The organism is Sodalis sp. RH21, assembly GCF_047324175.1.
Classification (GTDB): Bacteria; Pseudomonadota; Gammaproteobacteria; order Enterobacterales; family Enterobacteriaceae; genus Acerihabitans.
In genome coordinates, this window is record NZ_CP178732.1 from 5,291,086 (window position 1) to 5,348,756 (window position 57,671).

The following is a 57,671-nucleotide window of genomic DNA, read 5'->3' on the forward strand; positions in this document are numbered from 1 at the left end:
TCGCCAAACGTTTAGACCTGGAATACGCGCCGGTTATCACCAAATGGGATTCGATTCTGGTCGGCCTGCAAGCCAATCAGTTTGATATGAGCAGCGCGGCGATGGACATTACGCCGGCCCGGCAAAAAGCCATTGTCTTCTCCGATGGATGGATTGAATCGGGCGGCCGTATTATTATTCCCATGAAAACCGATATTAAATCCGCCGAGGATTTAAAAGGAAAACGGATTGGCGCCCAGGTTTCCTCAACCTATGCCCAATTGGCCGTGGATCACGGCGCGACGCTGAAAAATTATATCGACGTGACCGCCGCGGTGCAGGATTTGGCCAACGGCAATATCGACGGCGTAATCAACGACTCGATCGGCAACGCCTTTTTGATCAAAGATATGCATTTGCCGCTACAGCAAACGCCGGACTACGTCAGTAAAATCCAGAAAGGCTTTGCCTTCAAAAAAGGCAAACCCAACCTGACGGCGGCGGTGAATAAGGCATTGGCCGATATGGTGGCCGATGGGACTTATGCTAAACTCGTCACCCCGATTGTGGGCTATGATCCTTACCCGAAAGACCCGGTGCGGACATTGCCCCAATAAAATCATTTGCCGGCGGCGGCGGCCTGGCCAGGCGCCGTCGCCGCGCCAGGGTACGGGCATGGCAGGTATCTGCGCCTGCTTTTTTATTCAGTGTTCTGTTAACGTGAAACGACACTATGGATTCCATCAAACGTACCTCTGATTTGATTGGCGAACGCGAACAAAATCTCAGCGGCAAAGCCTACGATGTGCTGCTGAATATGCTTATCAACCGGGAGCTGCCGGTCAATACGGTGCTACAGGAAAGGCGGCTGGCGGAGTTGCTGAATATCTCTCGCACGCCGGTGCGCGATGCGCTGAACCGGCTGGAAAACGAAGGTTTTATCAGCCGCGCCGGGGGACGCACGCCGGTGGTGAAAGAGTTCTCCATCCGCGAGCTGATCGAAACGCTGCATGTCAGGCGCACCCTGGAGGCGGAAGCCGCCAGCCTGGCCGCCGGGCGGGTGCCGGCGCCTGAACTGGACGCCATTGAAGCGGATATCAACCGGCTGCTGGCGGCGGACAATCCCGATCCGCAGGACGACTGGACGGTGGATAACCGCCTGCATAACGCGCTGGCCCAATACAGCGGCAATATGCTGTTAATGCAATATATTGAAAGCCTGCGGCTTAAGACGCGGATGTTTAACCTGCGCCAGGTGCCGGAAAGGTTCGTTAAAGGCCACCGGGAACATCTGGAGATTATTACCGCGCTGCGCAACGCCGACGCCGGCGGAGCACGCGCCGCGGTGATGGCCCATATCGATAATGTGCGCGAGAGCATCGTCCGGCGCCTGAGCCAGATATAGCTTGCGCGGATTTGCGATCCTGCCGTCCGCCGGCCGCATCATCGGCATGCGGTCCGCTTAAAGCTGCGCCTCGATGGCGGCCTTATCGATAACCGACCATACCTGCCAGATTTTCCCGCTGCGGAATTCATAAAATACATTTTCGGTAAAGGCAACCCGCTTGCCATTGACCGGCAGCCCGAGAAACGCCCCCTGCGGCGTACAGTCGAAATTCAGCCGGCACGCTATATTCGGTGGGTCGGTTATCAACAGCCGAATAGCGAAATAAAGATCGGGAATGGCCGCAAAATCCCCTTCAAGCATCGCGCGATAGCCCGCTAACCCGATCAACTTACCGTTATAGTGCACATCATCATGAACGAACGTCCCCAACCGCGGCCAGTCCTGCTGATTAAGACAGGCGATATAGTTTCGGTAGGCATCAGAGAGATCGGTTTTAATCATGGCCATGGCTCCCGTGTTTTTAGAATAACCTAGCACAAGGTGCAGTTCGCGGCACCCGGCCAAGGTAATGACTGCACCTTAAAACACGCATTAACGACATAGTGCATATTTTAAGGTGCAAATATGAAGCGCTTCCAGCAAGAGCTGTTGACGCGCTAAAACGCCTGGAACGCGCCCAGGCTGAATTCGATCTAGCCCGGGATTGATGCTTGTTATCCTTACTTGCCATATTGCCTCGTCGCCAGGCGTTATTTAGTTTCAATCGGTTTGACAAAAAAGGGGATGGCAGGGTTGTCGCCAGCGCGCGCGCGCGCCTGATGGTATCCCGCAATGCGGCCAAGCTATTTCTGGAGCGCGGCGTCGCCGGGACAAGCGGTGACGATATCGCCGCCGCGTCCGGCCTGTCGACGCGGACGGTCTGGCGCTATTTCCGCTCGAAAGAGAGCTGTGTCGAGCCCCTCTTCTACGCCCCCTCGCTACGATTTATCGCGTTGCTGCGTGAATGGCCGTTCAACACATCCATTGAGACCTATCTTCATACGGCATGCCGGCCCGGCGAGGAAACATCGCCTCAAGCGATCGCGGATGGCGCCGCCCACACGTCGCCGCGCTTCAGCCCGGGGAGCCAGGGGTTAAAAGACGCCATTCCGGATTGCCATCTTCAGCGCCGCGGGACTCCCCCTCGGCGAACGGCGCGCATGAGTCGCGCCTGATAAACTGGGTCGGCATCATCAGCCGCCGGGATTCAAGATCGGGGTTGGCGATGCGCTCTAACAGCAGCTCCGCCATATGCCGTCCCATCTGCTCGGGAAATTCCCGGATCGTCGTCAGGCTGGGGTAAAGCAAATCACCCACCGTATCATTGCAGCCAACCACGCTGATATTTTCAGGGATGCGCAGACCCTGTTCGCGCAACCCCTTGTAGACTCCGCACGCGGTCGAATCGTTGCCGGCGAAGATGGCGGACACCGGTTCGCCGGTGGCCAGCAGGTATTTGGTTCCCAGATAGCCGATCTCGGTATCATCTTCCGAATCGATGCTGCTTAACCTGGGCGTCAGCGCCGCCTCTTCCATGACCTGGCAATATCCCTCGTAATAGCGGGCGAACCACGGCAGGCGGGTATTGCCGACAAACCAAACATCCCGATGGCCGAGGCTGGTAAGATAGCGGGTCACATCCGCGCCGCCGCGCGTCTCATCGGAGAAGACAACATCGTTTTTCAGCGTGGGAAACTCGCCGAGAATGTTGCTGCCCAGCACCACATAACCGATGCCCTTTTGTTCAAGCAACTCGATCAGATTCGGCGAGGGGTTGCCCGCCAGGATAACGCCGCGCACCTGGTCGCGGCGTTGTATCAGCTTGGGCAGGTGCAGCTCGCGCGCGGGAGCATTGGGCGGATAGGCCAGGGAAACATAATAAAGATCCCAGCCATGGGCGGCGCAATAGGATTCGACTCCCGCCAGGATACTGGCGTGGAAGGGCGGCAACATAGACCGGTTGCTGAGCAAAAACACCAGGGCGCCGGTCTTGCCGGGATGCGCGGTGTCAATCTTGAGTTTGCCGGCCGCTTCCAGCACCTGCTTGCGCATTGCCGGATCGACGCGGTCATTCCCGTTCAACACCCGTGAAACCGTGGCGATACTGACGTTTGCCGCGGATGCGATTTCACGAAGGCCGGCACCGCCATGTTTGGACTTACGCGTTTTCGTCATGACTAAACATCCTATAACGCCGTATTACCCCCAATGGGTGATGGCCTACGGGTCCGTTGCATTTTGAGAAAGATTACTTATCGTGAAAGTAAATTGCAAACGCAAAGTAACCGTATACCAACATTTCCCTGGCAAAAAAACAATTATTGCACCGCGCGTTTACCCGTCTGATATCCAGTAGATACCAACATAATAATTATATAAATCTTGTAGTTATTTCGTATTATGGCTATCGAGCGCAGGCGTTGTTAACATCACTTGTGTAAATTTACTGAATAATATAAGAAAGATGTATCACATTTGTGAAATTTTACCATTGACGTTTCCCTCCCTCCGATTGTAGCTTGGTTTAAATTCATACAGCCAACCCATTGCAAGCCTGCCGCCGCCCATAAGAATTTCATGGCGCGGGCAGCTACCGGCTCCGCACACCCAATGAGGATCTAATGATTAACATCCATAAATTCGCCAGCAAGGCAGATGCCGCCGACCAGGCGGCAGCGGCCGGGGCGGCGGCAATCGTCAAGGCAATCGAGAAAAACGGCCATGCGAACATCGTGGTGGCGACCGGCGCCAGCCAGTTTGAGGTGCTCGCGGCGCTTACCGGGCACGACGAGATCGACTGGTCCCGCGTCACCGCTTTCCACCTCGACGAATATATCGGCATGCCGCCAACGCATCCGGCCAGCTTTCGCCGCTATCTCCAGGAGCGTTTCGTCTCGAAGCTGCCCACTCTCGGCGCCTTTCACTTCGTCCAGGGCGACGCTGAGGATCTGGCTGAAGAACTGCGGCGGATCAACCAGCTTCTCGATATGCATCCCATTGACGTCATGTTCGCCGGCATCGGCGAGAACGGCCATCTCGCGTTCAACGATCCGCCGGCGGATTTTACCTCCACCGAGGCCTTCAAGGTAGTCGATCTGGATGAGCGCTGCCGCCGGCAGCAGTTTGGCGAGGGCTGGTTCGCTACCCTTGAAGAGGTTCCCCACCGGGCCATCTCCATGACGGTCCGGCGCATTATGAGCAGTAATGTCGTGATCCTGACCGTTCCGGACGAACGCAAGGCCGAGGCCCTGCGCGAAGTCCTGGAAGGACCGGTTACCAACCTGTGGCCCGCTTCCGTTTTGCAGCAGCACGGAAACTGCCAACTGTTCGTCGACGGTCCCGCCGCAAGCAAGCTCACCCGCTAGCGCCTCGCGCAAGCCTGACCATGCCGGGTACCTTACCAATGATAAAAGGAGTGGAGTCGTGAAAAAAAGCAGCACTGCCATTTGCCGTCTGGCCGCCCTGGCGGCTACCGTGGTTCTCTCGTCTCTCGCCGGTTCGTTTCAGGCTTTCGCGGAACCCGTCACCATCAACGTCATCGATGTGGCCGGCGACCTGCAGGTCAGCCAGCCCGCGTTCGACAAATTCAAGGCCGACCATCCCGAACTGGTCAAGAACTTTGTCTTCACGCAGGCCACGGCGCCCGAACTGGCCGGCAAGCTGAAGGCCCAGCAAGACTCCGGCCGCGTCGATATCGACTTCGTCCTGACCGGCAACGACGCGCTGGCCGCCGGGATGGGCCAGGGCCTGTGGATGCAGATCCTGCCCAAATACCAGGACAAGTTTCCGGACCTGGAGCAACTCTATCTCCCCGGCGCCTACCTGATGCAGAAGATGGCCAAGGGACAGGCGTTTGTGGTGGATTGGTATCCGTCCGGGCCATTGCTCGAATACGCGCCGGATCGCGTAAAAAACATGCCGGACACGGCGGAGAAATTGCTGGCCTGGTGCCAGGCCAATCCCGGCAAGTTCATGTACGCCCGACCGTCCAATTCCGGCCCCGGCAGGTCCTTCGTGATGGGACTGCCCTATTTGCTCGGGGACAAGGACCCGCAAGACCCGATCAACGGCTGGGACAAGACCTGGGCCTATCTCAAGCAACTTGACGGCTGCATTGAATACTACCCCGGCGGCACCACGGCATCCATGAAAGAACTGGCCGAGGGCACCCGCGACATCATCGCCACGACCACCGGCTGGGACATCAACCCGCGCTACCTGGGGATCGTACCCGAAGAGTACAAAGTAGGCACCCTGAAAGGATTCCATTGGGTAGGAGACGCCAATTACATGGCGATTCCCAAAGGTATTCCCCAGGCAAAACTGGATGTCGTGCTGCAACTGATGGCCTTTATCCTGAAACCGGAACAGCAGGCCTTTATGTACGATCACGGCTACATGTATCCCGGCCCGTCCATCAAGGGCGTCACCCTTGACATGGCTCCGGCTGAAAGCCAGGAGACGATCAAGCAGTTCGGGCGCCCCGAATACGCCTCGCTTATCGCCGACAATCCGACGGAACCGCCGCTCGACTCCACGCAGCTCGTCGCCATGTTCGATAAGTGGGACCGCGAAATCGGCGCGGCCAAGATGCATAAATAGGCAATATGCGGGAGCCGGCGTTTTCGGCTCCCGCACACTCTTTGACATCCGGTTCAGTTTGAGGCAGTCAACAATGGCAATAACATCACGGGATTTTCGCGAACTGCGGCTGGAAAATATCAGCCGCGCTTTCGGTACCCATAATGCGCTGCGGAACGTGTCCCTGACGGTCAAACGCGGGGAGTTCATCGCGCTGCTCGGCCCGTCGGGCTGCGGGAAATCCACCGCCCTGAATTGCCTGGCGGGCCTCTTGTCCCTGACCGGGGGCGGGATCTGGCTCGACGATCGCCGTATCGATGGGCTCAAGCCAGAGGATCGGGGGTTCGGCATGGTGTTCCAGAACTATGCGCTATTCCCGCATATGAACGTCCGGCGCAACGTGGGTTTCGGCCTGAAAATGCAGGGCATGGCGAAATCCGCGATCGACCTGAAAGTAGAGGAATCCCTGGGCGTGGTCCGGCTGGCGCAGCAAGCGGATAAACTGCCGGGCCAGCTTTCCGGCGGACAGCAACAGCGCGTCGCCATTGCGCGCGCCATCGCGGTGGAACCGCCCCTGGTGCTGATGGACGAACCCCTTTCCAACCTGGATGCCAAGCTCCGGCTCGAAATGCGCGCCGAAATCCGCCGCATCCACCGCTTGCTCGGTTCCGCCACCATCTATGTGACCCACGACCAGGACGAGGCCCTTTCCCTCGCCGACCGGATCGTCGTCCTGCGCGACGGCGGCGTGCGCCAAATCGGCACGCCGCAAGATCTCTACAATCGGCCGGCGCATCTTGATGTGGCGGAGTTCATGGGATTTCGCAACGCGCTGCCCGCGCGGATCGTGCGCAAGCACGGCGATGATGTGGAAATGACGCTGGCGGGCGCCTCCCTGTGGGGCAAGGGGATGGATGCCACCGACACCGGGGAGGTGGTTGCCGCCATCCGCCCTTCCGACCTGGTTCCGATGCCGGACGGCGCCATCGGCGCAACCGTGACCGGCATGGAATATTCCGGCGAAAATTTTCTCGGCTCCGGCCGGACCGCCGACGGATACGAGGTGTTTTTCCGGGCGCGGGACGCGATTGACCCGGGAGCGGCGATCCGCCTGGGCGCGCCGGCCGACCGCATACTGGTCTACGCGCGGGGGATCACACCATGAAGACGGCCGACCCCGCAACGTCGCACCTCCGCGGCAGCCGCAGGCTGGCGGAATATGGTTTTGACGGCGTGACGCTGCTGATTTTGCCGGCGGCGCTCTTCGTGCTGCTGCTGTTTATCTACCCCTTCCTTTATGGGCTGGTCCATTCCTTCATCCCCAAAAGCGGGGCCTGGTATGCGAACTACGCGGGAGCATTCATAATTCTGTGTCACGTTAAAAAATCACTACAACGTAATCACTTTATCGAGGCGACCCTCAAAATAAATCGCCAACTGGGACAATGTCAAATTCCAGCTCTGTATCGGCATTGTCCATTTTTCCTGTGCGTTCATTAACCCCAAATAAAGCAACTTCAACAGACTGTTTTCATTAGGGAATGCGCCTTTGGTTTTCGTCAGCTTTCTGAACTGACGGTGCACCGATTCAATTGCGTTTGTCGTGTATATCACCTTGCGGATCGTCGCCGGATACCGGAAGTAATGCGACAGATTATCCCATTTCCTTCGCCACGACTGGAGCACCACCGGGTACTGCTGACCCCATTTCGCCTCCAGCTCATCCAGCGCCGTTTCTGCCGCCTCCTTTGATACCGCCCGATACACCGGCTTCAGGTCAGCCATAAACGCCTTATGATGTTTTGATGCGACGTATTTTATCGAGTTACGGATCTGATGGATAACGCAGAGCTGGACTTCGGTATCCGGGTAAATGCTGTTTATCGCTTCCGGGAACCCCGTCAGGCCATCCACACAGGCAATCAGAATATCGTCCACGCCACGGTTTTGCAGATCGGTCAGCACCGATAGCCAGAAATTAGCGCCTTCATTTTCAGACAGATACAGGCCCAGGATCTCTTTTTTGCCTTCCAGATTCAGCGCGAGAACCGTGTAAACCGCTTTGCTTTGATAACGTCCGTCTTCGCGGATTTTATAGTGGATCGCATCCAGCCAGACGAAGGGGTATACCGCCTCCAGTGGGCGCTGTTGCCATTGTTTTAACTCAGGAATAACTTTATCGGTGACAGCACTAATCGTGGCGCTGGATACGCTAAAAGCGTATAAATCTTCGATTTCCTGGCTGATATCTTTGTAGCTCATGCCGAGTGCGAACATGCGGATGATCTTGCGTTCGATCTCATCGGACAGCGTGGTCTGATGCTTCTTCACCAGTTGAGGTTCAAAAGAGCCGTTACGGTCGCGGGGAGTGGCGAGTTCAAAAGCACCGGTTGGCGATTTAACTGTCTTTTTGGTCGAACCGTTTTTACGGTTAGCGGCAATATCCTGAGCGAGATGAGAATCCAGCTCAGCAGCCAGCGCTGCTTCCGTTAACTGTTTGATTAATGGAGTTAATATTCCATCTTTTCCCGTTAGGGCTTGGCCATCCTGAAGTGCTTTCAGGGCTTTATCAAAATCGAAGGGCTGGGACATGTATCATTCCTTTTTGTCGGTATTTTACTGGAATGACACAGAATTTCTAACACTCCCAACTACGCCAAGTTTTTCTCCGATCCCTATATGTACGGCACCATCCTGCTGACCCTGCAGCTCGCCCTGCCCGTCACGCTGGTGAATGTCGCGCTGTCCGTGCCCATCGCCATGCGCGTCCGGCTGATGCGCCACCAGCGCGTGCTGACCACCATTCTCGTGGTGCCGATCACCCTGGGCACCGTGCTGGTGGCCGAAGGCATGCTGAACTACCTCGGTCCGCAGGGCTGGTTTAACCGGGTGCTGATGACCCTCGGCCTGATCGATCACCCGGTGCGCCTGGTCCACAATTATACCGGCGTCTTCCTGTCCCTGGTCATCACCGGGTTCCCTTTCACCTTCCTGCTGGCCCTGTCGATGATTTCCGGCATCGATCCGGCCCTGGAGCATGCCGCCGCCACCCTTGGCGCCCGCGCGCGCCAACGTTTCCAGCAGGTTATTCTGCCGCTGATCCTGCCCGGCCTGGCCGTCACGTTCTGCCTGTCGTTTGTGGATGCGTTTTCGGTCTTCCCGTCCGCCGTTATCCTGGGCGCGCCGGCGGGCGAGACGCGGGTGCTGTCCATCGCGGCCTCGCAGGCGGCATTCGAGCAGTATGATTACTCTTTCGCATCGGCCATCGCCATGATTATGGCCGTGGTGCAATTCGGTATCGTCGCCATCATCCTCACGGCGCGCAGCCTGTTCTACAAGGGGCCCGCCGGCGCGGGCAAGGGATAAACCATGAACCTGGATAACCAACCATGACCGCGGAAAATATAATAGACAGGCTCTGGAAATTCGCTCTCTGGGCCTTTATCGCCTTCTTCGTCATCAACCTGCTGGCGCTGATCGCCACCGTCGTAGTGAATTCGTTCGGCACCCGCTGGCTCGGCACCTGGCTCCCGGCCGGCTACACGACCCGCTGGTACTTCTCCGCCTGGCGGGAATTCCAGCTGGGCAACGTGCTGCTGGTGACCTTCCAGATCGTCGGCACGGTGGTTATTTTGTCGGCGCTGATCGGCGTGCCGGCCGCCTATGGGCTGGCGCGCCGCAATTTCCCCGGCAAATCGCTGGTGATGGTGCTGTTCCTGCTGCCGCTGCTGGTCCCGCCGATCACCTTCGGCATTCCGCTCGCGACCTTGCTGTATCGCCTGGGCCTGGCCGGCACCATGAACGGCGTCATCCTGGCCAACCTGGTCCCGACCGTGCCGTTCGTGGTGGTGCTGATGATACCGTTTATCGAGCAAATCGATCCGCGCATCGAGGCGGCGGCCCACGTCTTTGGCGCAAGCACGGGCAAGCTGTTCATTCATGTGCTGATTCCCATGCTGCTCCCCGGCATCCTGGCGGCCACCCTGCTGTCGCTGGTCAGGACCATCTCCATGTTTGAACTCACCTTCCTGACCGCCGGCCCCACCAGCCAAACATTGGTGGTGTCCCTGTATTATTCCGTGTTCGCCGCCGGGGTGAGGGCCGGCCAATCCATCGACGCCATGGCCGTCATCTATATGGTTAGCTCGCTTATCTGGCTGATCGTGGCGCTGCGCTTCGTCAACCCGACGCAGATCGTGGCGCGCGCGCGTAAAAGCCCGACGGTGTAGGGGAATGGCAAGCCTAGCTTCTTGCCCGCCCGACCGCTTTGCACGCCGACTCACAATTTGCTTTTTTGTTAGATTTTAACGTAAATTATCTAACAAACGCGAGGTTAATTATGAGCACATCCCAAGCCATTCGCAGTCGGATCGCGGTACAATCCGCCGGTGAGCCCTTCACACCAGCCTTATTCGCAGGGCTTGGGTCTCGTGCGGCCATCGATCAGACGTTGATGCGATTGACCAAGGCGGGCAATATCCAGCGGCTGGGACATGGTTTATATAGCGTGCCGAAATCGGGCCGATTTGGAATCCAGATAATGCCGGCGCCGGAAGCTGTTGCCAGGACCTTGGCTGCGTCGGAAGGCGCGACCGTCGACGTCCATGGTGCGGAAGCCGCAAGGCGGTTCGGCCTGTCGACGCAAATGCCAACGCAGGCTGCTTTTTACACCACCGGATCATCCCGTACGGTACGTTTGGGCAAACTGATTATCAAACTTCAGCATGTGGCGCCTCGCAAGTTAGTGCTGGCGGGGCGTCCTGCGGGACAAGCATTATCTGCACTCTGGTATCTCGGTAGACATCAGGTTACTCCCGACACTTTCAAGCGCGTTGCCGAAAAACTTGCACCCACCGAGTTTCAGGCTCTGCAAGAGGCCAAGTCCTCAATGCCAGCCTGGATGACCGAGGCACTAATGGCTTACGAGCGCGGCGCATCCGAGCATGTCTGAGATTGTTAGCACGTCTTATTTTGAGCTTACTAGCGCCGAACAATCCGAGCTTCTAACTAGCTTGGCAACTCTAATGGGGCGCCGGGCTGAAATTTTGGAAAAAGACATCTGGTTATGCCAAATCCTGGGCATTCTGTTTAGCTTGGCTTGCCAAAAACCTATGGCCTTCAAGGGCGGAACGTCTCTGTCAAAAGTTTATCAAGCCATTGAGCGTTTTTCAGAAGACATCGACGTAACGGTCGACTACCGGAGTCTGGTGGCTGATGCGCCGGATCTGGCGACGCTGACAAACAATAGCCAACGCAAGAGATTCTCCGAACTGCTAAAAGCCGAGTTGATTAATCATGTGGCCGACGAACTGGTACCTGCATTAATTAAAAGAGACGCTCATTTCTGTATTACCTACATGGAAAATAGACATAGAACTGAGTGAAGATGCCGAAAAACTTCGCCTCTACTACCCAGCGCCGTGGAAAACAACGATTCTTACCTTCGTCCTAATATACTGCTCGAATTTGGTGGCCGGAATGCGACGCTGCCTCAAGATATCATGACGATCACGCCGGACATTGCCGAGTACGTTACGGCAGTAAGATTCCCTGTCGCGAAAGTAACCGTATTATCACCCATGCGTACCTTTTGGGAAAAAGCCACACTTATTCATGTAGAGTGCAATCGCCCTAACATGCGGGCCAGCGCCGATCGGATGTCGCGGCATTGGTACGATTTGGCCCGACTTGCTGACCATGGAGTTGGTCGAAAAGCTGTGGCCGATCGTGATTTGCTGCGGGATGTATTGAATATCAAAGAGACCTTCTATAACAGCCGCTTTAGTAGGTACGATCGCTGCCTTTCAGGCAATTTAAGATTGGTCCCGCCGGATGCCTTATTAGATGGGCTGCGGCAAGATTACCAAGCCATGGTGAACGCACAGATGTTTTATGGCGACATTTTGACGTTTAACGGCATAATGGAACGCCTGGCAATTCTTGAGACTGAAATAAATCAGGGGCAAATATAGTCCACAGTATTCAGCTCTATGCTGCACGGCTTTTTTAAGGTTCCATGGCAGAAGATCTTTAAATGAGATGGGCCGCGATATTCGCCAACACATGGCGCAAATAAAATTCCAGGCAAGCCTCACCTCCGCAGCCCACTTTCAGCGTTAATGTTATCGAACTCCGCGCAGTCATCAGGCTGAATCACACCCTCGTGAGAATTTCGCTCATATTACAATTGATAGCCTTTGGGAAGATGCTCCACGGTTCTAGATAAAAGTTCTTCATCATTCCCTTGTTCACGCCCCGGTTCTTGTTGATGATTCCTGAACGCAAGGATAGGATGAACAAATTACGCTGTAGGTAAACCAAGAATAGGCAAAAAGGAGTTGCTTTAATAATTTCATCATTCCAAGCAGCCAGCCACGGATCAGCAATGACATCAGATAATCAACGTCATTTATCCAGGCACTGAATATTTATTTGGTTGAGCGAATCTATATTGTCATGAATAAAATAGATTGAAATAAGTTAAGCATTACCATAGTGTTATTAATTGCCAGTGATGATTTTCAATTTATTTTTATGTCGTAAGCGGATTTAAATTTTTTTTGCTGATGATATGTACAGTGTGAATTTTTCTTTCCGTTTATCCATTTATCACTTGCGCATGTATATTTATGATGTTTATCAGGCAATTTAATTCCTTTCAAGGCTTATTGTTTAAATAATTACTTTATCAATGAATGGGTATTAATGCATAAAAACGCGGCGATAAAAGGTTACCGCCCTTTATCGCCGCTCACCACCAGCAACTATACGGATATAAGGAGTAGTTACCATGGCTAAAAAGTATATTAAGTCAGAATCCCGCTCAGCCCAAGCAAAAAAGAACACACGTTATTATACTGTGGGTTACGTTCCAAATGGCGGCAAGCCTAACGCCTTGCCCGCCATGAATCTCAAAGGCCGCTGGCTGCATGCGTGCGGCTTTGTCACCGGCCAGCCGGTGTCGGTGACGGTAAAAAACGGGCAGCTTATTATTGATGCTGAATTGATTATGTGAGGTAATTAATTTTCGGTTTCTGGCGGGGTTGATTTTAGGCTGGCATTAGCAAAAAAACGCTGAGGCATTATCATTAATTCACCCCGCCATATCAGGTTTGCAAGCACAATGAGTGGGGTAATAGCTATATTAAGCGGATCAAAATATATGCTCGGGGGTAATTAAGAGTGGCAGAGAGACTATAACGAATATCGTGCTTATTCTTCGCTGAATTATTTCCCTCGGATTGATTTTACTGTCAACTGGCGAAGCGGAAAAATCGATAATAAAAAATCCAATATTACTAACTGAGCGTTGTATCGGATACTGTAGGTACAATATTCGCAAGCACCATCAACAAACTTATATTCGGTGGAACGAATGAGGTCGAAATCCCTTGAAATGCAATAAAACACATTCAAAACCATCGCTCTGGTGGCCTTAGGCATCTCAATTAAGATTTTATCGTAATCCTCGATCTCAGGTATAAGCCTGTTATCTCGTCAGCTCAGAGATGCAGCCATGAATTTTTCTGTTCCATTGACGGTTCAATAGGGTCAATTTTACAGAATTTTTTCATAAAAGACTCTATCACCTGGATCATACGCGCAGAAATATCGCGATCAAATCCCTTAAGATCAGGGTATGGCTCAGCAACGTCAAATACGAAGGAGGTACGTTTGTCTTTTACAACAATCTCAGTCAACGGTTTGACGAGCGAAGTAGAGTTTGATGTTTTCTCAGCACTTCATCGTCACTCTTAAGAGTGACGATGAAGTGCTGGCGGTTTGCTGATTCACGACTCAACATGCGTCGCACTTCCACTGCGCCTTCGGTGTTATGAAAACACATGGGAAAGCTGTCGATAACCGCAGTGTTGGTGCGGATCGTTTGCATAGAGCGAGTATTGTCATGGTAGTTGAACATGTTTCCACCTTAGCCGTTAACACTTACATGTCATTGCGGCGACCCACTTCGGGGTTGAAAGGCTACGAGGATGCGTAGCTTTAAAAAATAACGACTGATTTCCTTGATAGCCGTTGATTGAATCTACAGCATCCCCTTTAATAATTGCAACCAACATAACGGCCGAAAAGCCTTTGTACAAAAGGCTTCTCGGGTCACTACGCATTACTTTTACCATGCTGGCTACACACTCTTTCGCTTATTGTATAGTAAATGAGGATCTCTTCAGTCATGAAGTTGGACATGCTGATAGGTGATCATCTTATCTGGTCCGTTGGTAACGCTGTCGACACTCAGCATCACCAAGTGCGAGGCCATCCCATCGCGCAGAACGAAGGCTAGAGTGCACGGTTCTGTTTCATGGCACGATTCAACTCAGGCACTGGCAAAACTCTGCTTCGACATCTTTTTTTAGAGGCTCAAAATGTCTTGGGCATCTAGGGGCTAATACAGTAATACTGCTTTGCCACTTCTTTTTGAAGTCCCCGCCCAACGTATTGAGCTTTGATTGACTCAAAAACCTATTGATGGTACAACACAATAACCTATAAATAGCACAACAGAATAACCTATCAACAGAACAACACAAAAACCTATTCAGAGCGCAACACGAAAACCTAACTTTAACAACAGCGACGGTATACACAAATGGTGATGCCACAGGAAAAATTAGCAGATTCACTTGAAGCCCTGAAACAGATTCAAGACAAGCATATTGTTGCTATTCGCTCCAATGATCTCTCTCGCACCCACCGAGAGCGCCTGATCAAATTTGGTTTTCTACAAGAGGTCATGAAAGGTTGGTACATCCCCTCAAATCCACATCAGCAAAACGGGGAAACAACGGGATGGTACGCCTCGTTTTGGGACTTTTGCGCCAGCTATCTCAATGAGCGCTTTGGCGATGATTGGTGTATCGGACCCGAGCAATCTTTATCACTTTATAGCGGCAACAGAACTGTCCCGTCCCAACTACTTATCCGAGCGCCAAAAGGTAATAACAAACCGACAAGCCTAATACATGGGACATCGATCTTCGATATGCGCACGACGGTGCCGCCAGTTATAAATATCGTGAAAATAGATGGCTTGCGGATGTATTCCCTTAACTATGCGCTTGTTGCCGCATCGGCATTCTTTTTTACGCAGAATCCAACCGATATGCGGACAGCATTATCACTGGTTTCAGATGCATCCGAAGTGCTTGCATATTTACTTGAGGGAGGCCACAGCACGATTGCAGGACGTTTGGCTGGCGCCTTTCGGAACATTGGCAGGGAAAATATCGCCGACAGCATCGTAAAGACGATGGACGCCGCGGGTTATACGGTAAGAGAAAATGACCCTTTCGATACACAAATTAAGCTTCAACTGCCTCGTAGAGAAACATCACCCTACGCAAGCAGAATTCGGTTGATGTGGCAGACAATGCGGCCAGCAATCATTGACAATTTCCCAGAAGCTGCAGGAATACCAGCTAACGCGGACAGTTATCTGAAAAATGTCGATGATATCTATACCACTGATGCTTACCATTCATTATCAATCGAAGGTTACCGTGTCAGCCCGGAACTCATCGATCGCGTACGCAGTGGCAGTTGGAACCCCGACAATGACCAGAAAGATCGGGAGCACAAGGATGCTTTAGCCGCACGCGGTTATTTTCAGGCATTCCGGGCTGTTAAAGAAAGCGTCGCTGCCGTCCTCCGAAACAAGAATTCCGGTCAAATAGCCGATCGGGGGCATGGCGATTGGTACCGAGAACTTTTTGCTCCAAGCGTCGCGGCAGGTATTATTAAACCCGCTGACCTTGCAGGCTACCGCAATAACAGAGTGTTCATACGTAATTCGATGCACGTCCCGCTTTCACCTAATGCCGTACGTGACGCCATGCCGATATTTTTTGAAATGCTCGAATCAGAGGAAAATCCAGCCGTTCGCGTTGTACTGGGCCACTTTATTTTTGTTTACATCCACCCATACATGGATGGGAATGGCCGTATGGGCCGGTTTATGATGAATCTCATGCTTGCATCGGGCGGCTATCCATGGACGGTAATTCCAGTGAATAGACGTACTGATTATATGACTGCATTAGAAGACGCGAGCGTAAAGCAAGATATTATTCCATTTACTCGCTTTATTGGTGAATTGGTTGCTTCATCATTAAAAGGCAATGCAGTAGCAAAGTTACCTGAATAAGATACTTCTATGGGATCTGCTTCTAAAATCAAAAACGGCAATTAAAGCATCCAAGAAATTATCCCCATAGGAAAATACTTGCAGTGATGAATTATTAAACATGATCAATGTTAGTATATAACTAACACCCGGAGTCATTGTGGTTTTAATATTATATTTAACCATTGTTACTCCCAGATTTAACTTCCCCCGATTAAATCATGCAAATTGTAAAATGCCAAATGCCAAATGCCCGATGCAATCAGGCATTTGGCTAGGAAATTAGCATGGGAATACTTGTACAAACAATGGGTCTTGCACCAAAACTGAAAGTCGTTGGCGTTAAACGCGCTCGTTGCCCATAACCTTAAATCAGTTAATCAACGGGTCAATTGATTTGCTCTTGTTTTCTGTCAGCCATGTTCTTACGTCGGTTACCTCAATCCCATGGCGGGCATTGTAAGTATCCGCTTTGTCCCATGCAACACCGTCTGGCCGGGCAAAAGCCAGACGGTAAGCGGCTGAGACATCCCCCGGCGAGTTTTTTGCAGCGCGCTGAAGGGAACCGATATCGTCCACCTTAAGCGTAAAACGAATACCGAAATGCTGGCTTAGCTGCTCGGCCAACTGCCGGTAGGTTATCGTATCGCCTGCGATATAAACGGCCTCATTTTCGATGCCGGGGCGATGGAAAAAAATCTTTGCCGTCAGCATGCCGATATCTTCAGGCGTGGTGAGGGTCAACGCATAGTCCGCATCACCCAGGGCGCGCACTTGATGTCGGGGAATATCTACCAGGCCAAAATCGGCATTAAACAAAAAGCTGGTAAACATCCCCGTCGAGACAATCACCCACTTGGTCGCGTGCTGGCTACGTAGCAACTGCCGGACAGCCAGTTGTTCATCCCAAACAGGCTGGCCGCTGCCCGTACCTATACGGTCATAATCAACGCCGAACTGCCAGGGAAAATAACGCGCCACACCGGCAAGCAGCACGGCACGGGATATTTTAAGCTGGGTGCCCGCGCCGCCGACAAAACCACTACAGTTAATAACGGCATCATAAGGCGCAAAGACCCGGGCCAGCTCCTCGGATGTCCGCACACTGAAATCCGCAGCAATCGTCTCGACGTTCCAGCTGGCCAGCTGTTGCAGCCGGTGCTGCTGAGCGGAAGACGCGTCGCCGTCCAGCGATGAGGGACGTAATAAAACCGTCAGTCCAACGTCCGGGTGCGCCTCGCGTTCGGTTATAAACCCCTTGAGCATCGCCATTCCCAGCTCGCCGGCGCCCAGGATTAAAATGTTGTGCCATTGACTCGTAACGTTATTGTTCATACTTTTATCCTCTTGTTGCGCCTTATCCTACCGATGCGGGACGGGGGCAACAATCAGGCACACTATTGATACCGGGATGCGTAATGACGTTAAGCGATGAACAAATACAAAAATTTTCCTTAATCTGTGATGAGCTCAGTGACGAAAATGACTCGCTGAAAAGGGAAATCCTGACGCATGCCGGCAACCGCTGGTCGCTGGGGGTCATTTACCGGCTGGGAATACAGGGAACGCTCAGACATGCGGAACTGGCCAAGGCCATGCCCGGGGTAACACAGCGGATGTTGACAAGAACCCTGCGCCAGCTTGAACGCGATGGGCTTATCAGCCGGCACGATCATCAGCAGAAAACGCCCCATCCCCGGGTGGATTACACGCTAACGGAATTAGGAAAGGGAATGCTGCTTAATATGCTACCGTTGTGGAACTGGGTAATCGAAAATGGCTCGGTATTCCGGCGAGCGCGCGAGGATTTTGCCAGCGGCCCGCATCATGCCGGTGGATAAAGTTGTCGCGGGGCCGATTGCGTATTTTATGCGCGTACAGTTACCTAAAATAAAATCTGGATGACCAGGTTATAGCGATAATTGAAAGACACGATGCGGTTGCCGAGACGTGGCCTCCGGAGTGTCGCATGACGTTGGTTTTGCTGACATGCTGATAGCTGTTCAATAGGTATTCATATAGCCAAAATTGCATTTCTAGTTTAATTAATTGATTTTAAAATAAAATACGCACCTATATTTTAACCCTTTTTTATAGATGCGCCATTATGCGGCGCTTGAATATAACCATTGTGGCTAATTTGAGGGGAATATAACGGACCCGGCCTCTATAGGAGGCGGTAGCAATTTACTCTGCCCGGCAAATTGAAGGATAGCCTCTCCAACCTGCCGTGGGGCTTCTCGTTGCGGGAAATGCCCGATACCGTCCAACGCTTTTCGCTCATATCTGCCCTGAAAAAGATGAGACAAAGCTAACCTGTTTCAACGCTGAATTTAGCACTGGTCAAACGAAGCCCATCGAACGCTCATTCCCACTCCTTGCGGACGTGGATTTCATAGAGGACTCCGTCAGTGTTTTTATTAGCCCATAGGCCAAACGCATTATTATTACTACCGGTGCAATTATCCGCAAGATAGCCGGACAAGGCTTGCCTGATTAACCCTGCCAGGGAGAGATGGCGAATAGCGGCCAGATTATCTAATTGTCGGAGATCTTCTTCAGATAAATCGATCGCGATGCGGGCCATCAGCACCCTCTCCCGGATGATTCCTTATGTGTATCCTTATCGTTCACAATAGCGCTCCAGTCCATTTATTTCATTAACATCATCAACGGCTGACCGATGACATAGGCAATACATTTCATCATGTACTGATATAAAGAAAAAACAACACCTAGGGATCTAAACAAACTAATTAATGTAATCAGATTAAAATATAAAATGAATTTGTTGCATGATTAAATTTATACTTTTGATTTACCGAAAAATCTTATGAAATATAATGCTACCTGATCTATTTAAAAACAAGCCCCCGGGGGCATGCTTGCGCAGAGGTCGCATCGGGGGTCTACAAGAATGATATTAACCTTTCACTGTTGTTTAATCAACATAGTGGCATAACATATAGAAGAAGCGAAAAGCAACCAGAAAAAGACTTCCCAGATTGGGTGTCAGCAATCAAATCGTTGGTAAAGGCTTAATTAAGCGCTTTATGTTTTTTTAAAAATTCGTCTATAGACATGCCATTGATGGTCGGCGGTGCGCCGGGCATGAAAGGCGTAGGTCCCATAGAACCGTTGGCATAGTTACAGCCACGGGGCCGTGTTTCACCGCTCCTTGCACCACATTTTGCACGGCGGCACAACCGGCCCCCACCATTGCCCCGATGGGGCCGCCAGGCACCGCGCCGAACGTCGCGCCCCAGGCCATGTCGCTACCTATACCACGCGCTATTTCGGCATTATCCGGACCTGCATTGACATTATTAATTTTTTCCCCTTTTGAAAAGATAATAAAAAAATAACACGATGAGCATGATAATTATCGTGAGTGATGATGCATAGAGGTACGATAACATACCGTCTTGAGTGATATTATCAATGCTTAGGTTATCGGGCGAGAGCAATACCACAAAATTGGCCAGAAAAGAATAACACATGCCTTTAAAAATGCTATTTCGGCCCAGGCCATTATTGCGCACCGTAAAATACATCGCTATCAGGACATAGGTTAGCGGCATATATATTTGCATCAACATTAATATCATTCTCTAGTATTTCCCGCATTCAAATATAACAGATCAGGATGCTATTCGTCCAACGTCATACCACAATTAGCCAGACATTAACTATTAAATGTAACCTCATTATTGTCTCCTGCGTCTAATAAAGTGGGCCCCCACCGAGACTGGGGAAATCATGTGCCGAGGCAACGGCTGAAAGCTAAATGTAATGCAGCGCAAAAGTTATAAGACGCGGTGCTGGTGCGACTTGCCTCCCTTCACTCATTTCATTAGCATCAAAGCAAGCTGATGTAGCGCAGCGCTTCTTTGGTGGCCGGATCTGCGCCATCTGCGCGGTCAGCATACTGAAAGAGCCGATCGCTGGTAGTTACGATGTTCTCAATGCGCGAAGAATCTTTCGCTTCCAGCATCGGAAGGATGCTTATCAGCAAGCCTTGATCGGGGATCAACTCACCGGCAGTTTTCAACTCTGCGATTGCTGCGCGCGCACTTATGCACGCTTTGAGTACGCTGCGCGTTTCAACGCGCTCCAGTTCAGGCGGCAGTATCGGCAACTCGTTGGGAGGGGTTTCTGGATTCCAATTTATATGTTTATAAAAACCGTTTTCATCGACATATGGCCATAATATGTCGATGCTATAAACATGTCACGCCATCATGTTTAAAAAATCGCGTTTTATCGACACATAGCCAGAACGTGTCGATACCATAAGCATATCCCGGCCACATGTTTAAAAAAGCACTTCATCGACACATGGCCGGGACATGCCGATATCATATGTTCGGACCGTATATTTAAAAAAATCATTTTTATCCGCATATTTTAAGATGTTTAACGTGCGCTATCCGGATTGATCTGCAACCATTTTCCAGCATACAGAACGCCGCGGACCAAAGACAAAAAAGTCTATAAACTGCACCTTTTTAACCTGCTGAAAAAAGTAAGACAGTATGACTTTCCGTGAGACAGGTGCTGCCCTGGCGTGAAGTATTTAACGCGGGTTAACATTGCTGTCAGAGCCGCATGGGGGGCATGAACCGCACCCCGGCATTTCCCTCACGAAGACCAGCATGAACAACAATTGCACGTTGTATGTCGGATTAGATGTCCACCAATCGGGGCGCAGATCAAAAATGATGGACATCATCTTCAACAACCTGACGGGTAATTAACAGACGGCTCTGGGCGTACGCTCACTTCTCAAGCGCACATTACCTTTTTCAATTTCGGAAATTGAAGAAACCTGTCCCGGCGTGAGTAGGGATATGGTGAGAACGGTGCTACGGGCGATGAAAGTAAAAGGGATCATTCAGCCAACGGGCAAAGGGCGCGCTGCAAAATGGCAGATCCTCTAATCTAGCCCTGATCGGGTCTGGGCTAATACAGTATGCAGTCAGTAAAAGTATGACGCTGGATACTTCAGGAAGGAACGTCCATCACACCACGACAGCTTGAGCTGAAGTCAAACTTCCCTCATTTAGATGAGGATTGGCTCTTTTTTACGGTTTCCCTTAAAATAAGACAACCAATACAATTTGATTGACTATTTTATCATGCATCGAGTTGGGCTTTTCGTTTGCCGTGGCCACGATCCCCTTGATCTTGCTGGCCCTCTTTCGGCTTTTAATCATGTAGTTACAGCCGTTGGCCGTACCCCATATGACCTTTATGTAATCTCGCAGGCGGGAGGTTTAGTTGCGGGTAATACTGGTCTTCCAATCGAAACAGCGTCAATCGGAAAACACACGTTTGACACTGTCATTTTCGTTGGTGGCGATATCGACCCAATGCTGGAGTCAGAAAACATAGCCGCCGCCAAGAAATTAAGCGCCAAGGCATCGCGAGTAGCAAGCGTGTGTACAGGAGCATTTTTGCTTGCGGAAACCGGTCTCTTGAACGATCGAAGAGTAACAACGCACTGGCAATACACCGCGCAATTACAGTCCCGCTTTCCTCGCACCACAGTAGAGGGCGACAGTATCTATATAGCAGACGGCCGCATTTGGACATCGGCGGGTATAGCCTCTGGAATTGATTTGGCACTAGCCATGATCGAGAGAGATATGGGTACGGAAACTGCACGCAACGTCTCTAGGCACTTGGTTGTTCCTTATCGCCGACCAGGGGGCCAGTCCCAATTCTCTGCCATGTCGCAAATGGACCCAGAATCAGATCGCATTCGCATTGCTCTGAATTTTGCTAGGGAACATCTTACCGAAGCACTACCCGTCGAGCGACTCGCAGATGTTGCAAATTTAAGTCCGCGACAGTTCGGGCGAGCATTTCGTCGAGAGACCGGTGAAACACCTGCTAAGGCGGTCGAGCGTTTGCGAGTTGAAGCCGCGCGGCTGCGCTTGCAAGATGGTAGCGAACCGATCGAGCAGATTGCTCTAGCTGTGGGATTCACCGATCCAGAACGAATGCGGAGAGCTTTCATCAAATTGTATGGGCACCCGCCGCAATCAATTCGACGTGAGAGCCGACGAAGAGGCAATCGCTAACCGATAGCTTCCCTCCATTGAAGCGGCACGTTGTCGGGATTGAAAGCCTGTGTCCAAACCCGCCCCGCCGCTAGGGCGAGGAGCAGCGATCGGCCACGGCCTAGAATACCATAGCGTACAGGTTAGACACGCGTATCTCATGCCCTTGCTTGGCTAGGGATTTGACATCGCAATCCAGCATGATCTTGGAAAACGAATTTGGATCATGATGCGCGTAGACAAGCTGAATATTCCTGGACATGTGACACCTATACTAAAGATTTTGAATCAGAGATCACTTGGTTTGAGTGGGCCATCGTCGTTCCAAATATCACGGTGAAGCCTCCAGGTACCATTCTGTTTTAGGAAGATGAGGATCTGCTTGCCGCGCGACTTCAATTTTCCATCGTGGCTCCGGATAATTGAGTCCGAAACCTCAGTTACGACCCCGTCGTTGCCATAGAACTCAACGTTGCTGAACGTCACCGTATCCGGCGCTTTTCCAGCGTAACCTTCCGTGAAATATTTCGAGATCGCCGCAGGGCCGGTGATTCGTTCACCTCCGGGCTGCAGCAGCGTTCCAGCTTCAGTGTAGAGATGACCAATAGCCTGGTAGTCACCTCGTTTAAAGGCGTTGGCCCAGCGATTGTTTTCAGCCTTGATAGCTGCCTGTGTGGACTGTCGGGGCCCTGTTGCGTAGACAGTAGCGGACACGAGAGTGAGTGCTACGGCGACAGTGAGTGGAGCGAATTTAGTGAAAATTAATTGCATATAAATAGCTCAATCTGGTTGTCTATTGAAAATTGTGGTTGGAGACAGATAGCGAGATGTTTTTGCACATACTTCCTGCAAGCGTTTCAGCGAACGCCGGGAATTCGCGCAAGTCCCTTAGAGGCCCCAGGCAATTCTTTGTCGACCATCGCAATTACTTCTGGCCGCGCGTCTCTAGGGTGACCGGAATGAAATGGCGGGGCAGGATCATATTCAATTGCTAGCTGCGTAAATTCTGCGGCCTGTTGCCCGCGCAGCTTAGCTGCAACGCGAAGTGCAAAATCAATGCCTGCCGTCACCCCTCCACCGCTCATGAACCGGCCGTTGTCGTCTTCCACGAAGCGATTCGGAACAGGGATGGCACCATATTCAGACAATTTATTAACAAAAGCCCAATGGCATGCGCTGCGCTTGCCTTTCAAAATACCCGTTGCGGCTAGTACCAGCGATCCGTTGCAAACCGACGTGATGTGTTTGGCGCCTTCGGCCAGACGCCGAATCTGCGCCAGATACTCAGGACGCATAGGCGCGGACAAATCCGATCCGCCGGGCACCAAAATCAGATCCGTCTTTTCAATATCGGCCAGTCGTTCGGTATTTCCGTAAACCACCCCAAACTCGAGGGTCACGTTTCCCCCATTAAGGCTCGCATAGCGAACATTGGTGTTCGGTAGCCGGTGGAATATTTCGCTGGGCCCGGCGAAATCAAGTAACGTACCGCCGTCGTAGTTCACGATCAAAATATTGAGGGGCTCATTCGGGGTTAGTTCCCCCGTGCTGCTTTCCCGCGCAAGAGCAGAAGTGGCATTACCTAGTAACGCTCCGCCACCTTGCGCAAAAGCAGAAGTGACATGGCCTAGTAAAGCTCCGCCCCCCAGGACGGTACCCAGAGCGGCGACGCTTCCAAACTTGAGAGCATCACGGCGAGAACGGCCTGCTTTGGTAAGTTGATTGCCAAGGGAGTCATTTTTGCTGTGGTCGGTCACGATAATTTCTCCTTGCACGACGGTCTCTGTGCTAATAGAGGCTGATTAAGGGCCGCCGGGACGACGATCCTAGCGGCTGTCTGATAATTCTTTGAAAATTCGCAAGCTTGCGTAGCGGCTGCAATCAGGATCTGAAACCTTAAAGCTGCGAGGCGCCGCCATCGACGATAAGCTCGGTTCCTAAGACGTAGGAAGATTCATCGCTAGCAAGATAGAGCGCGGCATAGGCAATATCCTCGGCCTGCCCCATATGACCCACCGGAATTACCTTTGCGAGTTCAGCCTTGGTGTGCCTCACATCCTCATCAGACATACCCCACTTGCTAATCAGAGGAGTGTCCATCGCGCCGGGAGCAATCGCGTTAAAGCGGATTTTTCGATCGAGAAATTCATATGACCAACTACGGGCAAGTGACCGTACGGCGGCTTTTGCCGCAGCAGTCAACGAAATGCCATGCTTACCCGTTTGTGCAACAAACGATGTATTCAGAATAAAGGAGGAACCTTCCCGCAGATCTGGCAACACTGCCTGGAGCGTGATTACTACCCCCTTGACGTTGATATCCATGATCTCTTCATAGAGTTTCTCGGTGATGTCGTTTACTGCTGACGGGAAAGCTCTACCCGCATTGGCAAACACAACATCCAGGCCACCGAACGTATCTTTCACCTCGGCAGCTATTGCCCGCATATCCTCCATCGAACGCACGTCCCCCTTAAGAACGATGGCATTCTCGCCAAGCTCGGCTTTAACCTTATCAAATACGGTCTCATCACGACCGGTAACCGCTACCCGGGCACCTTCTGCAATGAACAGCTTTGCGGTTGCCAGACCGATGCCACTAGTCCCACCAGTGATCAAAACCGCTTTATTCTTAAGTCTCATCTTCATGTTCCTTTCTGTTCAGTACTTCTCTGTCAATCAAGCCACAAGTCCAAAGCAAAATTGCTTTTGTCTCAGCTTGATTTCTTGGGCTGATTATGGAACGCACGCCCAATGTCTCAAAGGACGTATAACCCTCAAAAAAAGCCACTCATCAAATTACTGACGCTCAGCGGGTTGCCACCGTCACACGTCAGAAGACCAGTGCGATTGTCAATCGGCATGCACTTCGTTGATGGATTGAACAGGATTGCTTGTTAGGTTCCACTACATAGTGCCGTCATACGTTGTGACAAAAATATTCTGCTGGCGGACAAGAAAGAACTATGTGATATTTCTATGTAACCTAATGAAATTAATTATAATTTTTAGAGAAATCGACAATACCTATCTGTAAGTATCCCTGCCAAACGGACCATTCGCATTTAGAGATATTCCGGCATATTGATTATGCCCCGAGAGGAGATCGCCGTGCGCAAAGCCCGATTCACCGAACACCAGATCATCGCCGTTCTGAAGTCAGTCGAAGCCGGACGCATCGTTAAAGATGTCTGCCGCGAAGCCGGTATCTCTGAAGCCAGCTAATACAACCGGAAAGCGAAGTTTGGCGGTATGGAAGCCTCTGATATCAAAAAGATGAAAGATCTTGAGGATGAAAACCGCCGCCTGAAACAGAGGTTTGCCGATCTCAGTCTGGAAAACCAGGCGTTAAAAGATGTCATCGATAAAAGCTTTAAAACCAGCGATAAAGCGTGAGCTCGTCAGCTACCTGACAGCACAAGTTGCGATGAGCGTACGCCAGGCATGCAGGACGTTATCGCTGAGCCGGACGGTTTATCTTTCAGCCTGATGTCCGGCGCGATGAGCCGGTGGTTCAGGTCCTGGCTAAAATGGCAGAACGCTATCCGCGATACGGTTTTAAGAAGCTGTTCCAGGTACTGCGCAGGCTGGGGCATGCATGGAATCATAAAAGAGCGCACCGGATACTGCCTGCTGAAGCTGAACTTCCGCCGTAAGGGAAAACAGCGTCTGCCTGTGCGTAATCCGGCACCGGTGGCGACGCCGGAAGCGCTTAATCAGAGCTGGTCCATTGATTTTATGCACGATACTCTGATGTGTGGCAGGCGCTTCCGGACATTCAACGTGATAGATGATTTTAACCGCGAAGCCCTGGCGATAGAAATCGATCTGAATATCCCGGCACAACGCGTGGTCCGGGTGCTGGACAGGATAGTAGCAAGCCGCGGATATCCGCTGAAACTGCGGATGGATTACGGTCCGGAACTGATATCGCTCACGCTGGCGCAATGGGCGGAAGAGCATGGCGTGATACTGGAATTTATCAGGCCGGGAAAGCCGACACAAAATGCGTTTATCGAACGGTTCAACCGGACGTACCGGACAGAAATACTGGATTTTTATCTGTTCAGGACGCTGAATGAAGTACGGGAAATCACAGAGTGCTGGCTGACTGAATATAACAGCGAGCGGCCTCATGAATCGCTGAATAACCTGACGCCGGAAGAATATCGGCTGATGGCTGAAAACCCGGAAATCTCAAAAAGTGTGTGGAACTAAAACCGGCGTGCTTACAAAACGAGCTGTTGCCCTACGCTGAAAATAGCTTCACTTGATGTGGGCGGGTTATCCGCGGCATCCTGCCGGCCCGCCACTCGCTGATGAAAGAACACCGCAAACGGAACCTGCCTGGGTGATGAAAAATAGCCGGGCCCCGACAGCCCGGCCGGCAACATTAGCCTACCTACAGTCCACAGCAGAGATATGAATGCGGCTGTATAATGGCAGAGCATGTCTTAATGGTTCCATAACGGTTCCTAATGTTGCCAAATCAGTATGACGGGACAACTGAGTCAGTATCGGCAGGTCAATATCGAACGGCAAGGTGAGTTCGCCGCCCGCTTACTGCGCAACAGCTATATCGAGGCTCTCTTTAGTGAAATCATCCACGCAGGTCAGGCATTTTATCCGTCTACCACCGGCGAGAGCGTCCATGACAAAATCCATCGACCAGGTCATGTTTGGCGCGTTAGGCCGCACAAGGGGCTGACGCTCAGTCAACAGCCCTTTGCGACGTCGGCGTCGCTGCACCGCCAATCCATTTTCATGATAAATGCGGTAGACTTTTTTATGGTCCACCTCAACACCACCGCGCCGCAGCAGCAGTTGCCAGATTCGACGGTAACCAAAGCGTCGCCGTTCGTGCGCCCGTGTTTTTATGTGTTTCGAAAGCGCCTCATCGCGCTCTGCTCGAAGAGAGCGATAACGACAGGTCGCCCTGGACAATCGAGTCAGTTGGCAGGCACGGCGCTCAGATATACCAGCTTTGCTGGCACATCTGAGCTACGGCCTTGCGCTTGTGAGACAGCGTTAATACTTTACCCCAAGCGCAACCTGCAGGGTCTCCTTGTCCAGCATGGATTCAGCCAGAAGCTCTTTGAGACGAGCATTTTCATCTTCGGGCGCCTTGAGGCGCTTAACGTCGGAAACTTCCAGTCCGCCAAATTTTTTGCGCCACGGATAAAACGTCGCATCGGAAATATTATGCTTACGGCACAATTCTTTAGCTGCCATGCCGGCCTCAGCTCCCCTCAGGATGCCGATGATCTGTTCGTCAGAAAATCGCTTTTTCATGGGTAATGTCCTCATTGTCCAATGATAAACATTACTAGCCTGGTGATGTATTAACCAGAGGGGAGCAGGTCAGGGGCAGGTCACGGGAAGCCTTGCGGGGACTGGATTTTAGGCATAAAAAAGACGTCCATTGACGTCTGTTTATATACTAATGGGAAGGCCGGACTCGCACATAGCATTTAACCTATTGTTTATTAATGAATAAATATCAGTTAGCTTTCATTTATACCAACATAAGTACCAACAATACTTGTCGTAGGGGCTATAAATGATTTCCACTGGACACAGTATACTTCCATTGACCCATGTTGACATCCCCGACTTCAGTGGGGCATTTTTACATTGGCGGCAACCAATAAACTATGGATGGGTTATGAAAATTATCAACTGTGACATACGAGACGTGACTACCGGAAATAACGTCAAAGTGATGGTACCGTCAAACATTTATGGATGTGAGCTTCATGACGATGTTTTTGTCGGCCCCTTCGTTGAGATTCAGAAAGGATGTGTCATTGGGCGCGGCAGCCGCGTGCAGTCACACACGTTCATTTGTGAGAACGTGTCATTGGGGGAGAACTGTTTTATTGGGCATAATGTCACATTCGCCAATGATCTATTCAGGCGTGGTGCGCCAGACCCAGATCCAGGAAATTGGATTAAAATCAGCCTTGGCGATAATGTCACCATCGGCAGCGGTGCGACGATACCCCCTTCTGGCAGGGTAGTTGACACCCTATACTGAAAATCCCAATGGGGGCAACGGAGCCTGATATGAAACGTTATTCACCGGAACGTAAAGCCGCTGTGTTGGCCAAATTACTTCCGCCTTACAACATGACCGTCACCGCACTTGCACTCCAGGAAGGGATATCGGAAGCTACCCTTTATCATTGGCGAAACCAAGCCAAACTGGAGGGGAAACCGGTGCCCGGAGCCAACAAAACCACAAACCTTTGGTCGACAGAAGCCCGCTTTGCCGTCATCGTTGAAACCGCCACACTCAGTGAAGCCGAACTGAGTGAATACTGCCGTCGCAAAGGGCTTTATCCTGAACAAGTAGCCCAGTGGAAACAGGACTTTCTCCAGACACCACAAACCGATACACGCCAATCGCAAAAACAGGCTCAAAAAGAAATCAAAGGGCTGAAACGGGAGCTGGCCCGTAAGGAAAAAGCCCTGGCGGAGGCGGCAGCCTTGCTGGTCCTGAGAAAAAAGCTGAATCAGTATTACGGCGAGGCGGACGAGGACGACTGACCCCCGCTCACGAACGCGTGCAACTGATCCGGTGGATACGTGAAGCCATGAGCGCCGGCGCACGTCTGATCCCCGCTTGTCGGGAAGTGGGGTTAAGCCTGAGCACCTGGCGGCGCTGGAATGACCAGGCTGAAGACCATCGACCTACAGCAGTACGTCCGGTACCGGCCAATAAACTGACCGCCGAAGAAGAGCATCAGATAGTCACGGTATGTAACGAGCCGGAATATGCCAGCCTGCCACCGGCGCAGATCGTGCCACGGCTGGCGGACAAGGGCCTCTATCTGGCCAGTGAATCGACGTTTTACCGGGTACTGCGGCGACAGGGCCAAGTGCATCACCGTGGCCGTAGCCGCGCACCGCTGAAGGTGAATAAACCGACCAGCTATCAGGCTCTGTGGCCATGCCAGGTGTGGACGTGGGACGTCACCTGGTTGGCCTCCAGGGTTCGCGGCCGCTATTTTTATCTGTATCTGATAGAAGATATTTTTAGCCGTAAAATCGTCGGTTACGAGGTTCACGAAGAGGAAAGTGGTGAGCGAGCAGCCGCGCTGCTGCACCGCACCGTATTACGTGAACGGTGTTACCGCCATCCGTTAGTGTTACATGCCGACAGTAATAATGTCGGTGTCAGTTTTTATCATCATGCTTGTTGTTTTGCCAGGCTGGTGAGATCACTGGTGCAGTGAAGGCTTCCCTGTTTCCTGACTCACATGCTGAACGACCAGAAATGTGTCTTTCCGTTGACCTGTCGGTGACCGGGAAGTCTTTCATGCGAGGATTCTCCTCACCGATGCGCGTGACTCAAGAAGGGCCTGACGGCTTGTCTCTTTACTGTCCTGTCCGGGTTATCGTCGGGAGAAATGATGAATAATTTCTGGAGCAGGATATAACCTATGGCGAAGGTAATTTCGGTTCATTCATCGTATGTGTCACTACCGATGTAATTATGACCCACCTACCAATGTAAATCTGACCCACCTGGGGTAACAATGGCAGCTTTAAGAAGCTGCCCATGCTGACATTGGAGTTACGAGTGGAGATCGCAGTTCTTTTACGTCAGGGCATGTCTATACGCGGCATTGCTCGCCAGCTTTCCTGTTCCCGGCAGACCGTCCGCCGCTATATCCGTATGCAGGAGTCCCCGGCCAAGGCCAGCTACAAGTCCAGGGCGCCGAGGCCCGGCAAGCTTGACCCGTATAAGCCTTATATTCTTGAGCGTGTGTACGCCGCCAGACCGCATTGGATACCTGGCAGCGTCATGCTCAGTGAGATACAACTTCGGGGATATTCCGGTGGCTACAGCATGCTTACCGCCTTTTTGCTCAACCTCAAGCAACAACCGGTTGACCCGGTGGTCCGTTTTGAGACCCAGCCAGGCGAACAGATGCAGGTTGATTTCACCGTGATCAGACAAGGCCGTCACCCGTTGTTGGCTTTTGTCGCCACCCTTGGTTGGAGCCGGGCTACCTTTGTACGTTTCTACTCCTGCCAGGATACCGCCGCATGGTGTGATGGCATTGAGCAGGCGCTGCGCGCCTTTGGCGGAACGCCACAGCACCTGCTTTTTGATAACGCCAAGACCATTATTCTTGAACGCGATGTCTATGGCCTTGGCCGCCATCGGTGGAACCCGCCGCTACTGGCGCTCGCTGATAAGTACGGTTTTACGCCTCGCGTGTGCCGTCCCTATCGCGCGAAGACCAAGGGTAAAGTTGAGCGATTTAACCACTATTTGAAGACCAGTTTTGTCGTTCCCCTGGCGACCACCTTTAAGCAGGCCGGTTTAGTCCTTGACGTGGATTCTGCCAACAGCCGTATCGGGCCATGGCTTACCACCGTCGCCAACGCCCGCAAGCATGGCACCACCGGCATTCCCCCCGAGCAGCGGCTACAGCAGGAGATTGACGTGCTGCTCCCGTTGCCGCGCGAAGGCACAGAGGTACCGTTATCGGTTGATAACCGCCGGGTTTTGCCCCGTGAGAGTTTTCAACATCCGCTGTCGGTCTATCAGTCGCTGCTGGAGGTGAGGTCATGAGCCTTCAGCATCAGCGGATCAGCGAACTGTGCGAGTACTTTAAGCTTGACCGCATCGCCGCCGAGTGGCCTGGATTGGCACAGAAGACGCTGGATGATACCGGAACGTTCGGCGATTTTCTGGAGCAGTTGCTTCGACTGGAGAATGACAGCCGCAACGAGCGTCGGCGTCAGACGCTGCTGCGCCTGTCGGGTTTGCCGGCGGTTAAAACGCTGGAGCAGTTTGACTTCAAGTTTGCCAGCGGCGCACCGCGAGCACAGCTGCAGGAACTGGCGGGATTGGCGTTTATCGAAAGACAGGAGAACATCGTATTACTCGGGCCTTCCGGCGTTGGCAAGAGCCATTTGGCCTGCGCGTTGGCACATAAAGTCGCGATGGCCGGACTCAGCGTACGCTTCATTACGGCGGCGGATATGATGTTGCAACTGGTCGCCGCTCACCGTCAGGGCGATTTAAAAGGCTATTTAGGCCGGTGTGTCACCAAGCCCCGATTATTGGTGATCGACGAAGTGGGTTATCTGCCGTTCGGTAAAGAAGAAGCCAATTTATTCTTCCAGGTCGTGGCCCGCCGTTATGAAACAGGCAGCGTGATATTGACGAGTAACCTGCCATTTACGCAGTGGTCTGGGACGTTTGGCGATGATGAGACGCTGACGGCGGCGATGTTGGATCGACTGCTGCACCATGCGCATATCGTCCAAATAACAGGCCAAAGCTATCGATTAAAAGACAAGCTCAAAAGTGGTCAGTTAAGGAAATCAACGCCGACTGAATCACAACAATAATTCGTGGGGGGTGGGTAACTTTTACTTTGGCATGGTGGGTCACAATTCGATCGGTATTGACACGTATGTCGTTGGTGGTGTTGATACGCACAAAGATCTCCATGTTGCTGCTGTCGTTGATCACAATAACATTGTTTTAGGGAGTGAGTTTTTCGCGACAACACGGCAGGGATACCGACAAATGCTGGCATGGATGGCGTCTTTTGGAACGGTGGCGCGTATCGGGGTCGAATGTACGGGCTCATACGGTGCAGGATTGCTGCGTTACCTTCAAAAAGCCGGAACTGAAGTCCTGGAGGTGACGGCACCAGACAAAATGGAACGTCGTAAGCGAGGCAAAAGCGACACGATCGATGCAGAAAGTGCCGCTCACGCCGCTTTCTCAGGTATACGTACAGTCACACCTAAAACACGTAGCGGAATGGTTGAAGCGTTGCGCGTCTTGAAAGTCTGCCGCAAAACGGCTGTAGCTGCGCGGCGTATTGCACTACAAATGATCCAGATGAATATCGTTTCAGCCCCGGAAACGTTACGAGATCAGATACGTCACCTCACGAGAATGCAGTTGATCCGTACCCTGGCCGCGTGGCGACCCGATGTTACCGGCTATCGTAACGTTCAGGATGCCTACCGTATTGCACTAAAATCGCTGGCCCGCCGATATCTTGAATTACATGACGAAATAGCAGATTTGGACGTCATGATAATGTCAATTGTCGATGAACTGGCACCAGAGCTTATCAAACGTAAAGCGGTGGGATACGAATCCGCATCTCAGTTGCTGATCACTGCCGGTGATAATCCTCAACGTCTGAACTCAGAGTCTGGTTTCGCTGCTTTATGTGGCGTCAGCCCTGTACCCGTTTCTTCCGGCAAAACAAATCGTCACAGACTTAACCGTGGCGGCGATCGTGCAGCTAACAGCGCTTTGCATATTATTGCGATAGGCCGGTTACGCACGGATACGAAAACACAGGAATATGTGGCAAAACGGGTATCCGAAGGCCACTCAAAAATGGAAGCGTTGCGCTGCCTTAAACGCTATATCTCGCGTGAAGTCTATACGTTATTGCGTAATCAAAATCGCCTGGTTAATAGCACACAACTAACCACTTGATTCTTAGAAGGGCATCAACGGTGCGCCGATGAAATCCCAGACGCTGAAAGCGAAACTGGAAGAACTGAGCATCACGGGTTCGCACAGCCGACCACGAGTCAGCAACGATAATCCGTATGTGGAGTCGCTGTTCAGGACGTTAAAATATGTTCCGTCGTGGCCGTCATCAGGCTTCCTGGATCTGGCTGACGCCCGGCGTTGGGTCGAGGGCTTCAGCCGGTGGTATAACGAAGAGCATCGGCATAGCGGCATCAGTTATGTCACTCCGGAACAACGACACCAAGGAGAAGATATAAACCTGCTGGCAAAACGGAAAGCGTTATATGAATCGGCCAGAAAAACCCGACCGGAACGGTGGTCATCTTCATGCCGTCAATGGCAACGGGTCGAGGTAGTGATGCTGAATCCGGATAAGCCAGGAACCGGGCTAAAATCCGCAGCGTAAAAACGAATAAGGGTGTCAACTTCGTTGACAGCTACCGGTAGCAAAATTCAGTGTTCCATTACAACTTTAACTTTCTTGTCTTATAGTGAAGTTTAAATCTCCTATAACCCACTTTGAGTTTGGTTCTTTCAGATATTCTTTGTTTTCAAATTCACTTTCAAGTTTTTTTAATTTTTCTACTACATTGTATATTTTACTTTCACTTGTTGTTTTATCATGCTTTATCAATTGGATGGCATAATTTAACTGGGCCCAGTTACAATAAACGGTATCATTCATTGATGATAAATATTTAAGAGGGAATGCATAATGTCTTGTTATAAAAAACTTGGATATAGTCAGCTGAGGAGTTTTTTTAGAAATACGTAATGTTGCCCTAATATTGCTTTCGGAAGTGTTTGCTAACCAGTTATTGATTGCAGTAAGCCAGTTGCAAGCTTGTTCTTTCAATCTTGTTGTACGGGAATGTTTCGCATGCAGGTCGGAACCATATAATTCTTGATGTTTTAATTGACAAAGGAAAACTATGCCTGTATTTTCTTCAGCTATAACTAAATCAATGTCTGTTGAAGTCTTACCATTTGTTTTTATTTTTATATTGTTTTTGTATGCTAGATTAAAGAAAACCTTATCTAATAATTTTCTTACCGCATTTTGTAATACCTTTTCACGAGTTTGTTGATGTTTATCATAGTCGGTAATAAAATGATACCTTAATGAGTCAAGTAAAAACTGTAATGGAGAAGAGTGACGTGCCGTTATACATCTGAAAAAGCTTTCTTCTGAGCTTTGTATTAACAGTGGAAGTTCTGTCCCAGGTCGATCTAATAAACCGGTGTTTTTTCTACTACATGAAAGGACTTCGAAGATTTTTTTTGCTTCGTCCAGTGTAGTATGTGTATGTCCTTTAAGGAATGAACCAAAATGATTAATGGCCTCGCACATACTCTCTATAAATTCAGAGGTGTATGAAGATATTGTTAGAATGTTTTCCAGTTTGATTTCTGGGTGTTTGATTATAAGTGTCTCGGCAGATTTTTCATGTCGTGAAAATATTGACATTACGAAGGCGAGGGCGATTTTGTATTTTTGAAATTCTATGCCACCAAATTTAGTCAGGTAATGGAAAGTATCATAACCATCATAATTAACAAGTTCATTATATGCTAAAGCGAAGAAAAACTCATCTAATAAAGGAGATGTTTCATAACCTATATAATTTTTTGCAAAAATATAAACTGAATCGAATATTTCCTTATCAACATCAATGCTTAAATTTTGCATAAAGGATGTTTTATACAATTGTGTTAAAACATTATTATATATGTCTTTATAATAATAATTTATTGCATTCTCATAACTTTCGTCATCAATAAGATTAGACGGCATAGTTATGATAAAATCGTTCATTCCAGATTTGGTTATTTTAGTAATGCCAGCATTGACTGACTGTCCAACCCTTCTGCCATGCTCAATCATACCTAAGCCTAACACTATATCATGAGTTGCTGAGCTTATTTCAACGTTTCGAGGAAACATAACTGAAGGGACTTCAAATGATTCGCGTGACTCTAGAGCGAGTTTAATCAGGCGGGTTACTCCGAGTTTAAATGTATAGAGATATTCTTCCTGACTGAATGATTTATTATATTCACTGTTGTTATTGTAATATACCCAGTCAAGCTCATTCACAGCTGAACGTAAGATAATACCTAAGCGGTCCTCTTTTAAGAGAGGAATGAATTGTTCTTCTTGAACATTCAAAGAAGTAAAAAAATCACTTAACGCCTTATTCTTTGACATATCAATAACATCCACCAATGTTTGTTAGCTATTTAATAGAAACGGGAGTGCTCGCTATTATTTTTTAATGATAATATTAGTGATGTAAAAAATAAACTAGTTTATAAGAAGTTATAAGAAGATTTTTTGGGCAACTCCTCTTGCACAATGAGGTCAAGGTCCAGTTAACTATTAGTCGGACACACTGCAAATGCTTTGCTCAGGCTCTGGCGCCACGCCAGGTGTGGACGTGGGACGTCACCTGGCTAGCCTCACGGATTCGTGGCCGCTATTTTTATCTGTATCTGATAGAAGATATTTTTAGCCGAAAAATCGTCGGTTACGAGGTTCGGTAGCTGTCAACGAAGTTGACAGCTACCGTGGCCTGCAAGACATTTCTCTGATATACAACGTATAGTTTTCTGTTGGTTTGCTGACAGGTGCTAATTTCGCCAGCAGCTTTCTTTTTAACCTGTTATTGGCAAACCATTTTCTAATACTCGGTTCCCCCAAAACGAAGCAGGCCGCTATTTATCTCCGCTGCAGATATAGTCAGGCCAACTTAGCGTCACAATATCGCTGTTAATGTACTCTGGTAACCAGCTGATCGAAGCATTTTTATGGTTTCTCAAACCACACTCCCAGATTTCGAATATCCGCCATCCCGAAGCGTGTAATAGCATTTTGACCTGAATATCACGCTGCTTGTTGGCTGCAAATTTCTTCATCCAGAATTCTGGGCGAGTTTTTGGCGTCGACGCATACCGACATCCATCATGACGGTGCCAAAAGCAACCATGCACAAAAATGCACAACTTATATCGTGGCAAGACGATATCAGGCTTGCCTGGCAGGCTGCTTACATGCAATCGATACCTAAAACCTTGTGCATGCAGAAATTTTCGTATAATCAACTCCGGTTGTGTATTTTTTCCCTTGATGCCGGACATCATGCGGGAACGTGTCTTACGGTCGACTATATCCATAGATTACTTCCCGTTTGCTTCTCTTCCTGGTATCCTGGATACCACTAAATCCATAGACATATATCATGAGTAGCATTTTGTTACCAATTCCTGTAGTAGACCTTTTTGCCGGACCTGGAGGATTAGGGGAAGGCTTTTCATCATTTGGAAATGGCGATGCTTTTCAAATTGCGGTTTCTGCTGAAAAAGATCCGATCGCCCACCAAACACTCCGCCTAAGAGCATTCTATAGACTGTTGAGTAACAATAAACCTGACAAACTTGATGATTATTACCTTTTTTGTAATGGTGAGGCAAACAAACCATTCAGTAGCGAGACCGAAGACCTCTGGGAACTGGCAGGCAAAGAAGCAATGTGCATTGAAATCGGTAGCCTGAATGGAAATGCGACTCTTGATAAAGCCATTCAAGAAATGCTTTCAAAACATGATGCTAACCAGCCTTGGGTTCTGATAGGTGGCCCACCTTGTCAAGCTTACTCACTTGTCGGTAGAGCCAGAAACAAAGGAAAAGCCGATTACATACCTGAGAAGGATCTTCGCCACTTTCTATATCGTGAGTATCTAAGAATTATTCAAAAACACCAGCCTGATATTTTCGTCATGGAGAATGTGAAGGGAATTCTTTCGTCCAAGATCAATGGCGAAAAAATATTCAATCAAATTCTGAAGGATCTAACCGACCCAAATGCCGCGCTCAATACCTCCCAAAGTGGGCAGTGTTACCGCATTGTTTCGTTGGTAAGTGATCTGGAGTTTTGTAAGGGAGATGACCCAAACTTACTGGATGCAACAAAGTACATTATTCGCACTGAAGAGTATGGTGTACCTCAAGCCCGACATAGAGTTATTCTGTTGGGGATACGCGAAGACCGCTATAAAGAAAATCTACCGAAATTGTCAACCAGGATCTCTGTGAGCGTTAAAGAAGCTATTGGAAATCTTCCGCCACTAAGAAGCCTGTTAAGTAGGCAGAAGGATACTAGCGAACAATGGGAAAACCAGGTCCGTGTCCAACTGCGCCTGCTTGCCAAGTATGCGTCAATATTTCCCGGACATGAAAAAACATTGTCAAGTCGTCTGGAAAAAGCATCAAATGAAATTGGTTGTTTTACAAATACTGGCCATACAAGAATGCCTAAAGATCATTCGACCGGTCTAACAAATCGTGATTACTTAAATCAGTGGCTTTTAGACCCTCGTTTGAAAGTCTGGCTAAACCATGAAACTCGGGGACACCGTATCGACGATCTAGCGCGTTACGGTTATGCTGCATGCTTTGCATCGATTCATAAACGTTCGCCTATAGGACACAGAGAGTTTAACCTGCCAGGTTTAGCTCCCGCACATAAGAACTGGAAAACAGGGAAGTTTTCGGACCGATTTAGAGTGCAGATTGCGGATAGCCCATCAACCACAATCACAAGTCACATATCAAAAGATGGTCATTATTTTATCCACTATGACCTATTACAGTGTAGAAGCCTGACGGTAAGGGAAGCCGCGAGATTACAAACCTTTCCAGATAACTATTTTTTCCAAGGGGGGCGAACTCAGCAATATCATCAGGTTGGAAATGCTGTTCCTCCATTCCTAGCTAACCAAATAGCAGAAGTTGTGGCCAATATTTTGGCATAGAAATTGGGGGGCTAAAAGCTGGCGGTCAAATATACCTTATGACCCCGCCATGTAGTTTACATGTCGGCCATTGCCTCAGCAAACAGCTTGCAATAGCCATAACTAATCAAAACTTAGTATTCGATCTCGAGCCTCTCCAACAAGTACTTCAGAGCGGTCTTCTCTGCCTTGGAGAGATTCAGATTACCAGCAGCAACCTTGGTCAATGCACTCATATTCTTTGGAGATGCAGCCCCGTTCTTGTTGGCCAGAACGATGATGTCATTCGCTCGAGGTACCAGACTTAATAACTTGATGTCGAAGTCAACCTCAAGGTACCTAGTTGTTTCACGACTACTCTGTCGTGTTTCGTCGTTGTAGTCCTCAATGGAAACTCCGAACTGAAGAATAGCTTCATTAGGTATGCCAATCTTACCTTTAACATGCAACTCCCAACAAAAATCTCGTTTGGCAAATTCCGATATGTTCCTAACGTTGTCCGGTGGCGATCTCAGAATGTCTGCAACCAAATGGGCTTCATCAAGCATCCAGCCAAGCAACGACGCCGGAACACTCTGCTCCCGCCATATACGATCTAGGTCTATCTGCTGACTACCCGCTCGAAATCCGTCCGCACAAGCGGCAATCGTATATGTGACTATTTGAGCTTTGTAGCCTCTGTCCGTTTGATACCACGGCGACTTCTGAACTGCTTCATCAAGATTAATGAATAGTAATGCCTTAGCCATGGCCCTACGAAACCAAGTTTCACTGAGCGTGGTATAATCTTTAAGCCTCGAGAGTACTGATGTCGTATAGCGGTTGAAACATTTCTGGGCACCTTCACTAACGTGATGTGGGCGCCCATCAAAAGACAGCTCATACTTAGCTAGATCCGTCTTTGTCACAAGTCTTGTCTTAGGATACATCAACTCAAGCTTGTTGCGTTCAGACTTAGTCTTGTAGGCGAAGAGATTCTTATATTGACCTCTCGCACGCTCATAGAACCACTTGCTAGTGTGAAGCTCGCCTACTTTCTGTGGTACGGACACTTCTTTGGAAAAACGCTCAATGCGGATTTGTACCGGGCTATTGGAGGCAAGATCAGCCAGCGAAACCTTGTTTTGCGTGTTGGCGTACTCGGAAATTCGAGGAACGATATCAGCTAGGCTAAATTCGTCGACTACGGAGAGTTTTACCTGAACGTACACATGATCAAGCTTCCTGCCTAAACCATCACGAGCATAAAGCAAGGATGCAGTGGTTTGTCCCCCATTCACAATCTGGAATTCCTTGATATGAGATATAGCCAACGCACCATTGGAAAGTTTTCGTGTCTGCACAGAAGACGCTGTAGCAGTGACACCGTTATTGTAGGCAAAGAACATTCCTGGTTCTTCCGCAATAGTGCGCAGGATACCTTTGTTAACACCAGTCTTTGCTTGCAGATAAGTTCTGACGTTCTGTTCGAGCAAGCGATTTCCAAATGCCGCAAAAACCTCGGCCAACACCGAACCTGGGATCGCAAAAAGATAACTCTGATAGCTATCCGCCCCAACTGAAGCAGGTAAGCATTCGATAGCACCATCGAAATCCTTATCGAAATCGATTTCGACAGGCTCCCCACCAGTTGAGGAAATCCTGGAGTAGCGTTCCAGGTCGAGTACATTAATATGCATGGTCACGCCATGGAGATCTCTCGTTTCAAAGATGCTCTTGCGGACTCGTAGATGACCGTTAGTAAAAAAAATCACACGAAGTCGCCTGATCCTAGTACTGTATTGCTGAATCAGTACAGCGAGCTGATAGGCAGGACTGGCTTCTTCCAAGCTATCAAGAAATTTTCGACTAGTTGCAACATTGAAGAAACGCTCAACACCATCGACAGCCCGATCTATGTCTCTGCTGTTGATCGCGGGCAGTTCTTCAACTTGCCGGTAATCACAAACTGCCAAGTAGAGATCTCCAGACTCACTGTTTTCCCCTTCCAGTATATCCAGTGCATATCCATCGACACGGTAGCCTCCCTGCCCTTCTCTGAGGACCGGGCAGTACTCCAAATCTGGTGTATCTCCATTCTCTGCAGCAAGCACTGAATAGATTCGGAAAAACTCCGTAATCTGGAGTTCATGGTCCGCGATGCTACCGATACGAACCTCTTCAAGCAGATGCAAATATTCTTCCTGAAGTTCAACCATTGATCAGGGCCTCTAATTCCGAATGTGCTATCAGGAAATCATTTATCGTTTCGCTTGCAATCTCATACCTGACCTTAGTAATTCCAAGGGGGACTTTGCTTGGTACCAGGCGCGGAAATCCTTCTGCAACTCGGTAAATACTTAATCCTTCAAGCTTGAACGTCTCGTGAGTGTAACCAGCTTCTTGATCGTAGCCTGCAACGATCAATTTACGCTGAAACTCCATATACCCATGATTGTTGGTTGCTAACCTAGAGGAAACGGCCAAAGACAAGGACGACAGACTTACCCCTTCATCAGATGGACAGAAACGATTGACTGCAATGAATAGATTACGACCGTCCCAGTCCAACTGATCTAGCGAGGAGATTTTCAGGGATTGGCGCTGGGTCGAAAGCTGTGCTTTCACTTCGATGCGTACATTGTTCAAACCAATATCATTGGTGTCGCCATCTGGCCCACGCCATCCACGGACAGCCAATGGAGCATCGACACCACACTCATCGATAGCCCACACCAACATACTCAGCTCACCAAGAAGGCCCAACCTCTCCTTGAACGAGAGTTCGTGCATACGTCGACGACGCAGCAATTCTGCCCAGCGAATAAGCCTGTTCACAAATATTTGAATCGCACTTCCTGCAGTTTCCGCCACAGCGGAAGCTTCGGCGAGATCGCTACAGATAATTGAAAAGAGGTCAGTTAGCCCTCGATCTGTCAATCGTAAAGTCAAGCAATGAATACTGTGATCATCTACCAGATGGACAACCATATTCTCGAATATGGGGATCTCGTCCGCATCGAAGTCCGCCGTAGAAGATTCTAACGTGAACTCGCGTTCTCCCACTGGTGAAAAGCCAATAAAAAGATCAAGTTGGTGATCAGGACAGACACGAAAGCGTCCTGCACTGTGGCCACGTCCTGATATTTCATCCCATTTGCCGGTGAAGTCACTACTCATCAAAGATCTCCTCATCGCTCTGGGCTTCTTCCAGCTGTTGCTTCAAAAGCTGGGCCATTCGGACAGAAATAGCATATTCACGTTGTATTGGTTGAACGCTTGTATCAGGGAAGGCCAAACTCAATGTCACCACGGGCAAGTCGCTCTTGAACTTGAGTGATTTGCCCTTAGTTCGCGCAGGATCAAGAATGAAATCGAACAAATGAATTATAAGAAGAGGACGCTTCCTAGCAAGCAGACACGCCTTCTCGGCACGGATCTTCGAGTCTTCTTTTCTAATTTGTTTGATTTTAGCTTCCAGACTTTCCCCTCTCTCACCATACTTGAGATCAGTTGGTGCTTTGTCTGCAACTATATTTTTCTCGGTGACTTTTACTACATCAGGGTCATCTGATTTTGGAACCCCAGTATGGCGCTCACGACAGAAGATACGCTCAGCCCCCTTAATGCCTAGGTCTTGAGGAAACTTGAACGAGCCTTTTCTTCTAAAAGGAATCGCTATATCCCAAGAGGCTAACTCACCAGCAGCTCGATCAGAAATATAATCCAAAGCTAAACTTCTTTCTTCATTATTACCTAAAGCAAACTCGAGTTGAGGCAGCTTGAATTTTTGAAGAAACTCTTTCACGACAGTAACGCTTATATCAGACCAGACAAACGCTGATTCATCGTTCACACATTTACCAGAGAATTCTGAATTAAGTTTTGCCACAAGAGAAGCGACCGCATCGAGATGTTTGCGATTAATATCTGCTCTATTGAACAACTCGTATGCTTGAAGATGGCGAGCTGACAGATCCAAGGCTATCAGAAGTGGCTTTGCTGCTCGCATCTTGTTCGCCGCAGTGATGGCGATACCTGTAGGGCTCTGACGGACTTTGAGACCAAATTGATCTGGTGTGAGCCCCATTTTTTCCATTCGCACAAGGTCATCTCGCAACTCCTCAACCGAGTCGCTGACCTCACGAAAATCTCCGAGCATATCCGTCGTTGCATGGATACGACAGAGTTTTTCGTATCCGGGACGGTAACCAAACCATCGTCCCATCTGAAGTAGGGTATCAGCGGCACCGACATTACGAAGAACATATGAGACCGAAAGCCCTTCTAAGGTAAGCCCACGCGAGAGTGCTAATCCCCCGATAGTAATGACATGAAGACCAGAATCAGGCGCTTTATCATAATCCAATCCACCTCCACGCATATTGACCAGACGAACCTCGATAGATGAGATTGCCCGCTTTAGAACTGTCCTTACTTCATCCCAAGAAAATTCGGAATATATCTCATATTCTTTACGCCAAACCTCGAACAAGCGGCTTAGAACTTCGGAGCGTTCCCAAGTTGGGCTCGCGGCCCATACATCAACAGTAGCCTTCATTTCTTGGATCAGACGATAGATTGCGTCGTGAACCTGTTGCTGAATTGCATTAAACCTGCTGACATTTACAAGCATAGACGAATGACGCCCCCCTTCACCGGCAAGTGTTCGGAGACATCTGAAAAGTGCATATTCGAAAACCGCATCTTTGAGACTTTGCGGCAACTCTGTGACTAGATCTCCTGACTTATGCTTGAGCGGCAACAGATCCTGATAGTCATCAGGGATAGGTCTTACACAGATCTTGTAAAACTCACCGTTTTCGGAAAACAGTTTGTCTGCACCAATGTAGTTTCCTGGCGGTTCTAATGACTTGATGAAATGTTCAGGAAAGAGATCGTTCTTAAGCATTTCATCATTTGTATCAGGGTCGATGAAAATATTCGCAAACGGTGTCGCTGTATACCCAACGTATGACGAACGTCGAGAACAATCTAATAGCTCACGGATGCGTGCATTGATTTTCGTTGTGGCATTAGGATTTTTTGCAGTATTGATAGAAGCATTATCGGCCTCATCGTCAATCAATAGCATAGGCCCCTCAAGCTGACTACCTTGACGAAGCCCTCTAAGCCAAATAGCAAGTTGCTCAAGTACCTGATCATGCTTTTTCGTCACAAACAGTATAGGATCTGCAAAATTCCCTTCTGCGGCACCTATTCCGGTAGCTTTCCCAACATTGAAATCGGAAGCCTGTGTTGTTCCACAATATGGATGCCGAATATCAGGATTTTCACCTTCTATCCCCTTAAAAACATGGGAGACAGGGTAAATAACCGACGCCACTGAGTCCCCAAGGGAGGACTTACCCACAAAACTCTGATCAAGCCTTACTTGGGTTTGATATCTAAGTGAATTAGTGAGCCCGGCTAGAACAATAATGACGCGGTAGCCTGCATCTGCAGCCTTGGCAATGAGTGCTGAATAATTTGTCGTTTTACCGGACTGCACATGTCCCATAACAAGACCGCGACGACACCATGATTTGTTCTCATGAGGATCTCCTAGATAACCAACGATTTCATCTGTTACGCTATCGACTGATCCAACAACCTGAACAGGGAGGATTGAGTGATCCAACCAATATTTTTGTAATCGCCGCCAGAAGTAGAAATTTATCTCTCCCTTACGTTGCCGATACCACTCTTCGAAGTCTGTTTTTAATACGTGGCCATCACCTTGGTTAGTTCCATAAAAAGTCTCAAGATGCCGAGTCAACCGGTCGGCCAACTCCTTCTCAAGGATCTTAGAAATTCCCGATTTTTCTTTAACATGATTTTCAAGAAATCCTTTAGGAACAGGAAAACGTCCCTTTATAGATTTGTCGATCTCCGTACGAAGAAAACTAAGAGCAGCTTCAAAATCCACTTTTCATCCCCCATTTTTTGACAGTATTTTTTCGGACATAGCTTTGTGTGTATGTCCATTGGCTGGCGAAGGGTTCTACATTCCTTATAAAATCAAGAAAATCATCAACTTCAAGCGGTCCATCAGTACCTTGAAGGAAATTTATAACACACTGATTAATAAGAGAATCGAATTCCTCGGTTGAGGTCGGACATTGATTAACGCCAGACCCGCTCGCATCAGCAAGAAATCTATCTGTTGGAAAGTAAGACTCCAATAGTCGAAGTACAGCGTCAGCATTGCCGGACATAGACTCCATATTCAATAAACTCGCCACTATCGGGTGATCTCGATTTACTCGATAAAATATCTGACCATGCTTGACATATCTGAACCAGACAGAATGAACTTCGGGCAAGTCAAGCAATACCCCTTTCTTACGATGTACCGAGAATGAGCGCAAGTTGAAGCGTTTGACTATATCTTGAAGACGACGCTTGAGAGCAATCGGAAGCTGAGCATTGGATTTATCTACTGTGATTCGCCACTCAGCATCGACATTGTTTGGGAGATCAACCCTGATCCTAGTCAACTGAGAGAGTTCACCATGAGGAACCAATCGGAACCAAGTACCGAAAATGATCAGCCGCTTGTTCCGATATACATAGAATCCCTGATTACGGACCATTCCCTCAGGGCCCCCAAGTTGTTCCTGTTCTTCAACTGTTAGCTTTGAAAAATGTGGTAAAACATAGGGTTGAATGCTAATTATTGATCCATTTGCCGTCTTAATAATCTCGGCATCCAAAGTCTGCGTCGCATTGTGTGCAGTCATAAACGGATCAATTGGGCGAAGTTGACGGTCGTTCACCATGATTATCAATCGCCTATGTGTATCCCCTGCTAGATAGCGATGAAATACCAATGAAAGCCGCTGATTGGAATGTGCAATAGCAGAAGTAAGTGAATCATCGAAAGAGGAAGTAGCGTCACTATCAAGCACACGATCAGAACGGGTCCATATCACTTCTGTACCTGATTGAGATTCGGGGAGCATTCATAATTCTGTGTCACGTTAAAAAATCACTACAACGTAATCACTTTATCGAGGCGACCCTCAAAATAAATCGCCAACTGGGACAATGTCAAATTCCAGCTCTGTATCGGCATTGTCCATTTTTCCTGTGCGTTCATTAACCCCAAATAAAGCAACTTCAACAGACTGTTTTCATTAGGGAATGCGCCTTTGGTTTTCGTCAGCTTTCTGAACTGACGGTGCACCGATTCAATTGCGTTTGTCGTGTATATCACCTTGCGGATCGTCGCCGGATACCGGAAGTAATGCGACAGATTATCCCATTTCCTTCGCCACGACTGGAGCACCACCGGGTACTGCTGACCCCATTTCGCCTCCAGCTCATCCAGCGCCGTTTCTGCCGCCTCCTTTGATACCGCCCGATACACCGGCTTCAGGTCAGCCATAAACGCCTTATGATGTTTTGATGCGACGTATTTTATCGAGTTACGGATCTGATGGATAACGCAGAGCTGGACTTCGGTATCCGGGTAAATGCTGTTTATCGCTTCCGGGAACCCCGTCAGGCCATCCACACAGGCAATCAGAATATCGTCCACGCCACGGTTTTGCAGATCGGTCAGCACCGATAGCCAGAAATTAGCGCCTTCATTTTCAGACAGATACAGGCCCAGGATCTCTTTTTTGCCTTCCAGATTCAGCGCGAGAACCGTGTAAACCGCTTTGCTTTGATAACGTCCGTCTTCGCGGATTTTATAGTGGATCGCATCCAGCCAGACGAAGGGGTATACCGCCTCCAGTGGGCGCTGTTGCCATTGTTTTAACTCAGGAATAACTTTATCGGTGACAGCACTAATCGTGGCGCTGGATACGCTAAAAGCGTATAAATCTTCGATTTCCTGGCTGATATCTTTGTAGCTCATGCCGAGTGCGAACATGCGGATGATCTTGCGTTCGATCTCATCGGACAGCGTGGTCTGATGCTTCTTCACCAGTTGAGGTTCAAAAGAGCCGTTACGGTCGCGGGGAGTGGCGAGTTCAAAAGCACCGGTTGGCGATTTAACTGTCTTTTTGGTCGAACCGTTTTTACGGTTAGCGGCAATATCCTGAGCGAGATGAGAATCCAGCTCAGCAGCCAGCGCTGCTTCCGTTAACTGTTTGATTAATGGAGTTAATATTCCATCTTTTCCCGTTAGGGCTTGGCCATCCTGAAGTGCTTTCAGGGCTTTATCAAAATCGAAGGGCTGGGACATGTATCATTCCTTTTTGTCGGTATTTTACTGGAATGACACAGAATTTCTAACACTCCCGAGATTCGCGGGGTCTAGTCAGCAGACTTTCTGCTTTATCTCCTTCCATAACCTCCATTGCCCAATCGTCAATGTCATCAATATCCCATCGTGCAGCATTGATGACCCCACTACACCAAGATACCACCGTGAGCACCCGTGCCTGAGAAAGAGAGGCTGATTTCAGTCCCCAACCGAACCTTCCAAGATCATCGGGGTCCCGCACATCCTGCGGATTGGAACTTGCTGGACGCATGGCTATCTTCAGGGTCTCTAGGTCCATACCCGTCCCATCATCTCGAATCCTGACGACAACATCACTCTTCTCTGGCACAAAATTGATGTATACCCGAGTGGCCTTGGCCTTGATGCTGTTATCAATCAGATCGGCAAGAGCCGCCGCTAGATCGTAGTTGCCAAAACATCGAGCGGTCTCCATCAGGTCTTGTGCCTGGGGCGGATTAGATATCCTCAATTCCCTCTCCTCCCCCATTCAATGGGGTAACAAACCACAGGAAACTTATTCAAAGAAGTAATTTGGTAACGATCACTTCAGGCCGGTGATTGTCACTTCAGATAAATAAGCGTTGTAGTGGTCAATCAATTCCAGATAGTAATTTAAGCCGATCTCCGGCTACCGATATTTCACTGATGCAGTTCAAATAGCAAATATCTCTTCTGAACTCGATACATGCCGTGTTATAGCCTACGCTTGTGCAGAATATCACTCATCATGTAGCGAAATCTCTAGCTAATAGCCTTTTCATTTAGTCAGAACGCAACTTTCCAAAATCATACGGACTCACCGCCCCCTCCCGATTTGCATCCAGAAAATCGGCCCACCACTGCACCATCAACCTCCGCTCATCCAAATGCTGAGCCTTGTGGATGTACGCCGCACGCACGCTGTTGCGCTCCTGATGGCTCATCTGCCGCTCTACACCATCTCTTGACCACAATCCTGACTCGATTAAAGAGCTACAGGCCATTGTTCTGAAACCATGACCACATACCTCAACCTGCGTATCGTAGCCCATGACGCGCAGCGCTTTATTAACCGTATTCTCACTCATCGGCTTTGAAGGGTTATGGTCGCCGATAAAGATCAGCTCACGATTGCCGCTGATTTGCTTTATCTGTTCCAATATAGCGAGAGCCTGACGGCTCAACGGCACTAGATGCGGTGTATGCATCTTGGAACCACGATGGGAATGCTTAACACCTTCCAGTGGTTCACGTTCTGCCGGTATAGTCCACATTGCCCGGTCAAAATCAATTTCGGGCCAACGGGCAAAACGCAATTCACTGGAGCGGATAAACACCAGTAAAGTCATCTTCACCGCCAGCATCGTTAGCTTTCTGCCGGTATAACTATCAATATGCTGAAGTAGTTCCGAGATACGATTCAGCTCCAGTGCCGGACGATGCTGCCTCTTACCTGACGCAATTGCGCCTGCCATATCCTGCGCCGGGTTGTAGTCGATGAGTCCGCTCTGAACCGCATAGCGCATTATGGCCGTGGAACGCTGTTGCAAACGCGCAGCCACCTCAAGTCGTCCAGACGTTTCTACAGCTTTTATCGGTGCAAGCAGATCGCGAGTCTTCAGATCGGCAATGTTCCGTTTGCCAATTGCTTGAAAGAGGTTGTCTTCTAGGCTTTTTAGTACGCGGGCTGAATGGGATTCAGACCAGTTGCGGTTTGCAGCATGCCAATCTCTGGCAACAAACTCGAAGGTGTATACCTCTTCTGTTGTCCTTCTTTAACTGCCTTTTTCTGCTCGCGGGGATCGATACCGTCAGCAACCATTTTTCTTGCAGCATCACGTTTTTGCCGGGCCTCGGCAAGAGAAACTTCAGGATAGACCCCTAGCGCCAACAAATGCTGTTTGCCGCCAAAGCGAAAACGCAGCCGCCAATATTTGGAGCCGTTGGGATGGACCAGCAGAAACATGCCGTTCCCGTCCGTCAGTTTGTACTCTTTGTTGTCTTCCGCCTTTGCAGAACGCACTTTTACATCGGTAAGAGCCATGATGCATGTCCATAAGCTGAGTGAGCGCTATGAGGATACAAACGTTATCGAACCAAGATATACCCTCAGTTATATACTCACAAGCAGGTTGATGTGGGTTGAATCTGGTTGACGTCGATTGACTGAAAAAGCGCGGAAAGCCTTGCGGGGACTGGATTTTAGGCATAAAAAAAGACGTCCGTTGACGTCTGTTTATGTACTAATGGTGCCGAAGGCCGGAATCGAACCGGCATGCCCGAAGGCGGTTGATTTTGAATCAACTGCGTCTACCGATTTCGCCACTTCGGCACTGAAGTTAGTATACGGAAAACGAGGTGCATTATACCTTTAACCCATGCCGGCGCAATACTAATCAGCGGCGCATCGGTCTGACTGCTGAAAAAATGCCCTTTCTGCCCAACGCACCCACCGCTGTAAATGACCAAGCGGCTCCTAATGCACCCAACCAGCCGCTCTACGCCTGGCACCCTGGGCACCAGTAAAACGGCCGCGAGGTGAAAGTACCCTTCTCGATCACGCCGCCGCAGCGCTCGCATGGCTTGCCCGCCCGATGGAATACCCGAAAGCGGAATATCGCGCCGTGGTGCTTATTCTCCGCTGGCCGGCCGCGGGTGGTATACGAAAGCCGGGGGATCTCCAGTATCGCTTCGCACAGTATCCGCAGTTGCGCCGGGGTGAGATCCCGGGCTTTATGGTGCGGCAGCAGTTGCGCCTGCCAGAGGATTTCTACCCGCAGGTAGTTGCCCAGGCCGGCGATAAAGGATTGATCCAGCAGCAGGCTGCCCAGTTGGCGGCCGCTAAAACGCGGCGAACCGAGGCGTTCGATGACCTCGTCCACCGTGAGCGCCATATCCAGGGCATCTGGGCCGATGCGCAGCAAAAACGGGTGCGCTGCCAGCTCGCCGGCGTTGAGGATTTTGATCTCCGAGGCGCTGTAGAGCAGGATGGCATGCTCGGCGTTTTCCAGCCGTACGCGCAGATCCCGTTTGGTGACCGGCGTTTCCCCGGCGTTGACCACGCGCCAGACGCCGTACAGCTGGTTATGGCTATAGAGCACCAGGCCGTTGGTAAACCAGGTCAGCAGGGCTTTGCCCCGGGTGTCGATTTTTTCAATGCGCTGGCCGATAAGCCCGGCCGCAAAGGGCCTTAGCGTATCGAAAGCAAACCAGGCCTGGGTAATTTCCCGGCCGGCCATGGCCGCCATCAGGGTGTCGGCCGCCCGTCTGATTTCCGGTCCTTCCGGCATAATTCCTCCCGCTACAGTGTTATCAGGATAGCACCGCGGTTATCTGTTGCGCCAGCCAGCGGCGCGCGGGGTCGCCGTCCAGGCGCTGGTGCCATAGCAACGACAATCCGAAGCTGGGCAAGCTGAACGGCAGCGGACTGCTGCGCAGGCCGAAATTTTTCGCCCAGTCGCCCGCCAGCATCGCCGGCACGGTGGTCAGCGCGGGGGTGCGCTGCAGGATGCCCGGCAGGGATGAGAAGTGCGGCGTGGTGTAGCGGATATGGCGCCGCATGCCGCGCTGCTCCAGCATATCGTCGATGGCGCTATGGGCGCGGGAGCGGTAGGTCACCAGCAGGTGGTCGTAGCGCTGGTATTCCGCCAGGGTCAGCGGACCGGGCAGCGGCAGTTGCAGCGGATGCCACAGGACCAGGAATCCCTGGGTCAGCAGGGGGCTGCGCCGCAGCCAGGAGGCCGGCGCGGCGGAAACCGAAAGCGCCATATCCACCTTGCCGTGCTCCAGCAGTTCGTTGTCCTGATAGGGATTGGTGGCCAGGATATTGATACGCATACGGGGCGCGCTATCCTGCAGGCGCGCCAGCAGCGGCGGCATCAGGCAAATCTCCACCCAGTCCGCCATGCCCAGGGTGAACTGGCGCTGGCTGAGCCGGGGATCGAAATCCGGCGTGTGGAACAGGGTGGACTGGATCTGCTCCAGCAGCGGGGCGAGGCGCTGGGCCAGGTAGTCCGCGCGGCTGGTGGGCTGCATGCCCTGCGCCGAGCGCACAAACAGGCTGTCGCCAAACAGTTCCCGCAGGCGCGCCAGCGCGCTGCTTACGGCGGGCTGGCCGAGAAACAGCTTTTGCGCGGCGACCGACACGCTTTTTTCCCGGTATAGCACCAGGAAGGTCACCAGCAAGTTGAGGTCGATGCCCCGGAAATCATTTTCATTGATATTCATCATTACTCCAATCAATTGGAATAATAATAGCGCCAATTCAATACTATCCCCAATAAATAACCATTTGAAAGGGAATATCATGAGATCTATTTTTTCCGCCAATTTTTCCACCGCCTGGTCTGCAAAACCAGTCGCGGCAATGCTGCTGGCGCTGGCCATAAGTCCGGCCTTTGCCCAAGGAGACTTAGCCCCCGCACCTGCGCCGGTGCCGATGCTCAAAACCCAGGCGCCGGGTTATTACCGCATGATGCTGGGTAAATTCGAGATTACCGCCATCTCCGACGGTACGGTGACGATTCCGCTGGATAAGCTGCTGACCAATATCCCGCAGCCGGAGCTGCGCGAGCGGCTGGCGCAAAATCATTTGAGTACCCAGGTGGAAACGTCGATCAATGCTTTTGTGATTAACACCGGGACGCGGCTGATTTTGGTGGATACCGGCTCCGGCCCGCTGTTTGGCAAAGACGGCGGCCGTCTGCTGGATAACCTGCGCGCGGCCGGCTATCCGCCGGAAAAAATCGATACCGTGCTGCTGACCCATATCCATGCGGATCATTCCGGCGGCCTGGTGCATAACGGCCGGCCGGCGCTGCCCAACGCCACGGTATATGTTAACCGGCGCGATGCGGATTTTTGGCTGAACCCGGCCAATATCACCCAGGTGCGCGACAGTGAAAAACATACTTTTGCGGAGTCGGAGTCGTCGTTGCGCCCGGTGATTAATGCCGGCCGCCTGAAAACCTTCTCCGGGGAAACCGAGCTGTTTCCCGGCGTGCGGGCGCTGCCGGACCCCGGCCATACCCCCGGCCATACGCTGTATATGATCGACAGCGACGGGCAAAAGCTGCTGCTGTGGGGCGATACCATTCATGCCGAAGCGGCGCAGTTCGCCCGGCCGGCGACCACCATCACCTTCGACTGGAACAGCGAGCAGGCGGCTGCGGCCCGGTCCAGGGTGTTGGCGGACGCCGCCCGTAACGGGTATTGGATTGGCGCGGCGCATATCTCGTTTCCGGGCCTGGGGCATGTGGCCGTCCTGCCGGCGGCGGGCAAGGGGAAACCCGCCTACCGCTGGATACCCGCCAACTATAGTTTGGCGGGGCTGAGTTTGGCGGGGCTGAACCTGGGGAATTGAGTTTGGCGCCGCCGCGTTAATCCGCCGGCCATGCTGCGCGCATAAGATGCGGCGCCTGGGCCATCATGGGCGACAGAATTGTCCTAAAATACGCCGGCGCGGACGGTTTATCCCGCCGGCGCTCTGACGCACGGGTAATTGTCCGGCATACTGGCCATAGAAAATGGCCGGCGGGGGAACCCGCGCCGCGCCATATTTGCCCAATCGCTACAGGAGCTATTTTATTATGACCCCCTCGCAACGTCTGTTCGTGGCGCTGACCGTCTCCGCCACTATGACCTCCGGCCTGGCCCACGCGGCCGGCAATTGGATGGACTCGGTAAACAGCGTGGCCAATGAACTGAATAAATCGGCCAATACCACCAGCACCACCGGTACGGCCAGCGCCACCGGCAGCAACGCCAGTTCGCTGACCGCCTTGACCGGCCTGCTTAACGGCGGCAACAGCGCCCTGAGCGCCAATACCATGACCAATGCCGCCGGGGTGCTGCAATACTGCGTTAAAAACAACCTTTTATCCAGCACCGGCACCGCCACTCTTAAAGATCAGATGCTCAGCAAGCTGGGCATTACCAGCACCGCCAACGCCAAAAGCGAAGACTACCAGGAAGGACTGGGCGGCCTGCTGAATACCGGCCAGGGCAATCAGCTTAACCTCAGCGATCTGAGCAACTCGCAGCTGGGCCAGAAGGTGAAAACCAAAGCCTGCAATTTGGTGCTCAAGCAGGGTAAAAACTTTATCATGTAATCCTGGATGTCCCTGCGCCGTGCGCAGGGATACCGCCCGCTTATTCATCCCCCCTTCATGGCCAGACCGGTTCATAACATAGTGTCCATATTCAACGTAAGGGATATCCATAGCACTTATGTGCGTATTTTTTTATGTTTCTCCCTGCGCTTCGGTTATTATGAAATTATCCTTCAAACAGTATACATAATATTATTACCATGCTATTTACACTCAATTAACTATATTATGCAGCGTATCAAAAATAGCCAACCATGCCAGTGATAGCGCCCTTTCGCGGTCAATTTATTGCCTGCCGCATTGTCCCACCGCTGCGCACCGGTTATTTTCGCCTTGTCATTCTTGAAAAATAAAAGATAAAATCATTAGTCACTAAAAGCAGTAAGGTAATAGTTCCCTTGCTATTGATATATTGGAGTAGTAGAAGCCGGATTATAATTTCATTTGCCTTTATATCCGTTACCTAATGGATATCCCTCAAACCAGCGTTCTAGATTATGACTATTATATGAATAATTTTGATTTTAATTTATTGGTTGTACTGAATGCGCTGCTAGAAGATTGTAGCGTTAATCTGGCGGCCAGGAAACTGAACGTCACCGCGCCCGCCATCAGCAAGTCGCTGAACAAAATCCGCGGGCTGTTTAACGATCCAATTCTGGTCCGCAGCGGCACGAAACTGATACCGACGCCAAAAGCTATCGCGCTTAAGGAGGACGTGCGGCAATTGGTTAACCGCATTGAATCGATGCTCAATACCAATATGGCGTTTGAACCCCATACCACCACCGTTTCTTTTACCATCGCGGCGAACGCCACGATCGTGTTTACCCTTAACGCGCGCTTGTTTAGCGAAATACAGCACCGCGCACCCAATGTGTTTATTAATATGGTGCATGACTCGGAATTCGATGACGATTTTTTGCGGTCTAATGATATCGACCTTTATATTGGCGAAATGCGCGACCTGAACCCGGAAATCACCATCCGCACCATTCATTCCGCCAAATGTTATTTTATGTGCCGCTGCGGCCACCCCATTATTTGTGGGGATAAAAACGTCGATAACCTGCTGAAGTATCATTTTGTCCAGACCAAGGAAAAATACCCGGCCGGGTCGGACGAAGCGATGAAGTATTTCTGGTCGGCGCGTCACGTGATGGGCACCACGCCGGGGTATATGGCCACCATGAATGCCATCACCCATTCAGATGCGCTGGCCATCGTGCCGGATTTTGTGGTGAATAACCTGCGCAAGCTCAATATCGCGGTGGAGTTTTTCAGCGCCGATTTCGACCTGGGCAAACGCAGCATCATCCAGGCGTGGCATTCCAAGCACAACCATTCGCCCTGCCATAAGTGGCTGCGCGACCTGACCAAAGTGATGTTCGTCGAGAGTGTTAAATGATTAATCCGCCGCCGCGGCGACGGAAACAAACCTGAAGGTCGATGCAATGGGACCGACGCCAGTCACACCCAGCGCTAACAGGCCGATACCTGTTAGCGCCCCGCCTACGCGATTCTTACCGTCTTTTCAGCAATAACGCCACGCTGATAATCAGGAAGGCCATGCTGGGGATTAACGCCCCGAACAGCGGCGGCATGTTATATACCAGGCTTAGCGGCCCGAAGATCTGATCCAGCACATAGAACAGGAACCCGAAGCTGATGCCGGTGATCATCCGTACGCCCATGGCTACGCTGCGCAGCGGGCCGAAGATAAACGACACCGCCATCAGCATCATGACCGCCACCGAGAACGGGGAGAAAATCTTGCTCCACATATTCAACTGGTACCGGCTGGCCTCCTGCCCGCTCTGCTTGAGGTAGTGCACATAGTTATACAGGCCGGAAATGGATAACGCTTCCGGGTCCAGCGCCACCACGCCGAGCTTGTCGGGGGTCAGGTTGGTCTTCCACTCGCCGCTGAGCGTTTGCCGGCCGGTAATCTGCGTATTATCGGTCAGGCCGGACTCGTCCACCTGCGATAAATGCCAGATACCGTCGTTAAAATTGGCATTGGCGGCATAACGCAGCGTTTGCAGGCGGTTTTGGTCATCGAAATGGTAGATGTTCACCCCGGAAAGCTGGTTGTCGCTGACCACCCGTTCGATAAAGATAAAATCGTTGCCGTCCTTGGCCCACAGGCCATTTTGCACCGACAGCATGGAGCCGCCGTACAGCGCCTGGGAACGGAAGTTGCGCGCCATCTGCTCGCCCTGGGGAGCCACCCATTCGCCGATGGCCATGGTCAGCAGCACCAGCGGAATAGCGGTTTTCATGACCGCCCCGGCGATTTGCATGCGGGTGAACCCCGAGGCCTGCATCACCACCAGCTCGCTGCGGCTGGCCAGGGTGCCCAGCCCCATCAGCGCGCCGAGCAGCGCCGCCATGGGGAAAAAGATCTCGATGTCCTTGGGTATGCTCAGCAGGGTATACAGCCCGGCGCCCACGGCGGAATAGTCGCCCTGGCCGACTTTGCGCAGCTGATCGACAAATTTGATAATGCCCGACAACGATACCAGCATGAACAGGGTCATCATGATGGTATTGAAGATGGTTTTACCGATATAGCGGTCCAATACACCAAACATCAGGCCGCTCCTCTGCCGTGTAAACGTTCGCGCACCCGTCGCAGCGGCACGCTGTCCCAGATATTCAATAACACCGCAATGCCGAAATAGGCCAGGTTGGTCAGCCACATCCATACCACCGGATCAAGTTTGCCTTTGGCGCCGTTGGAGCGCAGCGAACTTTGCAGCAGGAAAAATATCAGATACAGCAGCATGGCCGGCAGCATGCTCAGCACCCGGCCCTGGCGCGGGTTGACCGCGCTGAGCGGCACCACCATGATGGCCATGATAAATACCGACACCACCAGCGTCAGGCGCCATTGCAGCTCGGCGCGGGCCTCCGGTTGGCGGGATTGCCACAGGGCCTGGATGGTCATCTGTTCCGCATCGTTGTTGTCCACCGACACCTCCTGGTGGCCGATCACCGCCTGGTACTGGGTAAAATCGGTGACGCGGAAATCGCGCAGCAGCGCGGTGCCCTCGTAGCGGGTGCCCTTATTCAGGGTGACCACCTGCGAGCCGTCGGGACGCTGGGTCATATGCCCCTGGTCGGCCACCACCACGGACGGGCGGGAGTTGCCTTTGGGATGCAGTTGCGCCAGGAAAACGTTTTGGAATTGCTGCCCTTTGACATTGCCGACAAACAGCACGGAGTTGCCGTTTTGCGCCGCCTGGAACTGCCCTTCGACCATGGCCGCCATGCTGGGATTGGCCTTGGCTTCCGCCAGCACCTCGTCCTGGTGGCGCGACGACCAGGGCGACAGCCAGATGACATTGATCGCCGCCAATATCGCCGTCAGCACGCTTAACAGCAGCCCGGCTTTGATCAGAACGCTTTTGCCCAGCCCGCAGGCGTGCATCACGGTTATTTCACTTTCAGCATACAACCGGCTCAGGGTCATCAGTAACCCGAGGAACAGGCTGAGGGGAAGGATCAGCTGCGCCATTTCAGGCACCCCTAATCCGAGCAGGGATAACACCAGGTTTGTCGGGATATCGCCGTCTACCGCCGCTCCCAGGACCCGAACCAGCTTTTGACAGAAAAAAATCAGCAGCAGGATAAACAGGATGGCAAGCTGGCTTTTAAACGTTTCCCGAACCAGATATCTAATGATGATCACGCTTATTTCGCCTGTGAAAACTTGTCTTTTTGCAGGAAAATCGATAATTTCTTCGCTAATCCACTATTAATCGGTATCAATTAGCCACCTTTATCGCCAGATAGAGTATAACAACATTAAGCGTTCGGCTGTGCTATGAGAACGCACTGATTATTGCCGGAATAACGTCCTTTGCGTCGTTCAGATTAACACATAAGAGTTAATGCAAAGGCGGGGGATACGATAGGGAAAGATTTATTTTATCCCGGTTGACCGTCTTTGTCTTTAAGATTCAGGAGAGTGCATGGAGTTCAGTGTAAAAAGCGGTAGCCCGGAAAAACAACGCAGTGCCTGTATTGTCGTCGGCGTCTTCGAACCGCGCCGTCTGTCGCCCATCGCTGAACAGCTCGATAAGATCAGCGACGGTTACATCAGTGCCCTGCTGCGCCGCGGCGAACTGGAAGGAAAAGTGGGTCAGACCTTGCTGCTGCACCATGTTCCCAATGTGCTGTCTGAACGCATCCTGCTCATCGGATGCGGCAAAGAGCGCGAGCTGGATGAGCGCCAGTATAAGCAGGTGATCCAGAAAACCATTAATACGCTGAATGACACCGGGTCCATGGAAGCCGTCTGTTTCCTGACCGAACTGCATGTCAAAGGGCGCAACACCTATTGGAAAGTGCGCCAGGCGGTGGAAACCTCCAAAGAGTCGCTGTATACCTTCGACCAGCTTAAAAGCAATAAAGCCGAACCGCGCCGGCCGCTGCGCAAAATGGTGTTCAACGTCCCCACCCGCCGCGAGCTGACCGGCGGCGAGCGCGCCATCCAGCACGGCCTGGCCATTGCCGCCGGCATCAAAGCCGCCAAGGATTTGGGCAATATGCCGCCCAATATCTGCAATCCGGCCTACCTGGCTTCCCAGGCGCGCCAGTTGGCGGATAAATATGGTAAAACCACTACGACCCGCGTTATCGGCGAGCAGCAGATGAAAGAGCTGGGCATGAACGCCTATCTGGCGGTGGGCCAGGGTTCGCAAAATGAATCGCTGATGTCGGTGATTGAATACAAAGGCAGCCCGGACCCGGAAAGCCGGCCGATCGTGCTGGTGGGCAAGGGGCTGACCTTCGACGCCGGCGGCATCTCCATCAAACCCGCCGACAGCATGGACGAGATGAAATACGACATGTGCGGCGCCGCCACGGTCTATGGCGTGATGCGCATGGCCATGGAATTGAGCCTGCCGCTGAATATCGTCGGCGTGCTGGCCGGCTGCGAGAACATGGTCGACGGCCGCTCGTTCCGTCCCGGCGACGTGCTGACCACGCTGTCCGGCCAGACGGTGGAAGTGCTTAATACCGACGCCGAAGGGCGCCTGGTGCTGTGCGATGCGCTGACCTACGTCGAGCGTTTCGATCCGGACGTGGTCATTGACGTGGCCACCCTGACCGGCGCGTGCGTGATTGCCCTGGGCCATCATCTGACCGGCTTGATGTCGAACCACAATCCGCTGGCCCATGAGCTGATCGCCGCCGCCGAACAATCCGGCGATCGCGCCTGGCGCCTGCCGCTGGGCGACGAGTTCCAGGAACAGCTGGAATCCAATTTCGCCGATATGGCCAATATCGGCGGCCGTCCCGGCGGCGCCATCACCGCCGGCTGCTTCTTGTCCCGCTTCGCCCGTAAATTCAGCTGGGCGCATCTGGATATCGCCGGCACCGCATGGCGCTCGGGCAAAGCCAAAGGGGCCACCGGCCGGCCGGTGTCGCTGCTGGCGCAGTTCCTGCTCAATCGCTCCGGCCTGAACGGTGACGAATAAGCTTAAAAAAGGTATGCTTGGACGGGCGGCGCGGGCCGCCCGTTATTTTTTCCGTCATTCCCCTCAGGCTTAATAAATACGGCACATGAAAAACGCAACCTTTTATCTGCTCGATCGCCAGGATATCCAGGACGGTTTGTCCGCCGTGGAGCGGCTTGCCTGCGAGCTGGCGGCCATCCATTGGCGCGCCGGGAAAAGGGTGCTGATCGCCTGTGGCGACGAGGAGCAGGCGCTGAAACTGGATGAAGCCCTGTGGCAGCGCGATCCGGAGGCTTTCGTCCCGCATAACCTGGCGGGCGAAGGGCCGCGCTACGGCGCGCCGGTGGAGATTTGCTGGCCCACGCGCCGGGGCAACGCGCCGCGCGACCTGCTAATCAGCCTGTTGCCGCAATGCGCGGATTTTG

44 protein-coding genes, 1 tRNA gene and 7 pseudogenes (2 of these 52 only partly in view) are annotated in these 57,671 nt (G+C 51.0%); 27 read left to right on the forward strand and 25 right to left on the reverse strand.

Annotated features, from left to right (window positions below):
* On the forward strand, positions 1-596 hold the 3' portion of the coding sequence (locus ACL2XP_RS24475) for a transporter substrate-binding domain-containing protein (protein ID WP_413735990.1). It extends 202 nt beyond the left edge of the window; 596 of the gene's 798 nt are visible here — the last part of the coding sequence; its start codon lies beyond the left edge, outside the window; it ends in the stop codon at positions 594-596.
* A 116-nt stretch (positions 597-712) separates the two neighbouring features.
* Positions 713-1,384: a GntR family transcriptional regulator gene (locus tag ACL2XP_RS24480; protein WP_413735991.1), complete on the forward strand. Its 672-nt coding sequence runs from the start codon at positions 713-715 to the stop codon at positions 1,382-1,384.
* A gap of 57 nt (positions 1,385-1,441) precedes the next feature.
* Here ACL2XP_RS24480 and ACL2XP_RS24485 read toward each other — a convergent pair whose 3' ends face one another.
* Positions 1,442-1,828, reverse strand: a complete 387-nt coding sequence (locus ACL2XP_RS24485) for an ester cyclase (RefSeq protein WP_413735992.1) — start codon at positions 1,826-1,828, stop codon at positions 1,442-1,444.
* A gap of 317 nt (positions 1,829-2,145) precedes the next feature.
* Here ACL2XP_RS24485 and ACL2XP_RS24490 point away from each other — a divergent pair, with 317 nt between their 5' ends.
* Complete coding sequence (locus ACL2XP_RS24490) at positions 2,146-2,541, forward strand: helix-turn-helix domain-containing protein (protein WP_413739281.1); 396 nt, start codon at positions 2,146-2,148, stop codon at positions 2,539-2,541.
* On the opposite strand, the gene ACL2XP_RS24495 is transcribed toward ACL2XP_RS24490, so the two are convergent.
* Positions 2,441-3,541, reverse strand: coding sequence for a LacI family DNA-binding transcriptional regulator (locus tag ACL2XP_RS24495; protein WP_413735994.1), 1,101 nt, complete (start codon positions 3,539-3,541; stop codon positions 2,441-2,443). The two genes, ACL2XP_RS24490 and ACL2XP_RS24495, sit on opposite strands and share 101 nt — an antisense overlap.
* A gap of 446 nt (positions 3,542-3,987) precedes the next feature.
* Here ACL2XP_RS24495 and ACL2XP_RS24500 point away from each other — a divergent pair, with 446 nt between their 5' ends.
* The 3 genes from ACL2XP_RS24500 (at position 3,988) to ACL2XP_RS24510 (ending at position 7,112) form a co-directional block, all read left to right on the forward strand.
* The gene (locus ACL2XP_RS24500) at positions 3,988-4,731 is read left to right on the forward strand and encodes a glucosamine-6-phosphate deaminase (RefSeq protein ID WP_413735996.1); all 744 of its coding nucleotides are present in this window, start codon (positions 3,988-3,990) and stop codon (positions 4,729-4,731) included.
* Between the two features lie 58 nt (positions 4,732-4,789).
* Complete coding sequence (locus ACL2XP_RS24505; protein WP_413735998.1) at positions 4,790-5,968, forward strand: extracellular solute-binding protein; 1,179 nt, start codon at positions 4,790-4,792, stop codon at positions 5,966-5,968.
* A gap of 73 nt (positions 5,969-6,041) precedes the next feature.
* Positions 6,042-7,112, forward strand: a complete 1,071-nt coding sequence (locus tag ACL2XP_RS24510; protein ID WP_413735999.1) for an ABC transporter ATP-binding protein — start codon at positions 6,042-6,044, stop codon at positions 7,110-7,112.
* Between the two features lie 224 nt (positions 7,113-7,336).
* Here ACL2XP_RS24510 and ACL2XP_RS24515 read toward each other — a convergent pair whose 3' ends face one another.
* The gene (locus tag ACL2XP_RS24515; protein ID WP_413734178.1) at positions 7,337-8,539 is read right to left on the reverse strand and encodes an IS256 family transposase; all 1,203 of its coding nucleotides are present in this window, start codon (positions 8,537-8,539) and stop codon (positions 7,337-7,339) included.
* A gap of 87 nt (positions 8,540-8,626) precedes the next feature.
* Between ACL2XP_RS24515 and ACL2XP_RS24520 the strand changes: the two genes are divergently transcribed.
* The 5 genes and pseudogenes from ACL2XP_RS24520 to ACL2XP_RS24540 all read left to right on the forward strand — a co-directional run bounded on the left by ACL2XP_RS24520 (position 8,627) and on the right by ACL2XP_RS24540 (position 12,962).
* Positions 8,627-9,313: an ABC transporter permease gene (locus tag ACL2XP_RS24520; protein ID WP_413736000.1), complete on the forward strand. Its 687-nt coding sequence runs from the start codon at positions 8,627-8,629 to the stop codon at positions 9,311-9,313.
* A 23-nt stretch (positions 9,314-9,336) separates the two neighbouring features.
* Complete coding sequence (locus ACL2XP_RS24525) at positions 9,337-10,176, forward strand: ABC transporter permease (protein ID WP_413736002.1); 840 nt, start codon at positions 9,337-9,339, stop codon at positions 10,174-10,176.
* A gap of 110 nt (positions 10,177-10,286) precedes the next feature.
* The gene (locus ACL2XP_RS24530) at positions 10,287-10,898 is read left to right on the forward strand and encodes a DUF6088 family protein (protein WP_413736003.1); all 612 of its coding nucleotides are present in this window, start codon (positions 10,287-10,289) and stop codon (positions 10,896-10,898) included.
* A gap of 160 nt (positions 10,899-11,058) precedes the next feature.
* Positions 11,059-11,919 (forward strand): annotated as a pseudogene (locus ACL2XP_RS24535) (nucleotidyl transferase AbiEii/AbiGii toxin family protein).
* Positions 11,920-12,737: 818 nt separating this feature from the next.
* Complete coding sequence (locus ACL2XP_RS24540) at positions 12,738-12,962, forward strand: SymE family type I addiction module toxin (RefSeq protein ID WP_413736004.1); 225 nt, start codon at positions 12,738-12,740, stop codon at positions 12,960-12,962.
* A gap of 681 nt (positions 12,963-13,643) precedes the next feature.
* On the opposite strand, the gene ACL2XP_RS24545 is transcribed toward ACL2XP_RS24540, so the two are convergent.
* On the reverse strand, positions 13,644-13,868 hold the full coding sequence (locus tag ACL2XP_RS24545) for a hypothetical protein (protein ID WP_413736005.1): 225 nt from the start codon (positions 13,866-13,868) through the stop codon (positions 13,644-13,646).
* 687 nt (positions 13,869-14,555) lie between these two features.
* On the opposite strand from ACL2XP_RS24545, the gene ACL2XP_RS24550 reads away from it, so the two are divergent.
* Entirely contained in the window at positions 14,556-16,109 is a 1,554-nt protein-coding gene (locus ACL2XP_RS24550) for a Fic family protein (RefSeq protein ID WP_413736006.1), read from the forward strand.
* 351 nt (positions 16,110-16,460) lie between these two features.
* Here ACL2XP_RS24550 and ACL2XP_RS24555 read toward each other — a convergent pair whose 3' ends face one another.
* Positions 16,461-17,360, reverse strand: a complete 900-nt coding sequence (locus tag ACL2XP_RS24555; protein ID WP_413736007.1) for an aromatic alcohol reductase — start codon at positions 17,358-17,360, stop codon at positions 16,461-16,463.
* A 146-nt stretch (positions 17,361-17,506) separates the two neighbouring features.
* Here ACL2XP_RS24555 and ACL2XP_RS24560 point away from each other — a divergent pair, with 146 nt between their 5' ends.
* The gene (locus tag ACL2XP_RS24560; RefSeq protein WP_413736008.1) at positions 17,507-17,929 is read left to right on the forward strand and encodes a winged helix-turn-helix transcriptional regulator; all 423 of its coding nucleotides are present in this window, start codon (positions 17,507-17,509) and stop codon (positions 17,927-17,929) included.
* 524 nt (positions 17,930-18,453) lie between these two features.
* On the opposite strand, the gene ACL2XP_RS24565 is transcribed toward ACL2XP_RS24560, so the two are convergent.
* Positions 18,454-18,675, reverse strand: a complete 222-nt coding sequence (locus ACL2XP_RS24565; RefSeq protein ID WP_413736009.1) for a ribbon-helix-helix protein, CopG family — start codon at positions 18,673-18,675, stop codon at positions 18,454-18,456.
* Between the two features lie 1,275 nt (positions 18,676-19,950).
* Positions 19,951-20,259 (reverse strand): annotated as a pseudogene (locus tag ACL2XP_RS24570) (Fic/DOC family N-terminal domain-containing protein); the annotation flags it as partial.
* A gap of 967 nt (positions 20,260-21,226) precedes the next feature.
* Here ACL2XP_RS24570 and ACL2XP_RS24575 point away from each other — a divergent pair.
* Positions 21,227-22,174, forward strand: coding sequence for a GlxA family transcriptional regulator (locus tag ACL2XP_RS24575; protein WP_413739282.1), 948 nt, complete (start codon positions 21,227-21,229; stop codon positions 22,172-22,174).
* A gap of 267 nt (positions 22,175-22,441) precedes the next feature.
* Here ACL2XP_RS24575 and ACL2XP_RS24580 read toward each other — a convergent pair whose 3' ends face one another.
* The 3 genes from ACL2XP_RS24580 to ACL2XP_RS24590 all read right to left on the reverse strand — a co-directional run bounded on the left by ACL2XP_RS24580 (position 22,442) and on the right by ACL2XP_RS24590 (position 24,796).
* Entirely contained in the window at positions 22,442-22,924 is a 483-nt protein-coding gene (locus ACL2XP_RS24580) for a YybH family protein (RefSeq protein WP_413736011.1), read from the reverse strand.
* An 86-nt stretch (positions 22,925-23,010) separates the two neighbouring features.
* Positions 23,011-23,910 (reverse strand): DJ-1/PfpI family protein, encoded by a 900-nt coding sequence (locus ACL2XP_RS24585; RefSeq protein WP_413736013.1) that lies wholly within the window; start codon positions 23,908-23,910, stop codon positions 23,011-23,013.
* Between the two features lie 139 nt (positions 23,911-24,049).
* Positions 24,050-24,796: an SDR family oxidoreductase gene (locus ACL2XP_RS24590; RefSeq protein WP_413736014.1), complete on the reverse strand. Its 747-nt coding sequence runs from the start codon at positions 24,794-24,796 to the stop codon at positions 24,050-24,052.
* Positions 24,797-25,264: 468 nt separating this feature from the next.
* Between ACL2XP_RS24590 and ACL2XP_RS24595 the strand changes: the two are divergent.
* Positions 25,265-26,371: pseudogene (locus ACL2XP_RS24595) on the forward strand (IS3 family transposase).
* A 348-nt stretch (positions 26,372-26,719) separates the two neighbouring features.
* On the opposite strand, the pseudogene ACL2XP_RS24600 reads toward ACL2XP_RS24595, so the two are convergent.
* Positions 26,720-27,445, reverse strand: a pseudogene (locus ACL2XP_RS24600) (transposase); the annotation flags it as partial.
* A gap of 373 nt (positions 27,446-27,818) precedes the next feature.
* Between ACL2XP_RS24600 and ACL2XP_RS24605 the strand changes: the two are divergent.
* The 6 genes and pseudogenes from ACL2XP_RS24605 to ACL2XP_RS24630 form a co-directional block, all read left to right on the forward strand.
* Positions 27,819-28,190, forward strand: a complete 372-nt coding sequence (locus tag ACL2XP_RS24605; protein WP_413736015.1) for a DapH/DapD/GlmU-related protein — start codon at positions 27,819-27,821, stop codon at positions 28,188-28,190.
* Between the two features lie 29 nt (positions 28,191-28,219).
* Positions 28,220-29,319 (forward strand): annotated as a pseudogene (locus tag ACL2XP_RS24610) (transposase); the annotation flags it as partial.
* A 398-nt stretch (positions 29,320-29,717) separates the two neighbouring features.
* A complete protein-coding gene (istA, locus tag ACL2XP_RS24615) occupies positions 29,718-30,740 on the forward strand; it encodes an IS21 family transposase (protein ID WP_413736016.1) in 1,023 nt (340 codons plus the stop codon).
* Complete coding sequence (istB, locus tag ACL2XP_RS24620; protein ID WP_413730144.1) at positions 30,737-31,525, forward strand: IS21-like element helper ATPase IstB; 789 nt, start codon at positions 30,737-30,739, stop codon at positions 31,523-31,525. The genes istA and istB overlap by 4 nt, the downstream gene beginning before the upstream one ends.
* Before the next feature lie 31 nt (positions 31,526-31,556).
* Positions 31,557-32,642, forward strand: a complete 1,086-nt coding sequence (locus ACL2XP_RS24625; RefSeq protein ID WP_413736018.1) for an IS110 family transposase — start codon at positions 31,557-31,559, stop codon at positions 32,640-32,642.
* A 16-nt stretch (positions 32,643-32,658) separates the two neighbouring features.
* Positions 32,659-33,087: pseudogene (locus tag ACL2XP_RS24630) on the forward strand (integrase core domain-containing protein); the annotation flags it as partial.
* 66 nt (positions 33,088-33,153) lie between these two features.
* On the opposite strand, the gene ACL2XP_RS24635 reads toward ACL2XP_RS24630, so the two are convergent.
* Both ACL2XP_RS24635 and ACL2XP_RS24640 read right to left on the reverse strand, forming a co-directional pair.
* Positions 33,154-34,890, reverse strand: coding sequence for a hypothetical protein (locus ACL2XP_RS24635; RefSeq protein ID WP_413736020.1), 1,737 nt, complete (start codon positions 34,888-34,890; stop codon positions 33,154-33,156).
* 506 nt (positions 34,891-35,396) lie between these two features.
* Positions 35,397-35,855: a very short patch repair endonuclease gene (locus ACL2XP_RS24640; RefSeq protein WP_413736021.1), complete on the reverse strand. Its 459-nt coding sequence runs from the start codon at positions 35,853-35,855 to the stop codon at positions 35,397-35,399.
* Between the two features lie 65 nt (positions 35,856-35,920).
* Here ACL2XP_RS24640 and ACL2XP_RS24645 point away from each other — a divergent pair, with 65 nt between their 5' ends.
* Positions 35,921-37,492, forward strand: coding sequence for a DNA cytosine methyltransferase (locus ACL2XP_RS24645; RefSeq protein ID WP_413736022.1), 1,572 nt, complete (start codon positions 35,921-35,923; stop codon positions 37,490-37,492).
* 113 nt (positions 37,493-37,605) lie between these two features.
* Here ACL2XP_RS24645 and ACL2XP_RS24650 read toward each other — a convergent pair whose 3' ends face one another.
* From ACL2XP_RS24650 to ACL2XP_RS24695, 10 genes and pseudogenes are all read right to left on the reverse strand, one after another.
* Positions 37,606-39,669, reverse strand: a complete 2,064-nt coding sequence (locus ACL2XP_RS24650; protein ID WP_413736023.1) for an AIPR family protein — start codon at positions 39,667-39,669, stop codon at positions 37,606-37,608.
* On the reverse strand, positions 39,662-40,630 hold the full coding sequence (locus tag ACL2XP_RS24655; protein ID WP_413736026.1) for a PD-(D/E)XK motif protein: 969 nt from the start codon (positions 40,628-40,630) through the stop codon (positions 39,662-39,664). Before ACL2XP_RS24655 ends, ACL2XP_RS24650 begins: the two co-directional genes overlap by 8 nt.
* Positions 40,623-43,379, reverse strand: coding sequence for a Z1 domain-containing protein (locus tag ACL2XP_RS24660; RefSeq protein ID WP_413736027.1), 2,757 nt, complete (start codon positions 43,377-43,379; stop codon positions 40,623-40,625). The genes ACL2XP_RS24655 and ACL2XP_RS24660 overlap by 8 nt, the downstream gene beginning before the upstream one ends.
* A complete protein-coding gene (locus tag ACL2XP_RS24665) occupies positions 43,369-44,415 on the reverse strand; it encodes a hypothetical protein (protein ID WP_413736029.1) in 1,047 nt (348 codons plus the stop codon). The genes ACL2XP_RS24660 and ACL2XP_RS24665 overlap by 11 nt, the downstream gene beginning before the upstream one ends.
* A gap of 29 nt (positions 44,416-44,444) precedes the next feature.
* Complete coding sequence (locus ACL2XP_RS24670; protein WP_413734178.1) at positions 44,445-45,647, reverse strand: IS256 family transposase; 1,203 nt, start codon at positions 45,645-45,647, stop codon at positions 44,445-44,447.
* A gap of 46 nt (positions 45,648-45,693) precedes the next feature.
* Positions 45,694-46,158, reverse strand: a complete 465-nt coding sequence (locus tag ACL2XP_RS24675) for an ATP-binding protein (RefSeq protein WP_413736030.1) — start codon at positions 46,156-46,158, stop codon at positions 45,694-45,696.
* 292 nt (positions 46,159-46,450) lie between these two features.
* Positions 46,451-47,712 (reverse strand): annotated as a pseudogene (locus ACL2XP_RS24680) (tyrosine-type recombinase/integrase).
* Between the two features lie 203 nt (positions 47,713-47,915).
* Positions 47,916-48,000, reverse strand: a tRNA-Leu gene (locus ACL2XP_RS24685).
* Positions 48,001-48,166: 166 nt separating this feature from the next.
* A complete protein-coding gene (gene nei / locus ACL2XP_RS24690) occupies positions 48,167-48,958 on the reverse strand; it encodes an endonuclease VIII (RefSeq protein WP_413736031.1) in 792 nt (263 codons plus the stop codon).
* Between the two features lie 22 nt (positions 48,959-48,980).
* On the reverse strand, positions 48,981-49,895 hold the full coding sequence (locus ACL2XP_RS24695) for a LysR family transcriptional regulator (RefSeq protein ID WP_413739283.1): 915 nt from the start codon (positions 49,893-49,895) through the stop codon (positions 48,981-48,983).
* Between the two features lie 79 nt (positions 49,896-49,974).
* Here ACL2XP_RS24695 and ACL2XP_RS24700 point away from each other — a divergent pair, with 79 nt between their 5' ends.
* The 3 genes from ACL2XP_RS24700 (at position 49,975) to ACL2XP_RS24710 (ending at position 53,186) form a co-directional block, all read left to right on the forward strand.
* Positions 49,975-51,030 (forward strand): MBL fold metallo-hydrolase, encoded by a 1,056-nt coding sequence (locus ACL2XP_RS24700; RefSeq protein WP_413736032.1) that lies wholly within the window; start codon positions 49,975-49,977, stop codon positions 51,028-51,030.
* Between the two features lie 226 nt (positions 51,031-51,256).
* A complete protein-coding gene (locus ACL2XP_RS24705; protein WP_413736034.1) occupies positions 51,257-51,778 on the forward strand; it encodes a DUF2501 domain-containing protein in 522 nt (173 codons plus the stop codon).
* Between the two features lie 508 nt (positions 51,779-52,286).
* Positions 52,287-53,186: a LysR family transcriptional regulator gene (locus ACL2XP_RS24710; protein WP_413736035.1), complete on the forward strand. Its 900-nt coding sequence runs from the start codon at positions 52,287-52,289 to the stop codon at positions 53,184-53,186.
* A gap of 115 nt (positions 53,187-53,301) precedes the next feature.
* Here ACL2XP_RS24710 and lptG read toward each other — a convergent pair whose 3' ends face one another.
* Together lptG and lptF are read right to left on the reverse strand one after the other, a co-directional pair.
* The gene (gene lptG / locus ACL2XP_RS24715) at positions 53,302-54,372 is read right to left on the reverse strand and encodes an LPS export ABC transporter permease LptG (RefSeq protein WP_413736037.1); all 1,071 of its coding nucleotides are present in this window, start codon (positions 54,370-54,372) and stop codon (positions 53,302-53,304) included.
* Complete coding sequence (lptF, locus tag ACL2XP_RS24720) at positions 54,372-55,472, reverse strand: LPS export ABC transporter permease LptF (RefSeq protein ID WP_413736038.1); 1,101 nt, start codon at positions 55,470-55,472, stop codon at positions 54,372-54,374. The genes lptG and lptF overlap by 1 nt, the downstream gene beginning before the upstream one ends.
* 283 nt (positions 55,473-55,755) lie before the next feature.
* On the opposite strand from lptF, the gene pepA reads away from it, so the two are divergent.
* Positions 55,756-57,267 carry a leucyl aminopeptidase gene (gene pepA / locus ACL2XP_RS24725; RefSeq protein ID WP_331121335.1) on the forward strand — a complete coding sequence of 504 codons (1,512 nt, stop codon included), beginning with the start codon at positions 55,756-55,758 and terminating at the stop codon, positions 57,265-57,267.
* An 85-nt stretch (positions 57,268-57,352) separates the two neighbouring features.
* Positions 57,353-57,671: the 5' portion of a DNA polymerase III subunit chi gene (locus ACL2XP_RS24730; RefSeq protein ID WP_413736041.1), read on the forward strand. The gene runs 131 nt beyond the window's last position; only the first 319 of its 450 coding nucleotides appear in the window; its start codon is at positions 57,353-57,355; its stop codon lies off the right edge, out of view.

Bases quoted from the DNA above. Each gene is read 5' to 3' on its own strand.
- ACL2XP_RS24480 (WP_413735991.1), top strand. From the start codon at position 713: ATGGATTCCATCAAACGTACCTCTGATTTGATTGGCGAACGCGAACAA.
- ACL2XP_RS24485 (WP_413735992.1), bottom strand. From the start codon at position 1,828: ATGATTAAAACCGATCTCTCTGATGCCTACCGAAACTATATCGCCTGT.
- ACL2XP_RS24490 (WP_413739281.1), top strand. From the start codon at position 2,146: ATGGTATCCCGCAATGCGGCCAAGCTATTTCTGGAGCGCGGCGTCGCC.
- ACL2XP_RS24495 (WP_413735994.1), bottom strand. From the start codon at position 3,541: ATGACGAAAACGCGTAAGTCCAAACATGGCGGTGCCGGCCTTCGTGAA.
- ACL2XP_RS24500 (WP_413735996.1), top strand. From the start codon at position 3,988: ATGATTAACATCCATAAATTCGCCAGCAAGGCAGATGCCGCCGACCAG.
- ACL2XP_RS24510 (WP_413735999.1), top strand. From the start codon at position 6,042: ATGGCAATAACATCACGGGATTTTCGCGAACTGCGGCTGGAAAATATC.
- ACL2XP_RS24515 (WP_413734178.1), bottom strand. From the start codon at position 8,539: ATGTCCCAGCCCTTCGATTTTGATAAAGCCCTGAAAGCACTTCAGGAT.
- ACL2XP_RS24520 (WP_413736000.1), top strand. From the start codon at position 8,627: ATGTACGGCACCATCCTGCTGACCCTGCAGCTCGCCCTGCCCGTCACG.
- ACL2XP_RS24525 (WP_413736002.1), top strand. From the start codon at position 9,337: ATGACCGCGGAAAATATAATAGACAGGCTCTGGAAATTCGCTCTCTGG.
- ACL2XP_RS24530 (WP_413736003.1), top strand. From the start codon at position 10,287: ATGAGCACATCCCAAGCCATTCGCAGTCGGATCGCGGTACAATCCGCC.
- ACL2XP_RS24540 (WP_413736004.1), top strand. From the start codon at position 12,738: ATGGCTAAAAAGTATATTAAGTCAGAATCCCGCTCAGCCCAAGCAAAA.
- ACL2XP_RS24545 (WP_413736005.1), bottom strand. From the start codon at position 13,868: ATGTTCAACTACCATGACAATACTCGCTCTATGCAAACGATCCGCACC.
- ACL2XP_RS24550 (WP_413736006.1), top strand. From the start codon at position 14,556: ATGGTGATGCCACAGGAAAAATTAGCAGATTCACTTGAAGCCCTGAAA.
- ACL2XP_RS24555 (WP_413736007.1), bottom strand. From the start codon at position 17,360: ATGGCGATGCTCAAGGGGTTTATAACCGAACGCGAGGCGCACCCGGAC.
- ACL2XP_RS24560 (WP_413736008.1), top strand. From the start codon at position 17,507: ATGACGTTAAGCGATGAACAAATACAAAAATTTTCCTTAATCTGTGAT.
- ACL2XP_RS24565 (WP_413736009.1), bottom strand. From the start codon at position 18,675: ATGGCCCGCATCGCGATCGATTTATCTGAAGAAGATCTCCGACAATTA.
- ACL2XP_RS24575 (WP_413739282.1), top strand. From the start codon at position 21,227: ATGCATCGAGTTGGGCTTTTCGTTTGCCGTGGCCACGATCCCCTTGAT.
- ACL2XP_RS24580 (WP_413736011.1), bottom strand. From the start codon at position 22,924: ATGCAATTAATTTTCACTAAATTCGCTCCACTCACTGTCGCCGTAGCA.
- ACL2XP_RS24590 (WP_413736014.1), bottom strand. From the start codon at position 24,796: ATGAGACTTAAGAATAAAGCGGTTTTGATCACTGGTGGGACTAGTGGC.
- ACL2XP_RS24605 (WP_413736015.1), top strand. From the start codon at position 27,819: ATGAAAATTATCAACTGTGACATACGAGACGTGACTACCGGAAATAAC.
- istA (WP_413736016.1), top strand. From the start codon at position 29,718: ATGCTGACATTGGAGTTACGAGTGGAGATCGCAGTTCTTTTACGTCAG.
- istB (WP_413730144.1), top strand. From the start codon at position 30,737: ATGAGCCTTCAGCATCAGCGGATCAGCGAACTGTGCGAGTACTTTAAG.
- ACL2XP_RS24625 (WP_413736018.1), top strand. From the start codon at position 31,557: ATGGTGGGTCACAATTCGATCGGTATTGACACGTATGTCGTTGGTGGT.
- ACL2XP_RS24635 (WP_413736020.1), bottom strand. From the start codon at position 34,890: ATGTCAAAGAATAAGGCGTTAAGTGATTTTTTTACTTCTTTGAATGTT.
- ACL2XP_RS24640 (WP_413736021.1), bottom strand. From the start codon at position 35,855: ATGGATATAGTCGACCGTAAGACACGTTCCCGCATGATGTCCGGCATC.
- ACL2XP_RS24645 (WP_413736022.1), top strand. From the start codon at position 35,921: ATGAGTAGCATTTTGTTACCAATTCCTGTAGTAGACCTTTTTGCCGGA.
- ACL2XP_RS24650 (WP_413736023.1), bottom strand. From the start codon at position 39,669: ATGGTTGAACTTCAGGAAGAATATTTGCATCTGCTTGAAGAGGTTCGT.
- ACL2XP_RS24655 (WP_413736026.1), bottom strand. From the start codon at position 40,630: ATGAGTAGTGACTTCACCGGCAAATGGGATGAAATATCAGGACGTGGC.
- ACL2XP_RS24665 (WP_413736029.1), bottom strand. From the start codon at position 44,415: ATGCTCCCCGAATCTCAATCAGGTACAGAAGTGATATGGACCCGTTCT.
- ACL2XP_RS24670 (WP_413734178.1), bottom strand. From the start codon at position 45,647: ATGTCCCAGCCCTTCGATTTTGATAAAGCCCTGAAAGCACTTCAGGAT.
- nei (WP_413736031.1), bottom strand. From the start codon at position 48,958: ATGCCGGAAGGACCGGAAATCAGACGGGCGGCCGACACCCTGATGGCG.
- ACL2XP_RS24695 (WP_413739283.1), bottom strand. From the start codon at position 49,895: ATGAATATCAATGAAAATGATTTCCGGGGCATCGACCTCAACTTGCTG.
- ACL2XP_RS24700 (WP_413736032.1), top strand. From the start codon at position 49,975: ATGAGATCTATTTTTTCCGCCAATTTTTCCACCGCCTGGTCTGCAAAA.
- ACL2XP_RS24705 (WP_413736034.1), top strand. From the start codon at position 51,257: ATGACCCCCTCGCAACGTCTGTTCGTGGCGCTGACCGTCTCCGCCACT.
- ACL2XP_RS24710 (WP_413736035.1), top strand. From the start codon at position 52,287: ATGAATAATTTTGATTTTAATTTATTGGTTGTACTGAATGCGCTGCTA.
- lptG (WP_413736037.1), bottom strand. From the start codon at position 54,372: ATGTTTGGTGTATTGGACCGCTATATCGGTAAAACCATCTTCAATACC.
- pepA (WP_331121335.1), top strand. From the start codon at position 55,756: ATGGAGTTCAGTGTAAAAAGCGGTAGCCCGGAAAAACAACGCAGTGCC.